Raw genomic sequence first — 41,870 nt, 5'->3', positions numbered from 1 at the left:
GCCCGTGCTGCATGGAGCAGGCAGAATGATAGGCGACCGTGACGCCCCTTGGCATATGCGAAGGAAGGTCGAGCGTCGCGAGATACTCGGTGATGTCCTTGGCCAATGCTGATATGCGCGCAGCCTTTTGCGCATAGGCGGAGTCGAGCCGCAGCATATGGCCATAATCCTTGATCGTCGTGCCGCAGCCAGAGGCGGTGATGATGATCGCATCCAGACCGCCGTTTTCGATCTCCCTCGTCCAGACGTCGACATTCGCCCGTGCGCTCGCAAGCGCCTGTTCCTCGCGGCCCATGTGGTGCACCAGCGAGCCGCAACAGACCTCACCGGCCGGCGCCACAACCTCGATGCCGAGACGGGTCAAAAGCTTGATCGTCGCCTCGTTGATGGCGGGATCGAGCACCGGCTGTGCGCAGCCCGTGAGAATCGCGACACGACCGCGCTTTTCAGCCTTCGCTGCATGGACCGCGGGACGCGCAAAGGGTGACGGCGCCGGGATCTGCCTTGGCGCAAGCGCCAACATCGCGGCAAAAGGCTTCAGGGAAGACGCGCGCATCAAGCCCTTGAACGGTCTTCCGATCTTCGCGAGGTTCAGCGCCAGGCGAAAACGGCCGGGATAGGGCAGCACGGCCGCCAGGATGCCGCGCGTCATTCGCTCCATGAACGGCCGCTTGTAGGTTTTTTCGATATGAACCCGGGCATGATCGACCAGATGCATGTAGTCGACGCCGGACGGACATGTCGTCACGCAGGCGAGGCAGGACAGACACCGGTCGATGTGCGTGACCACCTCGGTATCGGCGGCCCGGCCATTCTCCAGCATGTCCTTGATGAGGTAGATGCGGCCGCGCGGACTGTCCAGTTCGTTGCCCAGCACGACGTAGGTGGGACAGGTGGCGGTGCAGAAGCCGCAATGCACGCATTTGCGCAGGATCGTCTCGGATTCGGCGACATGCGGATCGGCCAGCTGTTCGGCGGTGAAGTTCGTCTGCATTGATCAGGTTTCCGCCATCTTGCCCGGATTGAGTATACCAGCTGGATCGAATTTTTGCTTTACGCGCGCCGATAGAAGAGCAACGGGCTCGGACTGCGGCTGGAATGCAGAGACTGCAGCACGCGCTTCGGCGCTTGCACGAACCAGCGTGGCATGGCCGCCGCCGCCGAGCGTCTTGATGTATCGGCGGATCAGCTCGGCCTCCGGATCGGCTTCCATCCGCATCCAGATCAGGCCGCCCTGCCAATCGTAAAACGCGTCAATGCCAGCTTCGAGGCGCAGTGCGGCGACGAGCTGATGGCCGATGCTCGGGGCGACGGAGACGCGCCAGACCGGACGCATTGTTCCATCGGCATAGGGAGCGACATCGCGGATATCTCTCCAGAGGCGGACACTCTCGCCGTGCTCCAAGCGCGTGACAGGTCCGAACGCCGTCATAGCCGCAGCAAGCTTGGTTGCCCGGGCGTCGACAGAACCGTGCAGGCCTTCGATGCGCAGACAGGTTGCCTCGCCTTCAGAGAGCGTGCTGTCGAGAAACTTCCAGGAGACGGTCATCGGCAAATGCGCGGCACCCGAGACGTCGACGGGCTGCGCCATCGCGACAGCCATTGCATCGGCCGCTTCTGCGTCGTTGAGGCCGGAGATGACCACCGTCTCCTCCGCCTTCGGCCGCGGCGGTACGCGAAAGGTGACCTCCGTCAGAAGGCCGAGCGTGCCGTGCGAACCAGCCAGGAGCTTGACGAGATCAAGGCCGGTGACGTTCTTCATCACCCTTCCACCCGCCTTGACGATTTCGCCCTTGCCGTTGACGAAACGAATGCCGAGCAGGCTATCGCGCGCCGCCCCCACAATGAACCGGCGAGGACCGGAAACGTTGGCGGCAAAGACGCCGCCGATGGTCGGCTCGCCCGAAGTGCCCATGACCGGACGGTGATCCATCGGCTCGAAAGCCATCATCTGGCCATTCTCCGCCAACGCCGCTTCGACTGCCGAAACCGGCGTTCCGGCGCGCGCCGTCATGACCATTTCGCCGGGGTTGTACGAGACGATCCCGGTCAAACCGACCGAACGCAGCCAGCCCTCCGCTTCCACGGCATTGCCGAAACCGGAGCGGGTGTTGCCGCCGCAGATGGCAAGCGGCCTGCCCGTGGCCGCGTGTTCGCGAATGATCGAGGCCGCCGCCTCTTCGGTCTCCGGCAGAAAATCGATCATGCAGCGCTGCGCCCATCAAGCGGGAAGACCTTGGATGGATTGAGCAGCCAGCCGGGATCGAAGGCGGCGCGCACTGCCATCTGTTGGGCGAGGTCGGCTTCCGAAAACTGATGCCGCATCAGATCACGCTTCTCGATGCCAACGCCATGTTCGCCGGTAAGGCAGCCGCCGGCGTCGACGCAGAGCTTCAGGATTTCGTTGCCCGCAGCCTCCGCCCGCGCTGCATCTTCCGGATCGTTGGCGTTGAACAGGATCAACGGATGCATATTGCCGTCTCCGGCATGAAAGACGTTTGCGACGCGCAGGCCATAGTGATCGACAATTTCCGAAGTCTTCTTCAGAACATAGGAAAGCTGGCTGAGCGGCACCGTGCCGTCCATGCAGATATAGTCCGCGACCCTGCCCGTGGCGCCGAAGGCGGATTTGCGGCCCTTCCAGATCTGCGCTGCCTCGGTCGCCGACTGGCACTCGCGAACGGTCTTGACGCCATGCCGGCGGGCGATCTCGACGATGCTTTTCAAGGTCTCGTCCATCTCGGCTTCCGAGCCTTCGACCTCGACGATCAGCAGCGCGCCGACATCAAGCGGATAACCGGCGTGAGCAAACGCCTCGCATATCTCGATCGCCGGCTTATCCATGAACTCGATGGCGACCGGGATAATGCCTGCCGCGATGATATCGGCGACGCAGGAACCGGCCTCCTCGGAACTTTCGAAGCCGAAAAGCACCGGCCGGGCGCCCTCGGGCTTGGCGATCAGCCGCACTGTCGCCTCGGTGACGATGCCAAGCTGGCCTTCATGGCCGCAGACGAGACCCAACAGGTCGTAGCCTGCCGCGTCCAGCGCCTTGCCGCCGAGCTCGATCACGGTTCCGTCCGTCAGCACCATCTTCACGCCGAGCAAATTGTTGGTGGTGACGCCGTACTTCAGGCAGTGCGCGCCGCCGGAATTCATGCCGATATTGCCGCCGATCGTGCAGGCCAGCTGCGAGCTTGGATCGGGCGCATAGAAAAAACCGTCCGCGGCAACGGCTTCGGAGATGTTGAGGTTCGTGACACCCGCCTGGACGACGGCCGCACGGTTCGGAAAATCGATGTCCAGAATGCGGTTCATCTTCGACAGGCCGAGAACAACCGCGTCTTCCTGCGGGATCGCGCCGCCGGAGAGCGAGGTGCCTGCGCCACGCGGCACCACCGGGATGCCGTAGCGGTGGCAATACTTCATCACAGCCGCGACGTCGGCCGTGCTGCGCGGCAACGCAACGGCAAGGGGAAGACGGCGATAGGCGATGAAAGCGTCGGTCTCGAACGGCACCAGTTCGCGCGGTTCGTGGACGAGACATTCCGGCGGCAGCAGGTCGGCGAGATCGCCGATGATCTGGCTGCGGCGGGCCAGCACATCGGCGCGCGGCGCGAGAAACGAGATGGCGTCAGACATGGCGCGTTTCCTCCCAAAAATGGCGGCGAGACCAGCGCGTCCTCCACGACAACCGGCCCTTACCGGCTTAGCACTTTCCCGAAACCGGCGCAAATGCTAAGCATTTATGCAAAAAGGGGCAAAAGTAAAAAACCAATATGACCAATCTGGGCGATCTCGAAATATTTGCCAAGGTCGTTTCGGCCGGCAGCATGTCGCTTGCCGGGCGTATGCTGGGTTTTTCTCCGGCAGTCATCTCGAAGCGCATCAAGCGGCTGGAGGACAGGCTCGGCACACGTCTCCTGCAACGCACGACGCGGCAGATTTCGTTGACCGAGGCTGGCCAGGGCTTTTACGATCGCGTCCTTGGCATTCTCGCCGGCCTGGAAGAAGCAGAGCATTATATTTCGGGAAGCTCGGCGCAGATGCACGGCACTCTGAAGATTTCGGTTCCGACCTCGTTCGGCCGCATGCATGTCGCGCCGCACCTTAAAGCGTTCATGGACGCGCATCCGGAGCTTGCGATCAATCTCGTACTCACGGACGAATTAAGCGATATCGTTGGCGGCGGCTTCGATCTGGCGATCCGCATCGCGGAGCTGACCGATTCCAGCCTCGTCGCCAGAAAGCTCGCGAAAGTCCGGCGACTGCTTTGCGCCGCGCCGTCCTATATCGAAGTGCATGGGATGCCGAAGAGCATCGAGGATCTGAAGAGCCACCGCTGCCTGCCGGCGCACAACAACGATATCTGGCGTCTCGAAGGGCCGGAGGGCGCGATGAGCCTGCGGCCGGAGGGCATGCTCGTGACCAATTCCAGCGAGGTAATTCGCGAGACAGTTATCGCAGGGCTCGGCATTGCACTGCGCTCCACCTGGGATATCGGCGAAGAACTCAAGAGCGGCAAGCTCGTCCAGGTGCTGCCCGCCTATGAGGGCTCGCGCAACCTGGCACTCTCGGCAGTGTATCCCAGCCGGCAGTTCCTGCCCGCCAAGGTGCGCCTCTTCATCGACTATCTGGCTGAGCTCTACGGTCCGATTCCGTACTGGGAACTTTAGCGCGCAAGCGCGAGATAGGCGCTTGCCACCATCTGGTCGATATCCCTCGGCACCGGCACGACGCAGGCTTCTGGTCCGACGCCGCCTTTGGCGACACGCTCGAGGCAGCGCGCCTGCAAGGTGAAGCCGAGGTCCATCGACTCGACCGAATTGCCGAGCGGCCGCGGACCGGCGAGGTTCGCCATATGGCCGCCGCCGAGGATATGAAATGAACGGCCGTCCTTCAGATGCAGCGTTTCGATGAAGTCAGCTTCATAACGGTCGATCCGAACGAGATCAGGATGCGCGCGGAACGCTGCAACATCGATCTCCAGCGGAAAATGGCCGCCGTTCATGAGAATGGCGCCGTCCTTGATGAGCGGGAGGTCGGCAGCCGTGATGATATTCGGAAAGCCGGTGACCGTGACGAGCACATCGGCCGAGCGGATCGCATCTTCCCTGAGCGGTGTCACGAAACCGTCGAGATGGGCCTCCAGCGTCGTAACCGAATCCAGATCCACCACGCTGACGGTCGAGAAGGCGTTGCGGAAGCAGGCAGCAGTGCCCTTGCCGCACGCGCCGTAACCGAAAACGGTGACGCGCTTGCCGTTCGTCGACCGGTTGGTGAAGCGCATGTAGCTCTCGAACAGGCTCTGCCCGACGGCGTGCCTGTTTTCCGCAAACTGCTTGATTGGGCTGTCGTTGATGACGAGGATTGGCATGTTCAACCGCTCGCGCATCGGCAGCAGCCGGGTGCGGCCGGATGTCGTTTCCTCGGTTCCACCGCGCAGGTTCGGGTAGGCCCTTTCCGCGGCGATGGCGAAAAGGTCGCCACCGTTGTCGAGCAGCAGGTCCGGCCTTTCACCGACGACCGCCTCGAGGCTGTCATGATGCGCGACCGGGTCGGTGGTCTGCGTGGCGAAGACCTTGATGCCTTGGGAGCGCAGGTATTCGACGGTCGAAGGCTGCGTGCTGTTCAGGTTGCCGGTGCATATGAGGTTCGCGCCGCCGGCACGAAGCGTCATCAGCAATGCCACGGTCTTCGGCTCCAGATGGATACCGGTGCCGATCGACAGACCTTCGAAGGGCCGCGTCTCGGCAAATTCCGTGGCCGTCGCCTTAAGCAGCCGGCAGCTGCTGCCGATCCAATCGATGCGGGTTGCCGTCTTTTCCATCGCGCGCTCCCTGGAGTTTTCGTAAGTCATAGCGACGGCGCGGCCGGCAATCCATGGAGATAAATTTGACGTTAGGGCAGAAAAACTACCCTATTGTTTGAGGCCGCCGGAGCGAAGCAGCCACTCGCGAAGGGCCTGGAAAGATGGTCTCTCCGCATCGGTGATCCTGCAGCAGAATCTGTAGCCCGATGGCCTCCTGACAAATCCGAAGGGAGCGACGAGGACATTTCGTGCGAGATCATCTTCGATCGAAGCGCGCGGCGCGAGCACGATGCCAAGGCCCGAACGGGCCGCACTGAGCGCCAGCAGCATATCCTCGTATTCCTGCCGGCGGGCGAACGTGACCGGCGGCGTGCCGCTTTCTACAAACCACTCGTCCCACAGCCTCGGCACGCTGCGACTGACGAGTACCGCCGCCTCCGCCATACGTGCCGGGCTTTCCGAAACACCGGCGGCCAGCGCCGGCGTGGCGACGGGGCCAAATTCGTCCTCCATGAACTTGACGGCCGTAACGCCCGCCGAAGGCCGGTATTCTCCGCCCATGATGACGGCGTCGAGCTCTGGATGGAGCAAGAGCGGTTCGGCGACGTTCATCGGCACGATGTCGATCTCATCAGGCCCAAGCGCGTTCTGCAAGTCACCGGCACGCGGCATCAACCACCATATTCCGAAAGCAGACGGTACGCCGATGCGTATCTTGCGCCGTGGTCCGCCCTCAAGCTCTGCGGTAGCCCGCTGCAAGATCGAGAGTGCCGCGCCGGCGGCCTCTGCAAGCGCCCGCCCCTTTGCAGTCGGGACGAGCCGCCGCCCCTCGCGCAAGAACAGCTTCTCGCCGAAATAGTTCTCCAGCGTCGTGATCTGCTGACGCACCGCGCCGCGCACGACCCCGAGTTCTTCGCTGGCCTGCAAAACGCTTCCCTGGCGGCAAACGGCTTCGAAGGCGCGGATCGCGTTGAGAGGAGGCAGGCGCATGATTCCAATTCCCTAAATAAATTCGTGGAGCAATTGATCGCGCCATTGAACGTGACACAAGCCGAGAGCATATTGAACAGGTGTGCATAGTCGCAATCAGAACACGATCTGGCGGAGTTCGAAGCAGAGCGGCAGCGAATCCATAGCAAATGTTGGCTGTGCACTTTCGAGCGGTGCAAGTTTTCCATGCAGCGCTTATATTAGTGGTTCGTAATTATGATTCTGGAGACAAACTTTAGAAGGTGGCCCGCGAATTGACGCTTCTTTCCCGACTGGCTTCTGACGTGCAACTGATGTTTCGGCGCCCGCCGCGACTGCAATATGGTGCGCTCTGTTACCGGGTGAAGAAGAAGACCAATGCGGTTGAGGTTCTGGTGATGACGAGCCGTGATACCGGCCGCTGGGTCATCCCCAAGGGCTGGCCGATGAACGGCAAGTGTTCGCACGAAGTTGCCGCCCGGGAAGCCTATGAGGAAGCAGGCGTTCGCGGCAAGATAGAGAACGAACCGCTCGGCTCCTACACTTATCCGAAGGCTCTGAAGGACGGACTGAAAGTGATCTGCAAGGTTCAGGTCCATGTTCTCGAAGTCTCCGAGATCGTCAAGAATTTCAAGGAAAAGGGCGAGCGCAAAGCGGAGTGGGTTTCCTGCGACGAAGCGGCGGCGCGCGTCAATGAGCCGGAGCTTCGGAAGCTCTTTCTGCTCTTCAAGCGCAGAATAACCGAGAAACTGCAGGCAGACTCGCCGAAGCAAATTCCGGCAGCATGATTCCTGCCATCTTGCGCAACTAGGATTAACGGCGCTAAGCAGGCGCCAGTCCTAGGAAAAGCATGCCCGATCGAATCCCCGTCCTGACCAAACGAACGCTTGATAAGGACCTCGACAAATTCACCCACGTCGAGGACGCGGCGAAGTTTGTCTCTCGAAAGCTGGTCGGACCCGGCCTCGGCCTGATCTTCCTCGGACTGGCGATGCTGTTTGCGGGCGTCTACGTCTTCGAGCGTCCGAGCGCGGTTCTCATCATCGCCGCCACCGCACTCGCGGCATACATGGCCATGAACATCGGCGCGAACGATGTGACGAACAACGTCGGCGCCGCTGTCGGCGCGCGCGCCATAACGATGACGCAGGCACTTGTCATCGCGGCCATCTTCGAAGTTCTCGGTGCGACGATTGCCGGCGGAGCGGTGGTCCGGACGATCTCGTCCAGCATTGTGGATGCGGTGCACGTGCCCGGAGGACTACTCGCGTGGATCATGATGGCGGCGTTGATGGCGGCTGCGCTCTGGATCAACCTCGCGACCTGGCTGAACGCGCCGGTTTCGACCACGCACGCGATCGTCGGCGCCGTGATCGGAGCCGGAATTGCCGCCGTCGGACCGGACCCCGTCAACTGGCGGGTCATGCTTGAGATTACGTCAAGCTGGGTGACGTCGCCACTGATCGGCGGCGCGATCGCAGGCAGCCTGCTCTTTTTCATCAAGACATTCATCATTTATCAAGACGATAAGATCGCTGCAGCGCGGCGCTGGGTTCCGGTGCTGATTGCCATGATGGCGGGCGGCTTTACAGCCTACATGGTCTTGCAGCTGGCGCCGTCGCGGCGGTTTTCGTCACTGACGATTCTGGCGTTGGGGCTGCTGGCGGGCCTCGTCGCCTGGCTGGCGGCGAAGCCGATCGTCGCTCGGCAATCAAGAGATCTCGAAAACCGCAACAGCTCACTTCGGATCCTGTTCAAATTTCCGCTGATCGGCTCGGCGGCCCTGTTGTCCTTCGCCCATGGCGCAAACGATGTCTCGAACGCCGTCGGACCGCTTTCAGCCATTGTGCATTCGTCAACGGCGCTGGCAACCGGGACCGCGCCGCCGCTCTGGGTGATGCTGATCGGCGCGTTCGGCATTTCCGTCGGCCTGCTTCTCTTCGGTCCGCGCCTCATTCGGCTCGTCGGTGACCAGATCACCAAGCTCAACCCGATGCGCGCCTATTGCGTTGCGCTGTCGACAGCCTTCACGGTTATCGTCGCATCCTGGCTCGGCCTGCCCGTCAGCACGACGCACATCGCGGTGGGTTCGGTCTTCGGCGTCGGTTTCTTCCGCGAATGGTACACCCGCAATTCCAGGCGCCGCGTCAAATTCATGCGCCGCAAGGCAGAAACCTGGGCAATCGACGAGCCGGAAGATCCGAACGTACATGAGAGACGCCGCCGCTATCTGGTGCGACGCTCGCACTTCATGACCATTGTTGCCGCCTGGATCATCACCGTGCCGGCGTCCGCTGCGCTTGCGGCGATGGTTTATTTGGTTATGTTCGCCCTCTTCGTTTGACCGGGGTCTTTTGAGATGCGCGCCAATTTCCGCATGCAGCGGCTTTTCGTCGATGCTTCCTTGTCGATGGGCGCTGCCATCGAGGCCAATCCCGACCAGTTCAACTATCTCGCCAATGTCCTGCGCATGACTGATGGCGCCGAGATCCTGGTCTTCAACGGCCGCGACGGAGAATGGAAGGCGAGGCTTTCCTTTCCGAGCCGCAAGCGCATTCAGTTGACCCCGACCGAAGAGACGCGGCCGCAGCCGGCGCCGTCCGATCTGCACTATCTTTTTGCGCCGCTGAAGGTCGGCCGCTTGGACTATCTGGTGCAGAAGGCGGTCGAAATGGGCGCAGGTCTGCTGCAGCCGGTGATGACTCAGCATGTCCAGGGCAAAATCACCAACCTCGACAAGCTGAGGGCCAATGTGGTCGAAGCGGCCGAGCAGTGCGGCATCCTCGGCATTCCTGATGTCGCAGAACCGATGAAGCTTTTCGATCTGCTGGAAGCTTGGCCGCAAGACCGGCGGCTCATCTATTGCGACGAGGGGGACGCCGGGCAAAATCCGCTGCCGCTGCTCTCCAAGATCGAAGAAAGGAGACTTGCTCTTCTCGTGGGGCCGGAAGGCGGTTTTTCGGAAGAGGAGCGCGCGCGGCTGCGGAGCCTCGATTTCGTCACGGCAATACCTCTTGGGCCGCGAATTTTGCGTGCCGACACTGCTGCGGTAGCGGCCATGGCCGTGATCCAGGCGGCGATCGGCGACTGGAATTAACCTTCCAATCAGCCTCCAGCGAAATAACCCGCTATTTTTTTGATGCGTCGTTGAAAGAATTTCACTTGTAACATACCTGAGAGCGGCGCTAATCACCCTTCCAATTGTCCCGGCCCGCCGGGCGTTCCCCAGTATACAGGTTACACTGAATGGCTCGCGATACTACCGACCAGACGCCCATCTCTTCGGTTCAGGAGCTGACCGCCTATATGGCTGCGGGGAGCAAGCCGAAGGACAGCTTCCGCATCGGCACCGAGCACGAGAAATTCGCCTTTTTCCGTGCCGACAACAGCCCCGTTCCCTATTTCGGCGAAGCCAGCATTTCAGCCCTTCTGAAGGCCCTTCAGACAAAGAATGGCTGGGATCCGATCATGGATGGGGACAATATCATCGGGCTCGCCGACCAGCACGGCATGGGTGCGATCTCAATCGAGCCGGGCGGCCAGTTCGAGCTATCGGGCGCGCCGGTGGAAACCATCCATGAGACCTGCCGGGAATCCAATTCGCACCTGGCGACGGTACGCGAAATTGCCGAGCCGATGGGCATTGGCTTCCTCGGCATCGGCGGCAGCCCGAAATGGACGCTGGCCGAGACGCCGCGCATGCCGAAATCCCGCTACGACATCATGACCCGTTACATGCCGAAGGTCGGAACCAAGGGTCTCGACATGATGTACCGCACCTGCACGATCCAGGTGAACCTCGACTTTTCCTCGGAAGCCGACATGCAGAAGAAGATGCGCGTGTCGATGAAGCTTCAGTCGCTGGCAACGGCGCTCTTTGCCTCCTCGCCCTTTACCGAAGGCAAACCAAATGGCCTGCTTTCCTGGCGTGGCGACATCTGGCGCGACACCGACAACCGTCGCTCCGGGCTTCTCGACTTCACCTTCCGCGACGACTTCGGCTTCCATCACTATATGGAATGGGCACTTGATGTGCCGATGTATTTCATCGTCCGCGACGGCCGCTATCATGACTGTACGCATGTCACGTTCCGCCAGTTCATGAACGGTGCGCTGAAGGGCGAGATTGCCGCCTGGGAGCCGACGATGGGCGACTGGACGAACCATCTTTCGACGCTCTTCCCGGATGTACGCCTGAAACGCTTCCTCGAGATGCGTGGTGCCGACGGTGGCCCATGGCGCCGCATCTGCGCCCTGCCCGCCTTCTGGGTCGGCCTGCTCTACGACGATGCCGCACTTGATGCCGCCGACCAACTCACGAAGGATTGGACATTCGCCGAAGTCAACGCGCTTCGGGAGGCTGTTCCGGCGGCCGGCCTGAACGCCACGTTCCGCGGCCATGCCCTCTACGAAGTCGCCCGTGAGGTCATCGGGATTTCCAAGGCCGGTCTCAAGGCGCGCAACCGCTTGAACAAGGAAGGCCAGGACGAGAGCATCTTCCTATCGCCGCTGGACGAGGTGATGGCGAAAAAGGCGACGCTCGCCGAGGACCTGCTGGCGCTCTATCACGGCCGCTGGAACGGCTCAGTCGAGCCGGTCTTCGCGGAATATCAGTATTAGGGCCAGGACCTACTAAATTCATTTGCGCAGTCCATTTTCCGTTTATAGTGGTGAATCATAAGCACTGCTCATGGGGGAAGGACTGTCATGCTGCCACTCTTCGACATGATGATGCAGGCGCAGAATGGCGCGGCGATGGAGGCTGTTTCCAAGCAGTTCAATCTTGCCCAAGAGCAGGCGGCCAAGGCGATGGCGGCGCTGACGCCCGCCTTTTCCGCCGGCCTGAAGCGTACCACCGGCAATCCGTACGACTTCATGGCCCTGATGCAGGCGGTCGCTTCCGGCAACTACGCCAAATATTTCGAGGATATGAGCAAGGCCTTCACGCCGCAGGGCATCTCGGACGGCAACAATATCCTCGGCCAGCTTTTCGGCTCGAAAGAGGTGTCCCGCGCCGTTGCCGCGCAGGCCGCGCAGATGACCGGCATCGGCCAGGAAATCTACAAACAGATGCTACCGGTGATGGCCGACACGCTGATGGGCGGAATCTTCAAGCAAACGACCGGACAGATGGCCCAGACCGCCAATCCTTTCGCCAATACGCCGATGGGCGAAATGATCCAGAACTGGTTGGAAAGTACAGGCTTCGCGCCGAAGCCGAAAGCCGCAGCCGAGCCAAACATCTTCGACAATCCGTTCATGCAGGCGATGCAGATGATGTTCAGCACGCCGAAGCCGCAACCCAAGGAGACCAAGGAGCCTTCCGTCAATCCCTTCTTTGACAATCCCTTCGCCAAGGCCTTTCAGGAAATGATGACGGGCCTCGCGCAGCCGGCGGCGCAAAAGCCACCGGAACCTGCCAAGAAGGCGCTGGAAGCTCCGAAGGAAGAAGCGAAGGAGCAAGCGGAAAGCTATCTGAACATGCTCAATACCATGTTCGACAGCGGGCTCGAGGTGCAGAAGGGTTACCAGAAAAGCATGGAAGCGATCTTCGAGACCTACATGCCAAAACGCACGCCTCCCTCTCCGAGCCCATAAAAAAACCCGGAGACGGCTGGGAGAGCCGGTCACCGGGTTAGGCGGCAGGGCTATTGGTTATCACCCTGCGGGGAAAACAGTCCGCTCCTAATCTGCATAGGAGCGGAATATCGCGAGACGCCAGCGGCGGCGCGCCGAGTTCGTCAGATGTGCCGACGGGTCCTCGAAGAAGGTCGACGTTACCATTGCCGCGGTGATATCGGCCCGCGTCAGGCCGATATCCCGTAATTGATAATCGTCGAGGTCGCTCAAGCCATTGATCGCTCTGCGGTTGCAGAATGCGCGAAAGAGAGCTGCCAGCGGCACAAGGGCTCCGCCGAAACGCTGGGAAAACGTCACGGGCTGCTTGGCACAGTCGAGTTCTACTGTCTGATCAATCATGCGCATCGAACTCTCCTTTCTTTCGGGCGCAACAACCCACCCCTCCCGCGAGGTCGAGCGGAAAGAGAAAGGCTGAACCTTTGAAGGACAGGCAAGGTGTCTGTTCTTCACTATGTTTGATTTGCATCTAGAAGATGCCAAACGGCTATTGATCAGTCCAACGAATGTTTCTAATGATTATTATCAGAGATCGTTATAGGTGAGCCCATGTCCGCGCCCCTCGATATTGACCAGTTGCAGACCTTCATCGCCATCGTCGATTCCGGCAGCTTCACCAAGGCCGCCGATCGCGTCTACAAGACGCAATCCGCCGTCTCCATGCAGATGCGGCGTCTGGAAGAGCGGATCGGCAAGCAGCTCTTCATCAAGGACGGCCGTGGCAACCGGCTGACGGTCGAGGGCGAGAAGCTTTTGAATTACGCCCGCCGGATCATCCGCCTGAACAACGAGGCGATCGCCGCCTTCGACGACAATCGTCTCGAGGGAACGCTGCGCATTGGCACGCCGGATGACTACGCCGACCGCTACATGCCGGAAATCATCGGCCGTTTCGCCAAGACCCATCCAAATGTCGAGCTCTACATCGTCTGCGAGCCTTCGCCCGATCTGGCCGAACGGATGCACAAGGGCGAGCTCGATATCGCGTTGGTGACGCATAACCCGCGCGAGCGGATGTCGGATGTTGTCAGAACCGAGCCGCTCTGCTGGGTCGGCTCCGCCAACCACCCCATCCGCGACGACGCGCCGGTGCCGCTTGCCGTGGGCCGCCGCGATTGCCAGTGGCGGCAGCTTGCCTGCTCGGCGCTGGATGCGGTCGGCCGCGAGTACCAGATCCTGTTCACGAGCTGGTCGTGTACCGTGGTTGCCTCTGCCGTGCTCGCCGGCATGGCCGTTTCGGTGATGCCAGAATCGGCCTTGCGGACCGGCATGAAGGTGCTGAGCCAGGCTGACGGCTTTCCTGCCCTGCCACCGGTTCAGATCGGCATCATGAAGCGTCCGGGCGTATCGCTCTCGCTGATGAATGCGATTACGGCGCATATCACCGCCTGCCTCGACAACATCACGCCCGCGGTGGTTGACGACCATCTGGATGCGGATGGGAAGTCGGCCTACGCACGGCAGTATCCGCGCCTGAGGGCCGCCAATATGGTGCCAAGCTGGTAAGCGTCAGGCCGCCGTCGCGAACAGCGAAGCGCGGATGACGCGCTTCCATTCGGCCAGCATCCGTTGCGCCAGTTGCTCTTCGCTGTTGACCGCGAGGCGGACCGATGCGCCGATCAGGTGGCTGAAAAGATAGGTGCGAGCCCGCATGTCGGTTTCAGGTATCTCGGGTGCGATGCGCTTTATCGCATCATGGAAGATTTCGGCCACGCGATTGCTGTGTTCGATGTTGAGCCGCAGAAGGTCCTGGTCGGTTTCCGTTCCCATCCAGACGCCAAGATAGGTGGCGTCATTGCGGTATTCGCAATAATACCAGTCGATCATGGCCGAGATCAGCTCCAGTGCCTCATCGAAAGATTTGACATCGGCGAACATGCCAGCGGTCTTCGCCTGGACGGCGGTCGCATGGCGGTCGAAAAGGGCTTTGACGATCGCGGCCTTTTCCGGGAAGTACTGGTAGACCGAGCCGATCGGCACCTTGGCAGCGGCAGCCAGCTCCGTCATGCGCATGGCGCTGACGCCCTTTCTGGCGATCAGGTCTGCGGCGGCGGCAAGTATCAGATCAAGTCTTTGGATGCTGCGTTCCTGCTTCGGCTTCCGGCGAAGGCCGATGCGATCCTTACCCTGCTCGCTCATATCGCTCCCATGTATTATCTTTGGCGCACGTGCCTCAGACCGGCGCATTCCGAGCGATATGGCATGCACGTCTTCATGCGGCGTAAATGGAAACGCTCGCATTTTAACGGACTCGAGAAGCCCAAGGAAATCGGGGCTATAAGCCCCAATTTTGGTTTTCAAAACTGTGGATCAGCTACTCTGCTGCCGCCGGCTGCGCACTGATCGAATCGATCTTGTAGCCATGCTGCTTTTCGAGAGCGGCACGAACTCCGGCCTCGTAATCGGCATGCACGAGCTTGAAATGTGCGAGCTGGCGCTCGACGATTTCACCCGGTACGCCGCCCATCGCAGCCGCGATGTTGGAGAAGAGGCGGGCCTTCTGGCCGGCATCGAACAGATTGAAGAGCGCACGCGGCTGGATGTAATCGTCGTTGCCTTCACGATGATTGTAGCGGGACGCGTCACCCGTAATCCTGAGCGGCGGCTCGGCGACGGTCGGCACTTCGACCGGCGAACCAGCGACCGAGTTCGGCTCGTAGTAAGCGTCCGGATTGCCCGACGTGATACCTCCGAAGAAGTTCATCGCGCCGTCCTTGACGTAGTTGTGAACCGGGCACTTCGGCGCGTTGACCGGCAGCGCCTCATAGTGAGTACCGAGCCGGTAGCGGTGCGCGTCGGCATAGGCAAAGAGACGGCCCTGCAGCACGCGGTCCGGCGAGTAGCCGACGCCGGGAACCTTATTGGACGGTGAGAAAGCCGCCTGCTCGATCTCGGCGAAGTAGTTTTCAGCATTACGGTTCAGCTCGAAATAACCGACGTCGATGCAGGGATACATCGAATGCGGCCAGACCTTGGTCAGGTCGAAGGGGTCGAAGGGACATTTGTCGGCTTCGAGTTCGGGCATGATCTGCAGCTGGACGGTCCAACGCGGGAACTCACCCCTCTCGATGCCGCCGAAAAGCGCTTCCTGATAGCCCTCGCGAGTCTTGCCGATCAGAGTTTCGGCTTCCTCGTTGGTGAAGAACTTGTGGCCCTGCTGGGTCTTGAAGTGGAACTTCACCCAATAACGCTCGCCTCTGTCATTCCACAGCGAGTAGGTGTGCGAGCCATAGCCGTTCATGTGCATCGGATCGATCGGCAGGCCGCGATCCGACATCAGGATGGTGACCTGGTGTAGCGATTCCGGCGACAGCGACCACCAATCCCACATGGCGGTTGCCGAGCGCAGGTTGGTCTTCGGATGACGCTTCTGGGTGTGGATGAAGTCGGCGAACTTCATCGGGTCGCGGATGAAGAAGACCGGCGTGTTGTTGCCAACCAGGTCCCAGTTGCCTTCCTCCGTGTAGAACTTCAGGGAGAAGCCGCGAACGTCGCGTTCATGGTCGGCCGCACCGAGTTCGCCGGCAACCGTCGAGAAGCGGGCCAGCATCGGCGTGACCTTACCCTTCTGCAATGCCTTGGCGATCGTGTACTTGGAGAGGTCCTCGGTAATATGCAGCTCACCGTAGGCACCCCAGCCCTTGGCGTGGACGATGCGTTCCGGAATGCGTTCGCGGTTGTGATGGGCGATCTTTTCCATCAGCTGGTAGTCTTCGAGCAGGATGGGGCCGCGGGGGCCGGCCGTCAGCGAATACTGGTTCGAGGGAACCGGGGCGCCGGCCGTTGTCGTCAAGCGTGGGCGATCGGACATGAAATTCTCCATTGAAATAGGTTCTTGAACACTCATTGGGTTCCAGCGGCTTTGTTCTCCCATTGACCATTGATAATTTCCAATCGTATTTAGTGAGGATCACAATCGGAAAAACTTATCATGCTGACACTGCGGCAGATGCGCTATTTCGACGCCCTCGCCACCACCGGCCATTTCCGGCGGGCGGCGGAACTGGTCCACATCAGCCAACCGGCGCTTTCGGCGCAGATCATGGAAATGGAGGAATATCTGGGCGCCAAGCTCTTCGAGCGGATGCGCACGAGCACAATACTTACGCACAAAGGACAGGACGTGCTGCTTCATGTGCGTGCCATCCTGCATCAGGTCGATTTGCTGGAGCAAACAGCCAGGACGGGCGACGGCCTGCTGGCAGGGTTGATCCGCATCGGCATTATTCCGACTGTCGCGCCCTATCTCGTACCGCAGTTCATCCCGCATCTGCGCCGGACCTATCCGTCCGTGGAGGTGGAGCTCAAAGAGGCAGTGACCGACCGGCTCATGGCCGATCTTACAACAGGCAAGCTCGATGCGGTCATTGCCGCGCTGCCGCTCGACGTCGAAGGCATCCAGACGCGGTCGCTCTTTACCGACCGCTTCTATATGGCGGTTGCCGAGAATGGCGAGAGCGTGCTGCTGTCGCCGCTCACCGAAAACGAGGTGAATGTCGACCGCCTGCTGCTTCTGGAAGAAGGCCATTGCCTGCGCGATCAGGCGCTTGCCGTCTGCAGCGCCGGCAAGCGCAGTCTCGTCAACTTTGGCGCCACGTCGATGGCAACGCTCCTGCAGATGGTGTCGCACGACATGGGCATGACGCTCGTCCCGGAAATGGCGATCGCCACCGAGACGAGCCGCAACTCGATCCGCATCGTGCCTTTCGCCGAGCCGCAGCCGGCACGCGAGATCGGCCTCGCATGGCGGCGCAGCAGCCATCGAGCCAAGGAGATGGAGGCTCTGGCCGAGGCGGTCATTGCCGCCTCCGCCATTGCACGCGACGCCGCCGCCTGATCAGCCGAGGTTCTTCTTCAGGAATTCGACGGTGCGGCTCCAGGCGAGGTCCGCCGCTTTCTTGTCGTAGCGTGCCGCAGACGTGTCGTTGTTGAAGGCATGGTTGACGCCGTCATAGACGAAGACCTGGACGTCCTTGCCGTTATCCTGCAGCGCCTTCTTGTAGGCGTCGATGCCGGCGTTGATGCGCTCGTCGAGACCGGCATAGTGCAGCATCAGCGCCGCCTTGATGTTCGGCACTTCTTCCGCCTTGGGTTGCGCACCGTAATAGGCAACGGCGGCCTTCAGCTCCGGCGATTTCGTCGCAAGATTGTTCACGAGGCCACCGCCCCAGCAAAAGCCGATGGCGCCGACATTGCCGTTTGAGAGAGGCAGCGTCTTCAGATATTTGACGCTCGCCTCGGCATTCGCGACGGTCGTCGCCGCATCAAGCTTGCCAAACATCTCGCGTGCCTGATCCTCGTTTTCCGGGGTACCTCCCTGCGGCGACAGGAAATCTGGCGCAAGCGCGATGAAGCCTTCCAGCGCCATGCGGCGGGCAACATCCCGAATATGCGGATTGAGGCCACGATTTTCGTGGATCACGATCACCGCGCCGAGCTTGCCCGACGCATCCTTGGGCTCGACAAGATAGCCTTTCATCTCGCCGCTGCTGCCGGGATAGGTAACATCCTGCGCCTTTAGCCGGTCGTCGTTGGCGGCAATCATTTCCGCGCTCGCCTTGTTTGCGGCGAGCATCGGGGCGATGAGGGCCGCGGCACTCGCCGAGCCTGCAAGCTTCGTCAGCTTGTCCATGAAACTGCGGCGGTCGAGCGTCAGATGCGTGTATTCATCATACGCATCGATCATGGCCTGCGTGATTTGCGGTTTATCCATGTGAACCTCCTCTTTCCCCTTCATTGATTATGGAAGGCAAGATAAGCCATGGCCCGGTAACGCAGGAACAAAACCGCGTTACCGGCGCGATGACCCATCAGCCGTTTGGAAAAATCATCCAGACTGCGAGCCACACCCACATGGCGGCAAGCACCACGTAACCCGCGGCAAAGAGCGGGCTTCGGTATCGCATGTTGTTGGTCGTGACATGGATGAATGCATGCAGATAGCGAAGCGCGACGAAAATCCAGGCAAGGGCGACGGCAAGCAAGTTGTCCGCTTCGGTGATGTAAAGCAGGACGCAGCAGACATAAAAGAGAACCGGCAGCTCGAGCTGGTTGGCGATGCTGTTCCTAACGACAAGGCTCTCCGATGGCTCGCTGCGGTTTTCGCGGTAGTCGGACGCCTTGGCCTTGCCCGCCTGCACCATCTGCCGGCGGCGGAGGCTGAGCAGCATATAGAGGACATAGACCAGGCCGACGTGGGCAATAATTGGCCAGAACATTTCATAGCCGGTCATATGGTTTCCCTCGCAACTTCTCTCATATTTTCAAAGCAGTAGAGGAAAATACCGGCGCTTTCCAGCCTATTGTGGACCGTCGCTGTCCGGACCGGGACGTATGAGCAAAGAACGAACGATGATGATTGCCGAGACGGCGAGCGCTGCGAATTTCAACTTGGTCATCCAGGGCAGCAACGCGGCGGCAGACGCTGCGCCTCCGCCGTCGCCGAAAGCAACGAGACTGGAGATATTCTCGGCATAGTCCGCAATGCCGTAGATGAGCGGTAGAGCGTAAATTGCCTTGCGCAAAACGGGATGCATCGGCTTGCCGGAATAGCTGCGGTCCGGCTGAAGCTTCAGGAGAATCGCCCAAAGTAGCATAGTCACCAGCGCCGGCAGCACGAGCTCCGGGCCGCGATACATGCTAAACAGCAGCCCGCGGGCGACATCGTTCTCGCTCAACAGCTTCTGCATGGCGACGACCGCAGGATAGTCGTAGCCGGAGAAATAGGTGTCGAGCATTGGCCGCCCGGTTTCCTGCTGGAACGGCAGGGCGTAGCCGAAGGCCGTCCATGCCAGCGCGGCGGCAGAAAGAATGGCAAGCAGCCCGATGACCCAAGACGGTATCCGGCTGCCCGCCAGCATGATCAGACGCCGACGCCCGGGTAGTTCGGGCTTTCGCGCGTGATCGTCACGTCATGTGGATGGCTTTCGCGAAGGCCGGCGCCGGAGATGCGCACGAAGGTGGCGCGCTCCTGAAACTCCTTGATGTCCTTGCCGCCGACATAGCCCATAGCCGCTTTCAGGCCGCCCGCGAGCTGGTGCAGCACGCCGGAGACCGGCCCCTTGTACGGCACCTGACCCTCGATGCCTTCCGGCACAAGCTTCAGCGTGTCACGGACTTCCGCCTGGAAGTAGCGGTCTGCGGAGCCGCGCGCCATGGCGCCGACGGAGCCCATGCCGCGATAGGCTTTGAACGAGCGGCCCTGGTAGAGATAGACTTCGCCCGGGCTCTCATCGGTACCGGCAAGCAGTGAGCCGACCATGACGGCGGAAGCGCCCGACGCGATTGCCTTTGCGACGTCACCCGAAAATTTTATGCCGCCGTCAGCGATGACCGGAATATCCTGCGCCTTCGCCGCTTCGACGGCGGACATGATCGCGGCGAGCTGCGGAACGCCGACCCCAGCAACGACGCGCGTCGTGCATATCGAACCCGGGCCGATACCGACCTTGACGGCATCCGCACCGGAATCGATTAGCGCCTTGGTACCTTCAGCCGTTGCGACGTTGCCGGCCATGATGCGAACGGAATTGGAGAGCTTCTTGACGCGGGCGACGGCTTCCAGAACGCGAGCCGAATGACCGTGAGCGGTGTCGACGACGAGCAGGTCGACGCCTGCATCGATCAGCCGTTCGGCGCGCTCGAAGCCATCGTCACCGACGCCGACAGCGGCGGCGGCCCGCAGGCGGCCCTGCGCGTCCTTGGAAGCGTTCGGGTTCAGCTGCGCCTTCTCGATGTCCTTGACGGTGATCAGACCGACGCAACGGCCCTCGCCATCGACGACCAGCAGCTTCTCGATGCGGTGCGCATGCAGCAGGCGCTTGGCTTCCTGCTGATCGACGCTCTCCTTGACCGTCACGAGGTTTTCGCGGGTCATCAACTCGTAGATCTTCTGTGTGGGATCGGAGGCGAAGCGGACGTCGCGGTTGGTGAGGATGCCGACGAGGCGACCGGACTTCTCGACAACTGGGATGCCGGAGATGCCGTGCATCTTCATCAGCGCCAGCGCATCGGCGAGCGTTGCCTCCGGACCGATCGTCACCGGATTGACGACCATGCCGCTTTCGAACTTCTTGACCTGACGAACCTGCTCCGCCTGCTCGGCGGGTGTGAAGTTCTTGTGGATGACGCCAAGGCCGCCTGCCTGCGCCATGGCGATCGCCAGACGGCCCTCGGTCACGGTATCCATCGCTGCGGAGATGATCGGGATGTTCAGTTCGAAGTCGGTCGCGATGCGCGTGGCGACACTCGTCTGGCCGGGCAGAACCTCGGAATGACCGGGCTGCAGGAGCACGTCGTCGAACGTGAGTGCATCCAATCCGGTTGGCGTTTCAATGATGCGAGCCATGGCCAATTTCCTTCAGGTAAGAAAATGCAAACCCTCCCGGAACGAATCGTCCGCCCCGGCGGTATGCAAGGATTGCTTTGGAAGTTGGCGAGGGCTGGTAACACGTCTATGACAGGAAGTGAATAGCAAAACGCCCGGCTTACCGGCCGGGCGCGTGATGGCCGCTATGCGCCAGGCTCAGATGTCGAACTGATAGGTCTTCGGCACGAACCGATAGCCCGTCCCTTCCTTCTCCGCAAAGCCCACCGCCGGAAACGGCATGTGGTAACCAAGGAAAGCGATCTTGTCGGTCGCGATCATGTCGAAGACCTTCTTGCGCGAGGCGGCGGCCTGCGCCTTGTCCATATCGAAGCGCACCTCCCATTCGGGATGCAGCAGCGACAGGATATAGTGGTTCGCAGTGTCGCCGGTGAGGACGATCCGCTTACCCTCCGATTCGGCATGGAAAACCATGTGGCCCGGTGTGTGGCCTGGCGCCAGCACCGCCGTGATGCCGCCGGCGACTGGATCTCCATCCTTGATGAACGTGGTCTTGTCGGCCAGAGGCACGACATTGGCGAGCACTGCCTTGTGGCCGCCTTCGGCCGGCGTGCCTTCGCGGGCCTTGCTGGACCAGAAGTCATATTCCGCCTGGCCCGCCACGTAGCGTGCATTCTTGAAGGCAGGAGCGCCGTTTTCCATCAAACCACCGATATGATCGCCATGCAGGTGGGTGAGTGCGACGACGGTAACGTCATCTGCCGCATAACCTGCAGCCTTCAGTCCATCCTGGAGTTTGCCGAGGCCTCGTTCGCGGCCGGCGGGGCCGAAACCGGTATCGACCAGGATGACGTCGGAGCCGGTATCGATCAGTGCCGGCGAATAACTGTTCACGAATTTCTCGGTCGGCAGGAAATTGTCGGTAAGCAGCTTCTTGACCGTCTCCGGATCCTGATTGGTACCAAAAGTTTCGAAAGGCTTGTCCAGGACGTTGCCGCCGTCCCTGATCGCGGTAATCTTGAAAGAGCCGAGCTTGAACTGGTTGATCTCGGGCAGCATCATTGCACTCATATTACTTGTCTCTCTGCTTGCGGCTGTTGAAGCCGTTGCTCTTAAAATAGCAGGCGCCGCAAGCAGGCCAATGCCTGCCACGATTAGCGTGCGCCGCTTCATCCCCAATGAAGCTGCCATATCCATCCTCCAATAGCGCGGTGCGTCGCCGCGCTGACGCCTTTGGCTCGTTCGCCGGAGACACCGTCCGGCCGGGTGAACATATGCGAATTTTGAAAGGAGCGGTTGTCGCGCAAGCCGTCTCACGCATACGTGATAAAAACGTGTAAACACGACAACTTCAGGGGTTGGCAGCGACCGCAGGGGAGACTACAGAGCAGGGGACCTCCCAAGCCTCCTCCAAGATCCACCAGGGCTTTCGCCTATGAACCGCATCGTTCCGCTGATTCTGGCCGTCGCGCTCTTTATGGAGCAGATGGACTCCACCGTGATCGCGACCGCCCTGCCGGCGATTGCCAACGACCTGCATGTCGGGCCGATCACGCTGAAGCTGGCGCTGACCTCCTACATGGTGTCGCTTGCGGTCTTCATTCCGGTCAGCGGCTGGATGGCGGACCGGTTCGGCGCCAAGCGCATCTTCCGGCTGGCAATCTGCGTCTTCGTCGTTGGTTCGCTCTTCTGCGCCTTCTCCTCCAGCCTCATCGAATTCGTCTTCGCCCGCTTCCTGCAGGGCATGGGCGGCGCGATGATGACGCCGGTCGCCCGGTTGGTGATGGTGCGCACGACACAGAAGAGCGATCTGGTGTCGGCAATGGCGTTGCTGACGATCCCGGCCCTGGTCGGACCGCTTGCCGGGCCGCCGCTCGGCGGCTTCATCACCACCTATTTCAGCTGGCATTGGATTTTCCTCATCAACGTACCGGTCGGCGTGATCGGCGTGTGGCTCGCGACGATCTTTCTGCCGGAGGTTGAAGCAACCGCCCCGCCGAAGCTCGATATTATCGGCTTCGTGCTGACAGCCCTTGCTGCGGCCGGCGTCGTCTTTGGCCTGTCGGTCGTCAGCCTTCCCGCTTTGCCGCCGGTCATCGGCATTTCGGCGACAGTGATCGGCCTGATCTGCGGCCTGCTCTACGTGCGCCACGCCAGACGTTATCCGACACCGATCCTCAATCTCGACCTCTTCAAGAATCCGACCTTCCGCGCCTCGACAGGCGGCGGCATGCTTTTCCGCATCTGCGTGGGTGCCATGCCCTTCCTGACGCCGCTGATGCTGCAGCTCGGCTTCGGACTCACGCCCTTTCAGTCCGGCCTCATCACCTTCTCGGGCGCGATCGGTGCAATAACGACAAAATTCATGGCGCGGCGCGTGTACAGAGCCATCGGCTTTCGATCGACACTGCTCGGCGCGGGCGTGGTGACGACTGTCGTGACCATCATCACCGGCCTCTTCACGCCGGAGACGTCACACCTCGTCATCATCGGCGTGCTGCTGATCGGCGGGTTCTCCCGCTCCTTCATGTTCACTGGCGTGAATGCGCTCGCCTTCGCGGAAATAGACGACAAGGAGGCAAGCCAGGCCACGTCGTTGAGTTCGGTGATGCAGCAGGTCAGCCTTGCGCTCGGCGTCGCCGTCGCGGCAACCATCCTCGAGACGTCGATCTATCTCCGCGGCGAAGCACTGCAGGTCGCCGATTTCCACCTGGCTTTCTACGTCATTGCCGGATTAACGGTGTTGGCGATGATCCCCTTCGTCCGCATGGACAAGAACGCCGGCGCCGTGGTTTCAGGACACCGCGCCAAGCGGCTCGATCCGGAGGTCATCGAGGCCGAGGAGCAGGCAGTCAAATAGCCTTCCTATTCCGGCTTTTCGCAAACGGCGCTGAGCTTGTTGCCGTCGAGATCGCGAATATAGGCGGCGTAGAAACTCGCGTGGAACGGCCGCAGGCCTGGTTTGCCCTCGTCGGCGCCTCCAGCTGCCATCGCCGCCGCATGGAAGGCATCGACATCAGCCCGGCTTTCGGCCGAGAGTGCCACCATCGTACCGTTGCCATTCGACGCCCGCCGGCGGTTGAAGGGCGTGACCACCCATAGGCGGCAGCGCGTATCCCTATCCGCGGAGTAGCCGATTTCCTCGTTCGACAGGCGCTGGCAGCGATAGCCGAGCACCGGCAGGACGGCATCATAGAAGCGCCGCGCCTGCTCGATGTCATTGGTTCCGAGGGTCACATAGAGAAGCATGGTCAATGGCATTCCGGTCCTGGGACCGTCATAATCGCCCCAGATGACCGGAAAGATCAAGCTTCCATGGCGTCAGCGTCCGGCTTGCGGCCCTTGAACCCCTTCGCCAGCAGGAACATCTCGACCGATTCCGCGCGTGATGAGGCGGGCTTCACGTGCACGACCTGGCGGAAATGCTGCTTCAGCATGTTGAGCAATTCGCGTTCGGTGCCGCCCTGAAACGTCTTTGCAAGAAAATGGCCGCCCTCGCCCAGAACCTCGACGGCGAAATGCGCGGCGACCTCGCAGAGATGCATCGTCCGCAAATGATCGGTGCGGTGATGACCCGTCGTGGGCGCTGCCATGTCTGAAATCACCAGGTCCGGCGTGCCTCCGACGGCCTCCATGAGTTTCGCGGGTGCTTCAGGATCCAGGAAATCGAGCTGCAATACCTTGACGCCCGGAAGCTGGGTCATCTCCAGGAAGTCGATCGCCGCGACGCGGATGTCCTCGTCCGTCGATCCCGTCACTTTCGCGGCAATCTGCGACCAGCTGCCCGGAGCAGCACCAAGATCGATGATGCGGCGGGCACCCTTCAGAATATTGTACTTCTCATCGATCTCCAGCAGCTTGAAAGCCGCGCGGGCGCGATAACCTTCGAGCTGCGCTCGCTGCACATAGGGATCGTTGATGTGGCGCTGCAGCCACTGGCGCGATGACGCCTTCATCTTCTTGTTCTTGACGCGCTGGCCTAGCTTGCGGCCGGTGCGGTTGCCGGCGATCGGTGCCTTAGTCATTCTTCCCTACCTTGCGCGCTGGCCGCGGCGGTTTCGATGACGCCGCCAGACTCCGTCGTCCGCCATCATGTCGGTCAACAGGCCTTCCCTCAAGCCGCGATCGGCAACGCGCATGCGCGGGCTCGGCCAGCGGCGTCGGATCGCCTCCAAGATGGCGCAGCCGGCCAGCACCAGATCGGCGCGATCAGGCCCGATGCAAGGGTTGGCGGCGCGGCTTGCAAAGTCCCAGGAGAGGAGTTTCGCCTGCATGGCCGAAACCTCGTCATCCGAGAGCCAAATGCCATCCACCTTGCGGCGGTCGTAGCGAGGCAGGTCGAGGTGGACGCCGGCGAGCGTCGTTACCGTGCCCGACGTGCCGATCAGGTGAAAATCACCGGATTGTGCGATTTCGATTTCAGGGCAACTGAAGCTTGCAAGCATGTCCGCCACTTCCGACACCATGCCCTCGAAGCTTTCGGGAGTCACATGCTGTCCGCCATGCCGCTCGGAAAGCGTAACGACTCCGACCGGTAGCGAGGTCCAGTGGGTGATGTGGTTGGCAAGGCGGCTGAAGCGATTCTCGCCAATGCGGATCACGGCGATTTCCGACGAGCCGCCGCCGATATCGAAAAGCACGACGGAACGGGCTTCACGTCCGACAAGTGACGAGCAGCCGGATACGGCAAGGCGCGCTTCCGTTTCGCGGTCGATGATCTCGAGTTCGAGCCCGGTTTCGGCAACCACGCGCTCGAGGAACGCCTCGCCGTTTGCGGCCTGGCGGCAGGCTTCGGTGGCGATCAGACGCATGCGGCGGATTTCACGGTTCTTGAGCTTCCCGGCGCAGACGCGCAGCGCGTCAATGGCGCGATCCATCGCCTCGTCCGAGAGGCGGCCGCTTGCGGCAAGCCCCTCGCCGAGGCGGACGATACGCGAAAAGGCGTCGACGACGCGGAACTGTCCCGGCCGGGTCGGCTGCGCAATCAGCAGACGGCAATTATTGGTGCCTAGATCGAGCGCGGCATAGAGCTCGTCCGGCCACGGGTTATCCAGCGCGCGATCGCGTCCGCGAGCCGGAAACTGGCTGGCGCGTCTGTAGGCGTCGCCGGCCTGAGCCTCGGCACTCCCATTGGCGCGCGCGATGCCCGGAACCGGCGCTATGCCGGCAGCTCTGGCGGCGGTTGGCTGTGGAACGATCGCCGGCTGACCGACAGCCTTGCCGGGCGCCAGAGGACGTCCTTGAATGCCGCGCTTTCCGCGATGCTTGCGCCGGTTGCGGCGGCTGGACGAAGCCTCTTCGCCCGCATGCGCCGCCAGATCGGCCGAAGCCGGTTTCTCACGCTGCTGGATCGTTGCGGAAGCCCCGCCATGCTGCTGCCCGCCGTTGCCACGGCGACGACGTTTGCGCTTGCGGGCCGGATTTTCGGCCGCAACTTCTATGGCGCGCGCAGCCTCTCCGGATGTGCCAGAAGGAGCCTGCCAAGCAGCATGAGCCACGTTGCGGGATTGGCCGCCTCGTTTGCCCTTGCGGCGCCGGGACTTCTTACCATCCCTTCGCGCTGCCGCCGACGCCCCGTCAAATTGCGGCTTTGCGCCGCCTTCGGGGTCTTCCACGTTCGTTTTCCACGCGCCGCGCAAGTCCATGACGGTATGCAGCAGGCGCTCACTAGTTTTGCGTTGCCGCGAGAATACCAGCGCCCGTTCAAATCACCAAATTCTTTTTGAATTTCTGAAATTGCACCCGCCAACCTCGACTGTTCACGGCGCGGAAATTTTTTGGAAACAGGTATTTGCATTCTCGCGGCTTTTGTTTATAAGCGCCGCACACCAGCGCAACCGCTTCGCCGGCCGCACCTGCTGGGGAATAGTTCAATGGTAGAACAGCGGACTCTGACTCCGTCGATCTTGGTTCGAATCCAGGTTCCCCAGCCAATCAATTTCTTCAACAAGTTCAAACGGTTAGATTGAAAGACAGCGGGTAAATTCGCTCTTTTCATGTCGCAGCGTGTTGCAAGCTGTTCCCCTTGATTTCCGGGCATTTCAATTGGGCCACGGCGAATCCATGCAACATGGATTGCAACATGCAACATGCTCTGGCAGGTTGCACCCACAACGGACACGGCAGCTTTGGCAAACGCCCTTCAGATCATGGGCGTGCTCATCGTGCTCCCACGGCAGAAGCGGGCGGCGATCTTTGGAAAGACGATCTTGAATGAGTGAAAGTCGTATTGGCCAGAGAATTAAGGCCTATTGTTCGAAGTGCCGGGGGGATCGCAATTGCGAAATACATGGGCATTACCCCGAACAGGGTGGTGATGAAAATTATCAGTGGTACTGCGACTGGTATCTGCTGACGTGCTGCGGTTGCGATCACGTCTTTGCACAATCTGTCAGCACGAACTCTGAGGAGTACTACCAAGAGTATGACTATCGAGGCGAGGTAATAACAACTCACGTCGAGACGATCGGAAGCTGGCCAGCGAAATCCAAACGAGAACGCCCTGAATGGTTTCAAAGCGGATCAGTCGAAACCGATCTGAAGGAAACCTCCGCGCTTGATGCGTCGATGCTGGAGCTCTACGGCGCGCTTGATCACGACCTAAAAGTGCTTGCCTCCATAGGCATGAGAACTTCGTTTGATATTGCTGCAGAGATCCTCGGTATAAACTCAAACAAGCGCTTCGAGCAGAAGGTCGAAGATCTCGTTAAAAACGGTCTGATCAAGGAGTCAGAGAAGGATCATATCGATATCCTCGTTGATGCCGGTAGCGCGTCTGCGCATCGAGGTTGGCGGCCTAAGGTAAGCGACCTTGATGCGCTCATGGATACGCTTGAGGATTTCATCTACAACAACATGGTTCTCCCGGCTCGAAAAAAGGCTTCGGCAGAGAAAATAGCAAAGGTTAAGGCCAAGGTGCCGCCGCGCAAAAAGGCAAAGAAGGCGGCGCCAGAGCCTAAGTCTCTCCGTTGATCGAAATGAGCACGACGGAGGAATAAATTGCCGCGCGGTGCGATAATTGTAGTCCTCCGATTTTTGGAGGACTAAGCCTCTCTCAACCGGCACGAGCGGGAAACTCTGCGAATTTGCACAATTTCCCGGCCCGGCTTAACTTGTGGGCGATTGCCCATAGTTCCTTGGCGGCGCTCAGCGGCCGGCGTATCTATCGCACATGACCGATACACCGCAAAAGAACCGCCGCGACGAGCCGCTCACGTCCGAAGACCTCCGCATCTGCAACGACGTGCTGAAGGCGCTCAGCCGCGATCACGGCATCGAGAAGGACAAGGAGGCGGTGACGCGCCTGGCTGCAATCATCATCGAGCTATACCGGCAAGGTGTGCGAGAGCCCGAGCAATTGGCGATGCTGGCAGGAGCCACGCGCGAATGATGGCTGAACTACTGGTTTCTGCATCGCTGACTGCCGATGGCGGTGCGCTGCGATGGGCAATTGAAGCGCTTGTTCGACAGCCATGGCTACGTGGTTACGGTCCCACAGGGCCGGCGGACTTGAAAATCGCAGTCATTCGAAGGATGATCCGCAACGTTTGATCGCTGTAAACGGAATCTTTCGGCGCATTGTTGCTCGTCGCCACGACGTTCGATCATGCAAGGAGGTGCGCCTGAGCCTTTCAGTCGAGGTCAGAGCTGAGGACTTGCGCATGCTGTTTCCTGCAATCCTGAAATCAATCGTCCGGACTGGCAGTGTTCGGTTGATCGATGGGGCGGGCAAGGTTCACAACTATGGAGACGGCACTTCACCTCACTGTACGATCCGGCTCGGCGCTCGCCATCTTGACTATACGTTGGCTCTGAACCCCGAACTGTCCATAGGGAAGGCCTACATGGATGGCTTGCTGACCATCGAGAAGGGAACGCTTTTCGACTTTCTCGAAATCGCTGCCAAAAACTATCGCAACTTCGAGCAGATGGCTTGGTTCTCGCTGTTGTCCCGTATCGTGCGTCGGCTGAAGCAATATAACCCGATCGATCGCGCACGGCGCAACGTCGCCCATCATTATGACCTGTCCGGCCAGCTCTACGAGCTCTTCCTCGATAAAGACCGCCAGTATTCCTGCGCCTACTTCACGAGCGCGGACGATGATCTCGAGGCGGCGCAGGAGAATAAAAAACGACACATCGCCTCAAAGCTGCTCCTCGACCGACCGGACCTTAAGATACTTGATATCGGTTCTGGCTGGGGCGGCCTCGGTTTGTACCTGGCCAAGGAGACGGGCGCTGACGTCACCGGCCTCACGTTGAGCGTCGAGCAGCACAAGGTTTCGGACGCGCGCGCTATCGCTGCGGGCCTCGCCGACCGCGTACGCTTTTGTCTGCGTGATTATCGTGAGGAACCTGGTCAATATGATCGGGTGGTTTCGGTCGGCATGTTCGAGCATGTAGGCAAGAAGAATTACGACGAGTTCTTTGCTAGGCTTGGCGATTTCCTGACCTCCGACGGCGTCGCGCTGCTGCATTCGATCGGCTATTCCGATGCGCCTGCTCCGATCAATCCATTCATTCGCAAGTACATTTTCCCCGGAGCGGATATTCCGTCGCTCTCCGAGGTCTTCGCCTCCGTAGAGCGTGCGGGCCTTGTTGTCACGGACGTCGAAATCCTGCGCCTGCACTACGCGGAAACCCTCCGCCACTGGCGTGAACGCTTCATGGCGAACCGTCAGCGCATTGCGACACTCTATGACGAGCGGTTCTGTCGCATGTGGGAATTCTATCTCGTTCTGTGCGAGATCGGCTTCCGCTTTCGCTCGATGATGGTGTTTCAGATTCAGCTTGCCAAGCGGGCAGACGCCGTCCCGTTGACTCGTGATTACATGGTGAACTGGGAACGGACCCATAGTACGACGGCAAACTCTCGCGTACGGGCAGCGGAATGAGGCGGCACCACTAGCAAAGTGCCCGAACGTGGACCGCCGCACCGTCGGAAATATTGAGTGTAGCGAATATTCGCGGCCGAAGCCGCGCTTGGTCATCTCATCGGCTTGACAATTTGCGCAGACTGCTCGGCAAGGCGTAGCTCTTTCAAATAAGACGTCTTGGCGGCTCTGGCTTGGTTTGCCGATCGAATTAGAGCAGCTGCTACCCGATGGGTTTGCCCAGCCCTAGTTCTCTGAAGATCATCGCGTCGAACTTCATCCAACGAATCGAATTCGTTTCTTAGGCTTGCCAAATCATAAGGCGAGAATTGTCCGTTGTGTTTATAATTCGCAGGAAGGGACATAACCGTTCTCCGGTGCTTGGGGCGGGAGCTTTTGGCTCTCTACCGGAAGCGCCCATATAGTTGACTCCCGACCTCATGATAATAGCCCTTTCCTCTCAGTACGCAATCAACCGTTCACGAGGGCACGAGAATAGAAGATGCCGACGGCATCCGCTCCACGGAATGGGGCTGCTACGGCTTCGAGGAAAGCAGCGCAATCACACTCTGGTATTGCCGGAAGCATCAGCCGCTGAACTATCGCGGGCTCCCGGCTCATGGAGCACAGCAATGATTGCTGAACTGCTTGTATGCGCCTCGCTGACGGCGATCGACGGCGATACGGTGAAGTGCCTGCCGAGTGGTCAGAATATGCGGCTGCTGGGGGAAGGTGTTCCGTTCGTCTCGGGCATCGATACGCCGGAGATCGGATCGCACCCAAAGTGCATCAAGGAACGGAAGCTGGCGTTAATCGCCAAGGGAAGGCTGAAAGAGCTTTTGGCTGAAAAGGGCTTGCGGGTGGAATGGAGCGGCGCAGTGGACGCAACACCTTCTCACCGGCCGCTGGTGAATATCTACCGGGCCAATGGTGAAGAAATCGGCAAGACCCTGTTGCGGGATGGCTTCGCTCGAGAATGGCGGCCCCGGCATAGAAATGACTGGTGCGCTTGATCACGCCGGAGCCAACTCGGGGCGAGTTTTAATGCCAATGAAGGTTGCACGCCGGCCATCGTAGTAGCGCCTTTCAAGCCCGCTTGCCGTTGGTTTGAGACGAACGATATCGGCAAATCCAGTATATTCCAGCAGGCTTGTGACGGCGGCGGCATTAGGGGAAAACTGACAGAAGTCCGCTGGGCGCCAGCGTGCGGTCGTGATGTTTTTTGCATCAGGACCAACGCTTGCCACCCTACGCATATGCCACATCGGCCAGCGATCCAGAACTCGATTTATAACCGGCACCTTCATGAGGGAAGTGTCAACCACAATAACTTGTTTGGTGACGGCCGAGATGCGCTTTACGGCCATAATCGGATTTTCCAGGTGGTAGAGAATGCCGAAAAACAAGACGAGATCAAACGTCCCGTGTTTGGCCGGGTCGAGTTCCATCAGATCGAGTCGCTCAAACCTCAGATTATTGAGAGATAGGGCCTCTTTCACGAAATTCGCCTGTTCGATGTAGTGAGGTTCAGTATCAATCCCGAGGACCTGTTTCGCTCCTGCTTTAGCGGCGTGGACAGCAAATCCGCCGCAGTTGCAGGCGATGTCGAGTACTCGTTTGCCCTCCAAACTTCCCCCGCAGGCCGACATCGTGCTTGCCCATGCATGATCAAGGAGTGTTTGCATTCGCGTCCGTTCCCGATCTTGACGAGAAGCGGCCGCCACAAAGGTGCTCAGTCCGTAGGGTAGATCAATGGCATGGTGGAATGGTGCAAGGCGGTCGATGGATGCCTGAAGCGCCTCTTTGCTGATTTTGGCCTGCGTGTCCATGGTATCACCGATCATTGACTCGCTCACGTCCTGACTGTGGGGAAAGGATGAACGTCGTCACCGAGCTGGCGGATGGGAATTATCTAAACTAGCCTGCTCCCGCGAAGTTCCGAAGGAAATCAAAAACCATACGCCGCAGGCGCGATAAGGCCGATCAAGCGGAGGGAGTCAGCACTTGATGCCGGAAGATCAGGGAGAGCCGCGCGGGCCTGACTGGTGACGGATGGGTTTCACGCCTCCTCATGCTCAAAATCAAACGACATTTGAGAGCCGAAATAGGCCTCCAAGTGCCTCTTAAAATCGGCCTTGTGCCGAGATATCCGAAGGAGCGTCATCACTGTAATGACCTGGGTTCGGAATGTGTCCAATCCTTGCTTCTCGGTCAAAAATTGGTGGTGGCGATGTTTCCGTTGATAGTTCTTGTTAGTGGGGTTCACTTCGTCCAACTTCGGAAGGACTGGCTTCGGCATCCTCTCATAAATAAGTTGCCGAATAAGCTTTCCAGCGTAACGCGGCCCTCGATTATTTGACTGCCTCTTCCACCCATAAACCCTATAAATTTCTGAGGTAAATTCGTCGGGAATCGTTCGCATCCACGGACGGTGCTCGGGCAGGAGGTAGGCCGTCAGGATTGTTTGCAGTTCGTCGCTGTCGCGGCGTAATTGGTACCCAGTTGCCTCGTCAATGAGGGCAATAAGGCCAATGCGGGTAAGACTCGACGTTATTACCCTGCACTGGAAAGCAATCTGCGTTTGCTGCTTCTGAAGACTTCCGGCATTATCAGCGCGGATGACCGCTTCCGCAATATCTATCAACGTATCGGAGTCGAATCCGTAAGCCGTTGTTCTTCCAATTCGGAACAAAATCGGGTTACGGATTCGCTCGTGCAACTCATTGGAAACATAGGGCTTTATGCGATCTCTCGATACAAAAAGCTCCAAACGATTCATACCCTTCACCATGGCCCCTCCCCGGGCCATTTTGAAGGTATCGAGCATGCCATTGGTGGTGATCACTCTACGTCCGTCGTCGAGAACGTAGCAGGGAACCTCGATATCGGCGATTTTGATTGGATTGTCTGGCGACCCGAATGCTGCCTTCGGCGCATCCTTCCCCCACCTTTTCTCCGCCGCTTCTCGGGCTATGCGGCTTCGCTCCTTCTCATTAAGGCTTTCAGCCCTCGCCTTGCCCCCTTTGCTCTGGGGGGTCTCGTCGTCAGTAATGTCTGCCACAGCGAATCTCCGATGCTTACTGCAAAGAAGCTTGCATGCTTGCTTCTCATTTAGCAAGCATTGTTTGCTGTGGCGAAGTTTATGCATGCTAACGGTCGAGCGGGCCCGACTGGTGGCTATGGCCGGTGATGGCGCTCGCTATGCTCGGTGCCATTGCCGGCGTCATCGGGAGCTTGGTGAGGCTGTTCGGTTTTATCGGCTAAGGCCGGACGATCGGCGTCCTGAACATGGTCTTGTTCGCTCGCTCCTGAGCATCATCGAGCTTACTGCTCAACACCTCAACGCGGGTCGCGACCTTGTTGATGCTCTCGATTGCAGTGTCGAGTTTTCCCCCGAGCGATTCTACGACGCGATCGACGCGCGCGTTTGCCGCCTCGATCCCCTTCTTGTTTTCAGCCGTTGCCTCAAGCGCTCTCGTTACCTGGAATGACAGGGGCGGTATTTGCGATACCTGCTGCTGGGTGTCGTCGAGAACCTTCTGTGTCCGCTGCTGAGCGTTTTGGATATCGGCGATGTCTCGATTGAGACTGACCCATACCCCGCCGATGATGAAAGCGTTGACGAGAGCGGCGCCTATGATGGCGATGAAATGCGCCGGATTAATCTTCGGCTTCTCGACTTCGATGTGCATGGTGTCTCCGTTCATTCCTGCCCCGCCCCTGCCCTTCAAATGCTCTATGCGTGCTTGACCGGCGAAAGCCGATCGACTATTTCGCCGCCGCCGTGCTCGCTAAGCTTCGAGGCGGCAACAGGAGGGCTCGGCCTTACGAGGAGGCCGGGCCCTCGCTACCAGCAGCCCTGAGAGGCGCCGAAGCGATTGTGTGATGCCACCTGGTTGGCAAACGGCCGATCAGTCTCGAGGATGAAGACCGACGTCTCGAGGCTTGGCTGAAGCTTCTCGAACCCGGCGCATGCAGTCGGCTTTGTCGCTGTCTGGCAGCCCGAAATCATTGCACAGAGCGGCAGCATCAAGAGAAGAGACTTGACCATTGATCTTTCCTTTTTCGGCGAAGCGTTTGACCGCGGCTTCGAGCGCTTGTGTCGCGGCCTGCTGGCGTCCTTCAGAGCGCCCGACGAGGATTGCGGGGTAAATGGCGACGAGAGCGCCCAACGCCGCTCCCGCGCCGATCTTGAGCCATTCAGGCAGCAGCTTGAGCATTGACCGCCACCTTCAAATCGAGAGCGTCCTGCAGCTCGTCCTTCTTGCGCTTCGCATACCAGCGGTAGGCAAGACCGCCGATCGTGAGCACGGCGCTGGCAATGATCAGTCCCGCGACAAGCTTGCCGATGAATTCGCTACTGGTGCTGAGCGGCGTCAACTGATCCTGGGCCTGCTGCAGCGTGCCGGCGAGCGTGCCGGAGCCAATGCCGCCGCCCGTCGTCGCGTCCGCAATTGCCAGCACCGGAGCGGGCTTGGCATCGGAGATCAGAGCCTTGGCTTCGCCGCCGGCGACATACTCGATCTCTGGACCGACTGAGCCGGTAGCCCAGGCTTGACCAACAGCGCGCACGCCGTTGACGCGGGCCGTCCAGCCCTTGCCGAACGTCTTCCATGTCTTCAACGCCCTGAGGAAGCCCATGCGGCGATCAAGGATGCGCGCGATCAGGCTGTCGTTGTCGTTGACGCCACCGAGCGCCAGAAGCGTCCCCTGCCCGAGAATGCCGTCTATGAGACCCTGATAGAGGCCCATCGCCTGGAGCGCGCGCTGCAGCCATTTGACCGACTGCGCAACGCCGGAATGCACCGAACCATCAAAGACGACACAGGAGACGCCAGGCGCCAGCTTATCGCCCTTGATTTCATCCCAGTATTTCTTGCGGTAGATCGCTTCCAGCTCGGAATTGCTGATGTTCTTGACCGGCATGAGCGGCAGACCATGCGAGCGGCGATACTCGTCATAGACCCGTTGCGTCACGCCCTTCATCGTTGCGCCGCCGGGATCCTTCGGATTGTTGGAATATCCGCCTTCGATGATAAGCACCTTGGCGAGAGAACGTGCGAATTCGTTTGCGGGGTCGATGACCTGCATTGTTGAGCTCCAGATTGTTGTCGAAAGGTTCAGGCAAGCCACCGGCGCGATAGGCGGTCCCACTTGCAACAGGTGACTTGGCGTGAGCACAATGCCGGAAGTCGATTCCCGCTTGTGCCCGATGATCATGAGGATCTTCGATATGGTCTATGACTGGACTGGTGTGCGTACCCGGCGTATCCGCAGAATTAAACTGGCAGCAGCCTCGATTATTGCCCTGGTCATTGTGGCTGCACCAGTTCTCGCCTTTTCCTAAAGCTGTGTGTATCGACGTCCGACGCAGCATTGAATGTGCTGCGCCGGTGGCTGACCCGGCGCGCCATGGAGACCCGGTAAGGCCCCAGCCCTATGCCGGGTCTCCACCTCAAGCACCGTCGCGAAGAACTTCGCACGATCCATGGGAGGCTCCAGATTGTGTTGGGGTTAGGCAGACGGTGTTCGTGAAGAGTGGCAAGTCATCCCAGTATCTTACGATGTCCGGCAATATTGCGCCTGATATGGGAGGTAGATCTTCAGCGCCTAGTTGGTCGGCGCTTTCTCTCAATTATAAGGTGCGTGAATGTTCTGGGATTTCTTCACAATCGCTTTGATTTTCATTACGCTATTTTTCGGCCGCGAGGCGCAGACCGTGCTTGCGAAGGCCCGGCTGTCAAACTGGCGCAGCTTCACACTTCGCTAAACGTCCTGGAAAGAGACGCCTAAACCAGTGGTAGAGATTATGGACGTGCAGATATTGATTAAGCGCGCTGCCGATGCGGGTGGCGTACTAAACGTCACCTGTTACGAAAAGAACGATTTGGAGATTGTGAAAGAAGCCGAAAAGCAAGGCTTGCTCAAGATCGATCTTCGCGGATGGGATGATTTAGATTTTGCCGTCTTGACCAATAAAGGAAGACGGCAAGTCGGATTGCCGGAACGCTTCAACTTTTTAGAATGGCTTGTGAACGCCACGCGTAAGTTATTGACTTAGTTCCGACGTTGTTGATTTGCGGCGACCAGGCGCGCGAAAGCACCCGGCGGATGTTCCTTCGGCGTGTGTCGGACAGAGACGCGTCCGGTGGATCTTAACCGGTCGTTATCCTTACCGGTTCATTTCGATGGCACGAATCGACGTGCGCCCCATCTACATTGTCGCGCCGCACATTCCTCCCTGCGGCAAAAGGAGACCCGGTAGCAGCCCAGACTCTCTGCCGGGTCTCCGCCATCAGGCAGATCCAATTTACGGCCACACGATTGCGTCAGCCGCGGCCTGCGCATTTTCGACGGTCGTTGCCGCGTCGATGGCCGCCTTCGTGCCGAGCCGTGCCTTCTCGATTGCTGCACCGAGCTGTTGCCACTGAGCAAAATTGGCGTTTACGATGGAGGCCACTTCGGCAATCGTGGGGGCAGTGATGCCGATCTCGGCAGATAGCAGCGGGAAGCCCGCCGGATCTGGATCAACCGCCGCGAGGAAGCGACCGGCCTCATCCGCCTTTTGCATGTAGGTCATCGCCTGGCCAGAGCCGGATGTAATGTGTTTCAGGCGCTCGGTTTCGGCGGCGCCGTCGATGCTAGCCTTGAGCCTTGCTTTTATGTCGTCGAGCGAGACCACAATCTGAGGTATTTCGTCCTCAGTGTGAGACGTACCAGTTGATACGTCATAAACTACAGTGTTTCCCATCAGAAATACTCCACGTAAACGTCCACTGTACCGTTCAGGACGCCGGTGCCCGTATGGTTGGTAAATCGGATGCCCGTAAGTTCTGCCCCGATATCCACGTCGCCGGCGATGTTGGTGTTGGCGCCCGAAACCTTCGTCTGCCCCGTGATCGTCCACAAGGTGCCACCGGGGGCGTCTCTGAGGATTTCAATCTTGCCTTTGGCTAATGCAGCGGCGCTGATCGCCTGATAGTGCATCCATACACCTGCCGTATTGCCTGTACCTGCCGCTCCAGCACCGCTGATCGAACCGTGCCATATATCATAACCGGTTGTAATTGGACCTGCTGCGGTGCGTAGTTGCAGCATTGGGTCAGCTGAGACGGATGGAGCCACTCGGGGGAAGAGTACCAATCGCCTTACACCAGCCGCCAGTCCTGTAATGTCGGTATTGAGGGTGCTGGCCGTGAAGGCTCCGAGGTACTTTAGACCCTTAGCCTCAAGGGTGGAAATACGGGCCCTCGCATCCGCCAAGTCACTAACCACCTGTGCGGCCACCAACAGGGCCGGGTCTACAGGGGCATCATACGCCTTGATGTAAAGGGTGACTGTGATGTTGACTACGCGGGTTTCCGCGCCCGCCCTCAACCCACCGGCAGCGGGAAGCGTCTTACCGGCACCGATCATATTGGATGTGGTGGCGTTAGAGGCACTTGGGACCGAGATGTGATTATCCGCCGACCCTGTCGGGGTGCCCTCCAAATTGGTTGTCACCTCTGCATTCGGAACGGTGGTCCCGAAGCCATTTACTTTCAGGGCCTGCTCGTGTCTGTGGTCCTGTATCTGGTCTTGCTGCACTGAGCCAAACATACGGCCAGCATCATTGCCAGTCTGACCTGAACGCCATCCACGAAGGAACGGGCTCTCCACGTTGGGCATGACGGGGTTGCCATTGCCATTGACCGCCCAGCCATTTGCCAAGCCGAAAGCCCGAAGCTGAGGTGTGGCGCTTGTGACTTCGAGGCCAGGAACGTACTTGATGTAGCCCGGAATAGCTGCCGTGCCATTGCCATATACCTGAATGAGGGTGCCTACGGGGACGCCACCTTGAAGGTAGGCTTGACCGGCCCAGTACTTGGCGGAATAGTCGGTGCCATCCACCAAGCCATCCATCTTGACCGCCCAGTCCTGCGCCTTGGCGGACCACTGGGACGACTCGGTCACGTATTCGGAGGCAGTCGTCAGGTATCCTTGATAGGTGGTTTCGAGGCCGGCGGCGGCGCTGGCCGAGGCCGCGGCGTCGAGAGCGCTTTGCTGGGCGGCAGAGGCAAATCCCTCAGCAGCCGCAATCAGTTGCAAGGACGGCGCCGGCTGCCCGGGTTCAACCTTGAACGATCGGTCCGTCGCCTCTTTGACCGACTGGACTTGCATGACCATCAGGTCAAGGCGATTCTCGACAACACTCGCATTATATGGCCCTTGGTTCTCAAGCTCTGTTTCCTGCGTCAGCGGTGGATTGCGGACGATTGTCAGCGTTTGTCCGGTCAGAAGCGCCGATGCCTTGACGATAGTGCCACCTTCCTCAGATCCGACACCGGTGACGGAATAATCACCATCATCCAGCGAAAGGTCAGAGACGTTGCCTGCTGCGTCGATGAACACAACACGCAGGTGCTTCTCATCAACGATCTTGAACCCATACGGGAAGACCGTCGTGACGTTGTTCCCGTAGTACGGACCAGCAGAACTGGTTTCGGTAGAGATGGTCATTTAGATTTTCCCATGATGTATTCCAGCGGCGACACGTCATCGCCCTCAGATTGGCGCCAAGCGGCATCAACGAAGCGATTGATCTGAGTTGAGGGCGCGTGCAGGAAGAGGCCGCCAGCATCGACGAGTGAACGGACAAAGGCCTTGTCGACTTCGCCCTGTGAAGCCTGGTAGATCGGCCGCGCGATGGTATCCATCATCGAGCCGTAAGCACCGCCCCCACTGAAGCCCTGCACACCGCTTGCGATGTCCCGGACGAACGGCAGCGTGCCGGCCACTGACATTGCCGTCTGCTTGGCCAGAAACTCGCCCCATCCGTCCTTGCCATCATCGTCATCGTCGCCCCAAGGCAATTGACCCCGGACGGCAGCTGCCAGCACCGCTTCCACGGTGAAGAGCATGACCATGTCCGTGGTCCACGACAGCACCTGCCGTGGATCTCGGAACTGGGTCTGCCGCGTCCTCTCGTAGGCGACGTTGAATTTCGCGAACATGTAGGAGCCCAGCGCCGTGAAGAGACGAACGACATCGTTCTGCCGGACGCTTCGAGACAGCGTGCCGCGCTCGATCGGCGTTCGGTCAGCGAAGTTGCCAGAAGCCGCCGCGCGGGCAACGATGCGATCTGCATGCGCGACAGCGTCCTTGTCGCTCATGCGCTGATCTGTGGCCTGCCTATAGCCTGCCAGCCACGTCGGCATGTCCACGGTGTAGAACTGCGCCTTCTGCATGAGGAAGAAGCCCCATGGCGCCAGAATATCGCTTGTAAACTGGGATACGCGGTTCTGCGTCGGGCCCGTCTTGGTATCCCCAAGGATGTCGTAAATATCCTTGTTGAACGTGGTCTCACGCTCCTGCATGAAGGGCGACTTGGCGATGATCTCGCTTGCCGCGCTTCTGGGGCCAAAGAGCGGCCGGCGGAACATGTCCTGTATGCCGAGGAGGAAGTTCTTCTTCCCGACGACGACAATCGACTGGGCAAGGCCGGACGGCTGCAAGAGGACCGTGGAAATGTTGAACGCCAGCTTCGAGACCGTGAAGCCGGACTTCAGCTTGCGCGCCCAGCGGTTCATGAAGTCCGAGCTGCGCACCTCACCGCTTGCCACGTCCTGAAGCCAAACCTCCAAGCTATCGAAGTCCGACTTGAGACCATGATCGAGGAAGGCGCTCTTCACCTCGACGTTCTGCAGGATGCGCCAGGAGTTTGCCACCACCTCAGACAGGGCGAGGTCATGGATCACCTGGTTGATGTGACCATGCAGGACGCCGATATCGATCAGCACCGGGCGGCCCGAGGACTGGGCGCGTTCCTTCGTGTGGCCGTTGCGCGTCTGGGCCTTGCCGAACCGGCCGCCGGTCATCGACTTCGCCAGCTCGTTCAGATCGTCATCACGAGCAAGAGAAGAGATTTCGGCGTCATACTTCAGCGGATAGTAACCGCCCTTGAAGGTACCGTAGTTGGTCTTGACCTCGCGCGGCGCGATCTTCTCCGGAGCAACGCCCGTCACCCGCTTTTCGCGGGCCTCGATGTCCGGCCAGTAGCTGTCGATCAGGTCCCAAGCCGACTGCACGAACTTCCAATCGCGTTCATCGAGGCGCCCGAGAGCGACGTCGATCTGCTGCGGCGTGAAGTAGCCTTTGACGCGCGGATCGGTCAGGCGCTGATAGTTGCCCTCGTTACCGGTGTTCAGCGCCAGCGAAATCAGATCCCACTTCGAGAACTGCCCGTTCAGTTCCGGAACGCTTTGAAGCGTTGCCATCGAGCGGCGCTCTTCCTTCGAATAGACGTCATAGAGCTTTTCGAAGTCCTGCCCCGCCTGCCGACGCTTGACCATCAGTTCGTTGACGGCCTCGTCGATCGGCGCCTTGATATGCCGGTAGGCAGCGCCTCCATCCTTGAAGCCGTCGATTTCGCGCAGGATCGTGTCAGCGTTCTTGACCAGATTGAGGTAGCTGCGGACATTCTCCCGAGCTCCACCCCTGCCAGACCGGGCGCGCGACGGCGCCGAGCCCGAGACGTTCTCGTCGAACTCCGCCAAGATGTCACCGACAACAGCATCAAGGTCACGCTCGCGCTTGGCATCGAGAAGGCGCTGCTTGAGGCGAGCCGTGTGCTCGATGTTCTTCAGCGTGTCGATGACGCCGCGGAGCTGGTCAACGCTCAATTGCTTATAGGGCTTGCGCTGCGCATCCTGCAGGACGTCGTCAGGGATCGAAAGCTCGTTCTCCCTGCCCTCGTCCGTCATGCGCTGGACGTAGGCCAGGAGGGAGCCCCGGCGCTGCTCTGCCTTAAACGAGAGCTTGCGGAAGTCATAGCGTTCCAGCAACTCGTCGACGGCCTCTAGGTAATCCCCGGCGAGGTTCTTGCGGGTAGATGGCTTGCCGAGGCGGGCAACGAAACGCTCCGCGCGCTCGACCTCTTCGGCGATGCTCTGGCTTTCCGAATAGAGCATGTGATTGAGAAGCTGCCGGCGCTTCTGTTCGACCAGGAGCGAGACAGCGTCATTGTAGCGATCGGTCGAAGCGTTGGCGCGATCGGTAGCCGTGTTTGCGGCGCGCAGCGAGCCATCCTTGACGGCCGACTGCACATCACGGCGCTGCTGGCGAGACCAGAGGTTCTCACGCTCGACCAGACGCGCCAGCTTTACAGCCTCGTTTGCGGCCTTGCGTTCAGCCGTGAGGAAGCGGTTGGCGGCGATGGCATCGCGGACCTGCATCCCATTCAAGGTCTGGCGAGCGGCTTCGCGCGCCTGCGATGCGCTCATGTCCGGCGAGGTGTCTCGGGCGCGAGCTTTCAGGATCTTCAGCTCCGCGGCAAGGAACTGCCCCCGCTTGTCGTTGTGCACGGCTTGAATGGCCTTCTCTTCGACTTGACCGTCCCGCAGAACGTCGCCATGACGTTCACGCATGACCCGATCGGTTTCGGCCTCGATCGCTTCACGGCGCGGCTGTGCGCGTTCCAATGCCTTGACCAGCGCGTCACCGCTCTCGAAGCCGAACCAACCCGCCACTTCGTCCGGATCCATTCCGCCTTCGTTTGCATAGATCGTGAACTTGCCGCGGGGCAGTGTCTTCAGGATGCCCTCGCCATAGCGATCGACAAGGGCCTTCCGATCGAGCCGCATGTCCGGCATGTCTTCCGGCTGATCGTCACCGAACCAGCGGCGGTTGCCCAGCCATTCCCAGGCACGGTATTCCTGCCGACGGTTGATCTGATCACTCACCTCTTCGCCAACTCGAGCCTTTTCCTTACGGTACCACTTCTCGGTTTCGCGCTGGACCGGCGCCATGACCTCACGGCGAAGCTTCTGGTTGGCAGCATCGATCGACTGCTCATGAAGCTTCACCAGTTGGCGATAGTCGTCGGGAGACACACCAGCAGCCTCAGCAGCGGCGAACAGCATCTCGTCCGACACATCGTGGCGAGCAGCCTCGATCTCCGCGTCAGTGGCCAGCAGCCGGTCATAGACCGTCTTTATCTCCGGCGAGATGTTGACGTTCAGGTTCCGCAGCGACTTGTAGAGGCGGATCAGCCACTGGGTGAAACGCTCGAAGGCAGAGCGCAGCTCGATCGAGGGCGCCTTACCTTCCATGGCGTAGGCCTCGAAGCCGCGAGCGAACTGCTCATGCATACCGGTGTCGATAGCCGCATCGACGGCAGCATCGCCAGACGACCCTTCGTCCAGCACGGCGCGCACATCGTCCGCCGTCACGTCAATACCCGAGGCTTCTTTCGCGTCGGCCGCCACTGCATCAG

At 59.9% G+C, this 41,870-nt stretch carries 39 protein-coding genes and 1 tRNA gene; 16 read left to right on the top strand and 24 right to left on the bottom strand.

From position 1 onward, the window contains the following. The 3 genes from glcF to ACPYOI_RS16340 all read right to left on the bottom strand — a co-directional run. The coding region (gene glcF / locus ACPYOI_RS16350) for a glycolate oxidase subunit GlcF (RefSeq protein ID WP_481423042.1) at positions 1–994 on the bottom strand (994 nt) is incomplete at its 3' end. 3 nt (positions 995–997) lie between these two features. After that, positions 998–2,206, bottom strand: coding sequence for a glycolate oxidase subunit GlcE (gene glcE / locus ACPYOI_RS16345; RefSeq protein ID WP_481420224.1), 1,209 nt, complete (start codon positions 2,204–2,206; stop codon positions 998–1,000). After that, positions 2,203–3,642, bottom strand: a complete 1,440-nt coding sequence (locus ACPYOI_RS16340; protein WP_481423041.1) for an FAD-linked oxidase C-terminal domain-containing protein — start codon at positions 3,640–3,642, stop codon at positions 2,203–2,205. Before ACPYOI_RS16340 ends, glcE begins: the two co-directional genes overlap by 4 nt. Positions 3,643–3,779: 137 nt before the next feature. Between ACPYOI_RS16340 and ACPYOI_RS16335 the strand changes: the two genes are divergently transcribed. Then, positions 3,780–4,676, top strand: a complete 897-nt coding sequence (locus ACPYOI_RS16335; protein WP_481415005.1) for a LysR family transcriptional regulator — start codon at positions 3,780–3,782, stop codon at positions 4,674–4,676. Here ACPYOI_RS16335 and ACPYOI_RS16330 read toward each other — a convergent pair. Continuing rightward, complete coding sequence (locus ACPYOI_RS16330; protein ID WP_481415006.1) at positions 4,673–5,830, bottom strand: adenosylhomocysteinase; 1,158 nt, start codon at positions 5,828–5,830, stop codon at positions 4,673–4,675. The two genes, ACPYOI_RS16335 and ACPYOI_RS16330, sit on opposite strands and share 4 nt — an antisense overlap. Positions 5,831–5,920: 90 nt before the next feature. After that, complete coding sequence (locus tag ACPYOI_RS16325) at positions 5,921–6,802, bottom strand: LysR substrate-binding domain-containing protein (RefSeq protein WP_481415007.1); 882 nt, start codon at positions 6,800–6,802, stop codon at positions 5,921–5,923. 254 nt (positions 6,803–7,056) lie between these two features. Between ACPYOI_RS16325 and ACPYOI_RS16320 the strand changes: the two genes are divergently transcribed. The 5 genes from ACPYOI_RS16320 (at position 7,057) to ACPYOI_RS16300 (ending at position 12,379) form a co-directional block, all read left to right on the top strand. After that, the gene (locus ACPYOI_RS16320) at positions 7,057–7,569 is read left to right on the top strand and encodes an NUDIX hydrolase (RefSeq protein ID WP_481415008.1); all 513 of its coding nucleotides are present in this window, start codon (positions 7,057–7,059) and stop codon (positions 7,567–7,569) included. A 62-nt stretch (positions 7,570–7,631) separates the two neighbouring features. Continuing rightward, positions 7,632–9,125 carry an inorganic phosphate transporter gene (locus tag ACPYOI_RS16315; protein WP_481415009.1) on the top strand — a complete coding sequence of 498 codons (1,494 nt, stop codon included), beginning with the start codon at positions 7,632–7,634 and terminating at the stop codon, positions 9,123–9,125. Positions 9,126–9,140: 15 nt separating this feature from the next. Next, a complete protein-coding gene (locus ACPYOI_RS16310; protein ID WP_481415010.1) occupies positions 9,141–9,878 on the top strand; it encodes a 16S rRNA (uracil(1498)-N(3))-methyltransferase in 738 nt (245 codons plus the stop codon). A gap of 149 nt (positions 9,879–10,027) precedes the next feature. Further along, on the top strand, positions 10,028–11,401 hold the full coding sequence (locus tag ACPYOI_RS16305; protein WP_481415011.1) for a glutamate--cysteine ligase: 1,374 nt from the start codon (positions 10,028–10,030) through the stop codon (positions 11,399–11,401). A gap of 87 nt (positions 11,402–11,488) precedes the next feature. After that, positions 11,489–12,379, top strand: coding sequence for a DUF937 domain-containing protein (locus tag ACPYOI_RS16300; RefSeq protein WP_481415012.1), 891 nt, complete (start codon positions 11,489–11,491; stop codon positions 12,377–12,379). An 87-nt stretch (positions 12,380–12,466) separates the two neighbouring features. Here ACPYOI_RS16300 and ACPYOI_RS16295 read toward each other — a convergent pair whose 3' ends face one another. After that, positions 12,467–12,766: a DUF1127 domain-containing protein gene (locus ACPYOI_RS16295; protein ID WP_481423040.1), complete on the bottom strand. Its 300-nt coding sequence runs from the start codon at positions 12,764–12,766 to the stop codon at positions 12,467–12,469. A gap of 201 nt (positions 12,767–12,967) precedes the next feature. On the opposite strand from ACPYOI_RS16295, the gene ACPYOI_RS16290 reads away from it, so the two are divergent. Next, complete coding sequence (locus ACPYOI_RS16290; RefSeq protein WP_168828496.1) at positions 12,968–13,924, top strand: LysR substrate-binding domain-containing protein; 957 nt, start codon at positions 12,968–12,970, stop codon at positions 13,922–13,924. A 3-nt stretch (positions 13,925–13,927) separates the two neighbouring features. Here ACPYOI_RS16290 and ACPYOI_RS16285 read toward each other — a convergent pair whose 3' ends face one another. Further along, complete coding sequence (locus tag ACPYOI_RS16285) at positions 13,928–14,557, bottom strand: TetR family transcriptional regulator (RefSeq protein ID WP_481415014.1); 630 nt, start codon at positions 14,555–14,557, stop codon at positions 13,928–13,930. 175 nt (positions 14,558–14,732) lie between these two features. Next, entirely contained in the window at positions 14,733–16,229 is a 1,497-nt protein-coding gene (locus ACPYOI_RS16280; RefSeq protein ID WP_481415015.1) for a catalase, read from the bottom strand. A gap of 120 nt (positions 16,230–16,349) precedes the next feature. Here ACPYOI_RS16280 and ACPYOI_RS16275 point away from each other — a divergent pair, with 120 nt between their 5' ends. Further along, positions 16,350–17,255, top strand: a complete 906-nt coding sequence (locus tag ACPYOI_RS16275; protein WP_481415016.1) for a hydrogen peroxide-inducible genes activator — start codon at positions 16,350–16,352, stop codon at positions 17,253–17,255. Here ACPYOI_RS16275 and ACPYOI_RS16270 read toward each other — a convergent pair whose 3' ends face one another. The 5 genes from ACPYOI_RS16270 to ACPYOI_RS16250 all read right to left on the bottom strand — a co-directional run bounded on the left by ACPYOI_RS16270 (position 17,256) and on the right by ACPYOI_RS16250 (position 21,935). Further along, a complete protein-coding gene (locus ACPYOI_RS16270) occupies positions 17,256–18,131 on the bottom strand; it encodes a dienelactone hydrolase family protein (RefSeq protein ID WP_481415017.1) in 876 nt (291 codons plus the stop codon). A gap of 97 nt (positions 18,132–18,228) precedes the next feature. Beyond that, complete coding sequence (locus ACPYOI_RS16265; RefSeq protein WP_481415018.1) at positions 18,229–18,651, bottom strand: MAPEG family protein; 423 nt, start codon at positions 18,649–18,651, stop codon at positions 18,229–18,231. A gap of 66 nt (positions 18,652–18,717) precedes the next feature. Beyond that, positions 18,718–19,278: a hypothetical protein gene (locus ACPYOI_RS16260; RefSeq protein ID WP_481415019.1), complete on the bottom strand. Its 561-nt coding sequence runs from the start codon at positions 19,276–19,278 to the stop codon at positions 18,718–18,720. 2 nt (positions 19,279–19,280) lie between these two features. Then, positions 19,281–20,765, bottom strand: a complete 1,485-nt coding sequence (gene guaB, locus ACPYOI_RS16255; RefSeq protein WP_481415020.1) for an IMP dehydrogenase — start codon at positions 20,763–20,765, stop codon at positions 19,281–19,283. 177 nt (positions 20,766–20,942) lie between these two features. Beyond that, entirely contained in the window at positions 20,943–21,935 is a 993-nt protein-coding gene (locus ACPYOI_RS16250) for an MBL fold metallo-hydrolase (protein WP_481415021.1), read from the bottom strand. Between the two features lie 244 nt (positions 21,936–22,179). Here ACPYOI_RS16250 and ACPYOI_RS16245 point away from each other — a divergent pair, with 244 nt between their 5' ends. After that, positions 22,180–23,604 carry a DHA2 family efflux MFS transporter permease subunit gene (locus ACPYOI_RS16245; RefSeq protein WP_481415022.1) on the top strand — a complete coding sequence of 475 codons (1,425 nt, stop codon included), beginning with the start codon at positions 22,180–22,182 and terminating at the stop codon, positions 23,602–23,604. 5 nt (positions 23,605–23,609) lie between these two features. On the opposite strand, the gene ACPYOI_RS16240 is transcribed toward ACPYOI_RS16245, so the two are convergent. Genes ACPYOI_RS16240 through ACPYOI_RS16230 form a run of 3 tightly spaced genes read right to left on the bottom strand, consistent with a single transcriptional unit; the run spans position 23,610 to position 26,359 of the window. Further along, positions 23,610–23,993, bottom strand: a complete 384-nt coding sequence (locus ACPYOI_RS16240) for a VOC family protein (protein ID WP_481415153.1) — start codon at positions 23,991–23,993, stop codon at positions 23,610–23,612. A 56-nt stretch (positions 23,994–24,049) separates the two neighbouring features. Then, positions 24,050–24,769 carry an RlmE family RNA methyltransferase gene (locus ACPYOI_RS16235; protein WP_168828487.1) on the bottom strand — a complete coding sequence of 240 codons (720 nt, stop codon included), beginning with the start codon at positions 24,767–24,769 and terminating at the stop codon, positions 24,050–24,052. A gap of 6 nt (positions 24,770–24,775) precedes the next feature. Then, positions 24,776–26,359, bottom strand: coding sequence for a Ppx/GppA phosphatase family protein (locus ACPYOI_RS16230; protein ID WP_481423039.1), 1,584 nt, complete (start codon positions 26,357–26,359; stop codon positions 24,776–24,778). A gap of 244 nt (positions 26,360–26,603) precedes the next feature. Here ACPYOI_RS16230 and ACPYOI_RS16225 point away from each other — a divergent pair. From ACPYOI_RS16225 to ACPYOI_RS16205, 5 genes are all read left to right on the top strand, one after another. Continuing rightward, a tRNA-Gln gene (locus tag ACPYOI_RS16225) sits at positions 26,604–26,677 on the top strand. Between the two features lie 280 nt (positions 26,678–26,957). Continuing rightward, the gene (locus ACPYOI_RS16220) at positions 26,958–27,716 is read left to right on the top strand and encodes a DUF4145 domain-containing protein (RefSeq protein WP_481423038.1); all 759 of its coding nucleotides are present in this window, start codon (positions 26,958–26,960) and stop codon (positions 27,714–27,716) included. 199 nt (positions 27,717–27,915) lie between these two features. Next, complete coding sequence (locus tag ACPYOI_RS16215; RefSeq protein ID WP_481423037.1) at positions 27,916–28,134, top strand: hypothetical protein; 219 nt, start codon at positions 27,916–27,918, stop codon at positions 28,132–28,134. Between the two features lie 271 nt (positions 28,135–28,405). After that, entirely contained in the window at positions 28,406–29,638 is a 1,233-nt protein-coding gene (locus tag ACPYOI_RS16210) for a class I SAM-dependent methyltransferase (protein WP_481423036.1), read from the top strand. Positions 29,639–30,249: 611 nt separating this feature from the next. Continuing rightward, a complete protein-coding gene (locus ACPYOI_RS16205) occupies positions 30,250–30,630 on the top strand; it encodes a thermonuclease family protein (protein ID WP_481423035.1) in 381 nt (126 codons plus the stop codon). Here ACPYOI_RS16205 and ACPYOI_RS16200 read toward each other — a convergent pair whose 3' ends face one another. The 5 genes from ACPYOI_RS16200 to ACPYOI_RS16180 all read right to left on the bottom strand — a co-directional run bounded on the left by ACPYOI_RS16200 (position 30,631) and on the right by ACPYOI_RS16180 (position 34,708). Then, positions 30,631–31,461, bottom strand: a complete 831-nt coding sequence (locus tag ACPYOI_RS16200; protein WP_481423034.1) for a class I SAM-dependent methyltransferase — start codon at positions 31,459–31,461, stop codon at positions 30,631–30,633. It lies immediately after the preceding gene. Between the two features lie 215 nt (positions 31,462–31,676). Then, a complete protein-coding gene (locus ACPYOI_RS16195) occupies positions 31,677–32,678 on the bottom strand; it encodes a P63C domain-containing protein (RefSeq protein ID WP_481423033.1) in 1,002 nt (333 codons plus the stop codon). Positions 32,679–32,877: 199 nt separating this feature from the next. Further along, complete coding sequence (locus tag ACPYOI_RS16190) at positions 32,878–33,324, bottom strand: hypothetical protein (RefSeq protein ID WP_481423032.1); 447 nt, start codon at positions 33,322–33,324, stop codon at positions 32,878–32,880. 204 nt (positions 33,325–33,528) lie between these two features. After that, positions 33,529–33,837, bottom strand: a complete 309-nt coding sequence (locus ACPYOI_RS16185) for a hypothetical protein (protein WP_481423031.1) — start codon at positions 33,835–33,837, stop codon at positions 33,529–33,531. Continuing rightward, on the bottom strand, positions 33,818–34,708 hold the full coding sequence (locus ACPYOI_RS16180) for a glycoside hydrolase family 108 protein (protein WP_481423030.1): 891 nt from the start codon (positions 34,706–34,708) through the stop codon (positions 33,818–33,820). Before ACPYOI_RS16180 ends, ACPYOI_RS16185 begins: the two co-directional genes overlap by 20 nt. A gap of 91 nt (positions 34,709–34,799) precedes the next feature. Between ACPYOI_RS16180 and ACPYOI_RS16175 the strand changes: the two genes are divergently transcribed. Together ACPYOI_RS16175 and ACPYOI_RS16170 are read left to right on the top strand one after the other, a co-directional pair. Next, on the top strand, positions 34,800–34,964 hold the full coding sequence (locus ACPYOI_RS16175; protein WP_481419405.1) for a hypothetical protein: 165 nt from the start codon (positions 34,800–34,802) through the stop codon (positions 34,962–34,964). A gap of 462 nt (positions 34,965–35,426) precedes the next feature. Beyond that, complete coding sequence (locus ACPYOI_RS16170) at positions 35,427–35,678, top strand: hypothetical protein (RefSeq protein ID WP_481423029.1); 252 nt, start codon at positions 35,427–35,429, stop codon at positions 35,676–35,678. A gap of 249 nt (positions 35,679–35,927) precedes the next feature. Here ACPYOI_RS16170 and ACPYOI_RS16165 read toward each other — a convergent pair whose 3' ends face one another. The 3 genes from ACPYOI_RS16165 to ACPYOI_RS16155 form a co-directional block, all read right to left on the bottom strand. After that, positions 35,928–36,368 carry a hypothetical protein gene (locus tag ACPYOI_RS16165; RefSeq protein ID WP_481423028.1) on the bottom strand — a complete coding sequence of 147 codons (441 nt, stop codon included), beginning with the start codon at positions 36,366–36,368 and terminating at the stop codon, positions 35,928–35,930. Further along, positions 36,368–38,116 (bottom strand): hypothetical protein, encoded by a 1,749-nt coding sequence (locus tag ACPYOI_RS16160; protein ID WP_481423027.1) that lies wholly within the window; start codon positions 38,114–38,116, stop codon positions 36,368–36,370. Before ACPYOI_RS16160 ends, ACPYOI_RS16165 begins: the two co-directional genes overlap by 1 nt. Further along, a partial coding sequence (locus tag ACPYOI_RS16155; protein WP_481423026.1) for a hypothetical protein occupies positions 38,113–41,870 on the bottom strand: 3,758 nt, incomplete at its 5' end. The genes ACPYOI_RS16160 and ACPYOI_RS16155, both read right to left, overlap by 4 nt.

The organism is Rhizobium sp. SVR5-2C (assembly GCF_056755115.1).
The sequence above is the reverse complement of the archived record's forward strand: the minus strand, read 5'-3'. Positions and strand labels throughout refer to the sequence as shown.

Bases quoted from the DNA above. Each gene is read 5' to 3' on its own strand.
- glcE (WP_481420224.1), bottom strand. From the start codon at position 2,206: ATGATCGATTTTCTGCCGGAGACCGAAGAGGCGGCGGCCTCGATCATT.
- ACPYOI_RS16340 (WP_481423041.1), bottom strand. From the start codon at position 3,642: ATGTCTGACGCCATCTCGTTTCTCGCGCCGCGCGCCGATGTGCTGGCC.
- ACPYOI_RS16335 (WP_481415005.1), top strand. From the start codon at position 3,780: ATGACCAATCTGGGCGATCTCGAAATATTTGCCAAGGTCGTTTCGGCC.
- ACPYOI_RS16330 (WP_481415006.1), bottom strand. From the start codon at position 5,830: ATGGAAAAGACGGCAACCCGCATCGATTGGATCGGCAGCAGCTGCCGG.
- ACPYOI_RS16325 (WP_481415007.1), bottom strand. From the start codon at position 6,802: ATGCGCCTGCCTCCTCTCAACGCGATCCGCGCCTTCGAAGCCGTTTGC.
- ACPYOI_RS16315 (WP_481415009.1), top strand. From the start codon at position 7,632: ATGCCCGATCGAATCCCCGTCCTGACCAAACGAACGCTTGATAAGGAC.
- ACPYOI_RS16310 (WP_481415010.1), top strand. From the start codon at position 9,141: ATGCGCGCCAATTTCCGCATGCAGCGGCTTTTCGTCGATGCTTCCTTG.
- ACPYOI_RS16305 (WP_481415011.1), top strand. From the start codon at position 10,028: ATGGCTCGCGATACTACCGACCAGACGCCCATCTCTTCGGTTCAGGAG.
- ACPYOI_RS16300 (WP_481415012.1), top strand. From the start codon at position 11,489: ATGCTGCCACTCTTCGACATGATGATGCAGGCGCAGAATGGCGCGGCG.
- ACPYOI_RS16295 (WP_481423040.1), bottom strand. From the start codon at position 12,766: ATGCGCATGATTGATCAGACAGTAGAACTCGACTGTGCCAAGCAGCCC.
- ACPYOI_RS16290 (WP_168828496.1), top strand. From the start codon at position 12,968: ATGTCCGCGCCCCTCGATATTGACCAGTTGCAGACCTTCATCGCCATC.
- ACPYOI_RS16285 (WP_481415014.1), bottom strand. From the start codon at position 14,557: ATGAGCGAGCAGGGTAAGGATCGCATCGGCCTTCGCCGGAAGCCGAAG.
- ACPYOI_RS16280 (WP_481415015.1), bottom strand. From the start codon at position 16,229: ATGTCCGATCGCCCACGCTTGACGACAACGGCCGGCGCCCCGGTTCCC.
- ACPYOI_RS16275 (WP_481415016.1), top strand. From the start codon at position 16,350: ATGCTGACACTGCGGCAGATGCGCTATTTCGACGCCCTCGCCACCACC.
- ACPYOI_RS16270 (WP_481415017.1), bottom strand. From the start codon at position 18,131: ATGGATAAACCGCAAATCACGCAGGCCATGATCGATGCGTATGATGAA.
- ACPYOI_RS16265 (WP_481415018.1), bottom strand. From the start codon at position 18,651: ATGACCGGCTATGAAATGTTCTGGCCAATTATTGCCCACGTCGGCCTG.
- ACPYOI_RS16260 (WP_481415019.1), bottom strand. From the start codon at position 19,278: ATGCTGGCGGGCAGCCGGATACCGTCTTGGGTCATCGGGCTGCTTGCC.
- guaB (WP_481415020.1), bottom strand. From the start codon at position 20,765: ATGGCTCGCATCATTGAAACGCCAACCGGATTGGATGCACTCACGTTC.
- ACPYOI_RS16250 (WP_481415021.1), bottom strand. From the start codon at position 21,935: ATGGCAGCTTCATTGGGGATGAAGCGGCGCACGCTAATCGTGGCAGGC.
- ACPYOI_RS16245 (WP_481415022.1), top strand. From the start codon at position 22,180: ATGAACCGCATCGTTCCGCTGATTCTGGCCGTCGCGCTCTTTATGGAG.
- ACPYOI_RS16240 (WP_481415153.1), bottom strand. From the start codon at position 23,993: ATGCTTCTCTATGTGACCCTCGGAACCAATGACATCGAGCAGGCGCGG.
- ACPYOI_RS16235 (WP_168828487.1), bottom strand. From the start codon at position 24,769: ATGACTAAGGCACCGATCGCCGGCAACCGCACCGGCCGCAAGCTAGGC.
- ACPYOI_RS16220 (WP_481423038.1), top strand. From the start codon at position 26,958: ATGAGTGAAAGTCGTATTGGCCAGAGAATTAAGGCCTATTGTTCGAAG.
- ACPYOI_RS16215 (WP_481423037.1), top strand. From the start codon at position 27,916: ATGACCGATACACCGCAAAAGAACCGCCGCGACGAGCCGCTCACGTCC.
- ACPYOI_RS16210 (WP_481423036.1), top strand. From the start codon at position 28,406: ATGCTGTTTCCTGCAATCCTGAAATCAATCGTCCGGACTGGCAGTGTT.
- ACPYOI_RS16205 (WP_481423035.1), top strand. From the start codon at position 30,250: ATGATTGCTGAACTGCTTGTATGCGCCTCGCTGACGGCGATCGACGGC.
- ACPYOI_RS16200 (WP_481423034.1), bottom strand. From the start codon at position 31,461: ATGATCGGTGATACCATGGACACGCAGGCCAAAATCAGCAAAGAGGCG.
- ACPYOI_RS16190 (WP_481423032.1), bottom strand. From the start codon at position 33,324: ATGAACGGAGACACCATGCACATCGAAGTCGAGAAGCCGAAGATTAAT.
- ACPYOI_RS16185 (WP_481423031.1), bottom strand. From the start codon at position 33,837: ATGCTCAAGCTGCTGCCTGAATGGCTCAAGATCGGCGCGGGAGCGGCG.
- ACPYOI_RS16180 (WP_481423030.1), bottom strand. From the start codon at position 34,708: ATGCAGGTCATCGACCCCGCAAACGAATTCGCACGTTCTCTCGCCAAG.
- ACPYOI_RS16175 (WP_481419405.1), top strand. From the start codon at position 34,800: ATGCCGGAAGTCGATTCCCGCTTGTGCCCGATGATCATGAGGATCTTC.
- ACPYOI_RS16170 (WP_481423029.1), top strand. From the start codon at position 35,427: ATGGACGTGCAGATATTGATTAAGCGCGCTGCCGATGCGGGTGGCGTA.
- ACPYOI_RS16165 (WP_481423028.1), bottom strand. From the start codon at position 36,368: ATGGGAAACACTGTAGTTTATGACGTATCAACTGGTACGTCTCACACT.
- ACPYOI_RS16160 (WP_481423027.1), bottom strand. From the start codon at position 38,116: ATGACCATCTCTACCGAAACCAGTTCTGCTGGTCCGTACTACGGGAAC.